Annotated in this window: 53 protein-coding genes, 5 tRNA genes and 1 pseudogene (2 of these 59 cut by a window edge); 26 read left to right on the top strand and 33 right to left on the bottom strand. The window is 70.4% G+C overall.

The features are described 5' to 3' along the window. The 3 genes from RR3_RS06205 to RR3_RS06195 form a co-directional block, all read right to left on the bottom strand. Window positions 1-726: the 5' portion of a cytochrome P450 gene (locus tag RR3_RS06205; RefSeq protein ID WP_017680892.1), read on the bottom strand. The gene continues 486 nt to the left of window position 1, outside the view; the window shows 726 of its 1,212 coding nt (coding positions 1-726); the start codon lies at window positions 724-726; the stop codon falls past the left edge of the window. A 3-nt stretch (window positions 727-729) separates the two neighbouring features. Further along, window positions 730-1,290: a TetR/AcrR family transcriptional regulator gene (locus tag RR3_RS06200; protein WP_064065864.1), complete on the bottom strand. Its 561-nt coding sequence runs from the start codon at window positions 1,288-1,290 to the stop codon at window positions 730-732. Between the two features lie 66 nt (window positions 1,291-1,356). Beyond that, a complete protein-coding gene (locus tag RR3_RS06195; RefSeq protein ID WP_010593899.1) occupies window positions 1,357-2,580 on the bottom strand; it encodes a cytochrome P450 in 1,224 nt (407 codons plus the stop codon). An 86-nt stretch (window positions 2,581-2,666) separates the two neighbouring features. On the opposite strand from RR3_RS06195, the gene RR3_RS06190 reads away from it, so the two are divergent. The 7 genes from RR3_RS06190 (at window position 2,667) to RR3_RS06160 (ending at window position 8,574) form a co-directional block, all read left to right on the top strand. Next, on the top strand, window positions 2,667-3,260 hold the full coding sequence (locus tag RR3_RS06190; protein WP_064065865.1) for a TetR/AcrR family transcriptional regulator: 594 nt from the start codon (window positions 2,667-2,669) through the stop codon (window positions 3,258-3,260). Window positions 3,261-3,499: 239 nt separating this feature from the next. After that, window positions 3,500-4,981, top strand: coding sequence for an aldehyde dehydrogenase (locus RR3_RS06185; RefSeq protein ID WP_017680896.1), 1,482 nt, complete (start codon window positions 3,500-3,502; stop codon window positions 4,979-4,981). A gap of 5 nt (window positions 4,982-4,986) precedes the next feature. Further along, the gene (locus RR3_RS06180; protein WP_017680897.1) at window positions 4,987-5,748 is read left to right on the top strand and encodes an SDR family oxidoreductase; all 762 of its coding nucleotides are present in this window, start codon (window positions 4,987-4,989) and stop codon (window positions 5,746-5,748) included. Further along, a complete protein-coding gene (locus RR3_RS06175) occupies window positions 5,745-6,611 on the top strand; it encodes an NAD(P)-dependent oxidoreductase (protein WP_017680898.1) in 867 nt (288 codons plus the stop codon). Before RR3_RS06180 ends, RR3_RS06175 begins: the two co-directional genes overlap by 4 nt. Further along, window positions 6,608-6,967: a carboxymuconolactone decarboxylase family protein gene (locus RR3_RS06170; RefSeq protein ID WP_010593893.1), complete on the top strand. Its 360-nt coding sequence runs from the start codon at window positions 6,608-6,610 to the stop codon at window positions 6,965-6,967. Before RR3_RS06175 ends, RR3_RS06170 begins: the two co-directional genes overlap by 4 nt. A gap of 65 nt (window positions 6,968-7,032) precedes the next feature. Further along, complete coding sequence (locus tag RR3_RS06165; protein WP_072786360.1) at window positions 7,033-7,803, top strand: SDR family NAD(P)-dependent oxidoreductase; 771 nt, start codon at window positions 7,033-7,035, stop codon at window positions 7,801-7,803. Window positions 7,804-7,914: 111 nt separating this feature from the next. Next, window positions 7,915-8,574, top strand: a complete 660-nt coding sequence (locus RR3_RS06160; protein ID WP_026137805.1) for a class I SAM-dependent methyltransferase — start codon at window positions 7,915-7,917, stop codon at window positions 8,572-8,574. A 4-nt stretch (window positions 8,575-8,578) separates the two neighbouring features. On the opposite strand, the gene RR3_RS06155 is transcribed toward RR3_RS06160, so the two are convergent. From RR3_RS06155 to RR3_RS06145, 3 genes are read right to left on the bottom strand one after another with little or no spacing between them, the layout of a single operon-like run. Next, window positions 8,579-9,679 (bottom strand): glucosidase family protein, encoded by a 1,101-nt coding sequence (locus tag RR3_RS06155; RefSeq protein ID WP_017680901.1) that lies wholly within the window; start codon window positions 9,677-9,679, stop codon window positions 8,579-8,581. Beyond that, window positions 9,666-10,397 carry a class I SAM-dependent methyltransferase gene (locus tag RR3_RS06150; RefSeq protein WP_017680902.1) on the bottom strand — a complete coding sequence of 244 codons (732 nt, stop codon included), beginning with the start codon at window positions 10,395-10,397 and terminating at the stop codon, window positions 9,666-9,668. Before RR3_RS06150 ends, RR3_RS06155 begins: the two co-directional genes overlap by 14 nt. Next, window positions 10,397-11,635 (bottom strand): glycosyltransferase family 4 protein, encoded by a 1,239-nt coding sequence (locus tag RR3_RS06145; RefSeq protein ID WP_026137807.1) that lies wholly within the window; start codon window positions 11,633-11,635, stop codon window positions 10,397-10,399. The genes RR3_RS06150 and RR3_RS06145 overlap by 1 nt, the downstream gene beginning before the upstream one ends. A gap of 349 nt (window positions 11,636-11,984) precedes the next feature. Here RR3_RS06145 and RR3_RS06140 point away from each other — a divergent pair, with 349 nt between their 5' ends. Next, the gene (locus RR3_RS06140) at window positions 11,985-12,953 is read left to right on the top strand and encodes a cyclase family protein (protein ID WP_059174890.1); all 969 of its coding nucleotides are present in this window, start codon (window positions 11,985-11,987) and stop codon (window positions 12,951-12,953) included. Next, a complete protein-coding gene (locus tag RR3_RS06135) occupies window positions 12,950-14,635 on the top strand; it encodes a class I adenylate-forming enzyme family protein (protein ID WP_010593886.1) in 1,686 nt (561 codons plus the stop codon). Before RR3_RS06140 ends, RR3_RS06135 begins: the two co-directional genes overlap by 4 nt. 56 nt (window positions 14,636-14,691) lie before the next feature. On the opposite strand, the gene RR3_RS06130 is transcribed toward RR3_RS06135, so the two are convergent. The 5 genes from RR3_RS06130 to RR3_RS06110 form a co-directional block, all read right to left on the bottom strand. Continuing rightward, a tRNA-Asp gene (locus RR3_RS06130) sits at window positions 14,692-14,765 on the bottom strand. A gap of 71 nt (window positions 14,766-14,836) precedes the next feature. Continuing rightward, window positions 14,837-14,913 (bottom strand) — tRNA-Phe (locus tag RR3_RS06125). A 37-nt stretch (window positions 14,914-14,950) separates the two neighbouring features. Then, window positions 14,951-15,024, bottom strand: a tRNA-Asp gene (locus tag RR3_RS06120). Between the two features lie 57 nt (window positions 15,025-15,081). Then, a tRNA-Glu gene (locus RR3_RS06115) sits at window positions 15,082-15,154 on the bottom strand. 98 nt (window positions 15,155-15,252) lie between these two features. Further along, window positions 15,253-15,906 carry a TetR family transcriptional regulator gene (locus tag RR3_RS06110; protein WP_010593885.1) on the bottom strand — a complete coding sequence of 218 codons (654 nt, stop codon included), beginning with the start codon at window positions 15,904-15,906 and terminating at the stop codon, window positions 15,253-15,255. A gap of 229 nt (window positions 15,907-16,135) precedes the next feature. Here RR3_RS06110 and RR3_RS06105 point away from each other — a divergent pair. Next, a tRNA-Lys gene (locus tag RR3_RS06105) sits at window positions 16,136-16,208 on the top strand. Window positions 16,209-16,292: 84 nt separating this feature from the next. Here RR3_RS06105 and RR3_RS06100 read toward each other — a convergent pair. Then, window positions 16,293-16,871, bottom strand: coding sequence for a hypothetical protein (locus tag RR3_RS06100; RefSeq protein ID WP_010593884.1), 579 nt, complete (start codon window positions 16,869-16,871; stop codon window positions 16,293-16,295). A 162-nt stretch (window positions 16,872-17,033) separates the two neighbouring features. On the opposite strand from RR3_RS06100, the gene RR3_RS06095 reads away from it, so the two are divergent. From RR3_RS06095 to phoU, 6 genes are all read left to right on the top strand, one after another. Next, entirely contained in the window at window positions 17,034-17,477 is a 444-nt protein-coding gene (locus RR3_RS06095; protein WP_017680905.1) for a hypothetical protein, read from the top strand. A gap of 58 nt (window positions 17,478-17,535) precedes the next feature. After that, window positions 17,536-18,120 carry a DUF937 domain-containing protein gene (locus tag RR3_RS06090; RefSeq protein ID WP_017680906.1) on the top strand — a complete coding sequence of 195 codons (585 nt, stop codon included), beginning with the start codon at window positions 17,536-17,538 and terminating at the stop codon, window positions 18,118-18,120. Window positions 18,121-18,338: 218 nt separating this feature from the next. After that, the gene (locus RR3_RS06085; RefSeq protein WP_010593881.1) at window positions 18,339-19,295 is read left to right on the top strand and encodes an acyl-ACP desaturase; all 957 of its coding nucleotides are present in this window, start codon (window positions 18,339-18,341) and stop codon (window positions 19,293-19,295) included. Window positions 19,296-19,415: 120 nt separating this feature from the next. After that, window positions 19,416-20,558, top strand: a complete 1,143-nt coding sequence (gene dusB, locus RR3_RS06080) for a tRNA dihydrouridine synthase DusB (protein WP_010593880.1) — start codon at window positions 19,416-19,418, stop codon at window positions 20,556-20,558. Window positions 20,559-20,862: 304 nt separating this feature from the next. Next, a complete protein-coding gene (locus RR3_RS06075; protein WP_010593879.1) occupies window positions 20,863-22,713 on the top strand; it encodes an LCP family protein in 1,851 nt (616 codons plus the stop codon). 83 nt (window positions 22,714-22,796) lie between these two features. Next, window positions 22,797-23,504: a phosphate signaling complex protein PhoU gene (gene phoU, locus RR3_RS06070; RefSeq protein WP_010593878.1), complete on the top strand. Its 708-nt coding sequence runs from the start codon at window positions 22,797-22,799 to the stop codon at window positions 23,502-23,504. Between the two features lie 76 nt (window positions 23,505-23,580). On the opposite strand, the gene pstB is transcribed toward phoU, so the two are convergent. From pstB to RR3_RS06040, 6 genes are all read right to left on the bottom strand, one after another. Then, complete coding sequence (pstB, locus tag RR3_RS06065) at window positions 23,581-24,357, bottom strand: phosphate ABC transporter ATP-binding protein PstB (RefSeq protein WP_003936505.1); 777 nt, start codon at window positions 24,355-24,357, stop codon at window positions 23,581-23,583. Window positions 24,358-24,409: 52 nt separating this feature from the next. Next, the gene (pstA, locus tag RR3_RS06060; RefSeq protein WP_010593877.1) at window positions 24,410-25,318 is read right to left on the bottom strand and encodes a phosphate ABC transporter permease PstA; all 909 of its coding nucleotides are present in this window, start codon (window positions 25,316-25,318) and stop codon (window positions 24,410-24,412) included. 4 nt (window positions 25,319-25,322) lie between these two features. Next, the gene (gene pstC, locus RR3_RS06055; RefSeq protein ID WP_010593876.1) at window positions 25,323-26,378 is read right to left on the bottom strand and encodes a phosphate ABC transporter permease subunit PstC; all 1,056 of its coding nucleotides are present in this window, start codon (window positions 26,376-26,378) and stop codon (window positions 25,323-25,325) included. A 58-nt stretch (window positions 26,379-26,436) separates the two neighbouring features. Further along, window positions 26,437-27,555: a phosphate ABC transporter substrate-binding protein PstS gene (gene pstS / locus RR3_RS06050; RefSeq protein WP_010593875.1), complete on the bottom strand. Its 1,119-nt coding sequence runs from the start codon at window positions 27,553-27,555 to the stop codon at window positions 26,437-26,439. 238 nt (window positions 27,556-27,793) lie between these two features. Continuing rightward, entirely contained in the window at window positions 27,794-28,690 is an 897-nt protein-coding gene (gene mshD / locus RR3_RS06045) for a mycothiol synthase (protein ID WP_010593874.1), read from the bottom strand. Between the two features lie 9 nt (window positions 28,691-28,699). Next, complete coding sequence (locus RR3_RS06040) at window positions 28,700-29,428, bottom strand: winged helix-turn-helix transcriptional regulator (RefSeq protein WP_010593873.1); 729 nt, start codon at window positions 29,426-29,428, stop codon at window positions 28,700-28,702. A 127-nt stretch (window positions 29,429-29,555) separates the two neighbouring features. Between RR3_RS06040 and RR3_RS06035 the strand changes: the two genes are divergently transcribed. From RR3_RS06035 to RR3_RS06015, 5 genes are all read left to right on the top strand, one after another. Continuing rightward, on the top strand, window positions 29,556-30,335 hold the full coding sequence (locus tag RR3_RS06035; protein WP_017680909.1) for an LmeA family phospholipid-binding protein: 780 nt from the start codon (window positions 29,556-29,558) through the stop codon (window positions 30,333-30,335). Next, complete coding sequence (locus RR3_RS06030) at window positions 30,332-30,778, top strand: thioredoxin family protein (protein WP_010593871.1); 447 nt, start codon at window positions 30,332-30,334, stop codon at window positions 30,776-30,778. The genes RR3_RS06035 and RR3_RS06030 overlap by 4 nt, the downstream gene beginning before the upstream one ends. A gap of 242 nt (window positions 30,779-31,020) precedes the next feature. After that, window positions 31,021-31,497, top strand: coding sequence for a DUF4395 domain-containing protein (locus tag RR3_RS06025; protein WP_017680911.1), 477 nt, complete (start codon window positions 31,021-31,023; stop codon window positions 31,495-31,497). Window positions 31,498-31,558: 61 nt separating this feature from the next. After that, entirely contained in the window at window positions 31,559-32,395 is an 837-nt protein-coding gene (locus tag RR3_RS06020; protein WP_010593869.1) for a sulfurtransferase, read from the top strand. A gap of 2 nt (window positions 32,396-32,397) precedes the next feature. Beyond that, window positions 32,398-32,703 (top strand): DUF1416 domain-containing protein, encoded by a 306-nt coding sequence (locus RR3_RS06015; RefSeq protein ID WP_010593868.1) that lies wholly within the window; start codon window positions 32,398-32,400, stop codon window positions 32,701-32,703. A 53-nt stretch (window positions 32,704-32,756) separates the two neighbouring features. On the opposite strand, the gene RR3_RS06010 is transcribed toward RR3_RS06015, so the two are convergent. Continuing rightward, window positions 32,757-33,992 carry a cutinase family protein gene (locus RR3_RS06010; RefSeq protein ID WP_017680913.1) on the bottom strand — a complete coding sequence of 412 codons (1,236 nt, stop codon included), beginning with the start codon at window positions 33,990-33,992 and terminating at the stop codon, window positions 32,757-32,759. Between the two features lie 228 nt (window positions 33,993-34,220). Between RR3_RS06010 and RR3_RS06005 the strand changes: the two genes are divergently transcribed. Beyond that, the gene (locus tag RR3_RS06005) at window positions 34,221-34,892 is read left to right on the top strand and encodes a heme-binding beta-barrel domain-containing protein (RefSeq protein WP_017680914.1); all 672 of its coding nucleotides are present in this window, start codon (window positions 34,221-34,223) and stop codon (window positions 34,890-34,892) included. Here the strand turns inward: RR3_RS06005 and RR3_RS06000 are convergent. The 6 genes and pseudogenes from RR3_RS06000 to RR3_RS05970 all read right to left on the bottom strand — a co-directional run bounded on the left by RR3_RS06000 (window position 34,880) and on the right by RR3_RS05970 (window position 44,098). Then, the gene (locus RR3_RS06000; RefSeq protein WP_174557550.1) at window positions 34,880-36,592 is read right to left on the bottom strand and encodes a BCCT family transporter; all 1,713 of its coding nucleotides are present in this window, start codon (window positions 36,590-36,592) and stop codon (window positions 34,880-34,882) included. The two genes, RR3_RS06005 and RR3_RS06000, sit on opposite strands and share 13 nt — an antisense overlap. Window positions 36,593-36,906: 314 nt before the next feature. Beyond that, entirely contained in the window at window positions 36,907-38,568 is a 1,662-nt protein-coding gene (cydC, locus tag RR3_RS05995; protein WP_061064815.1) for a thiol reductant ABC exporter subunit CydC, read from the bottom strand. A 224-nt stretch (window positions 38,569-38,792) separates the two neighbouring features. Beyond that, a pseudogene (gene cydD, locus RR3_RS05985) lies at window positions 38,793-40,499 on the bottom strand (thiol reductant ABC exporter subunit CydD); the annotation flags it as partial. Beyond that, complete coding sequence (gene cydB / locus RR3_RS05980; protein WP_017680648.1) at window positions 40,496-41,533, bottom strand: cytochrome d ubiquinol oxidase subunit II; 1,038 nt, start codon at window positions 41,531-41,533, stop codon at window positions 40,496-40,498. The pseudogene cydD and the gene cydB, both read right to left, overlap by 4 nt. 10 nt (window positions 41,534-41,543) lie before the next feature. After that, complete coding sequence (locus tag RR3_RS05975; RefSeq protein WP_017680647.1) at window positions 41,544-43,040, bottom strand: cytochrome ubiquinol oxidase subunit I; 1,497 nt, start codon at window positions 43,038-43,040, stop codon at window positions 41,544-41,546. A gap of 212 nt (window positions 43,041-43,252) precedes the next feature. Further along, on the bottom strand, window positions 43,253-44,098 hold the full coding sequence (locus RR3_RS05970) for an aminodeoxychorismate lyase (RefSeq protein WP_017680646.1): 846 nt from the start codon (window positions 44,096-44,098) through the stop codon (window positions 43,253-43,255). A 54-nt stretch (window positions 44,099-44,152) separates the two neighbouring features. Between RR3_RS05970 and ygfZ the strand changes: the two genes are divergently transcribed. From ygfZ to RR3_RS05950, 4 genes are all read left to right on the top strand, one after another. Next, on the top strand, window positions 44,153-45,283 hold the full coding sequence (ygfZ, locus tag RR3_RS05965) for a CAF17-like 4Fe-4S cluster assembly/insertion protein YgfZ (RefSeq protein ID WP_026137733.1): 1,131 nt from the start codon (window positions 44,153-44,155) through the stop codon (window positions 45,281-45,283). Further along, complete coding sequence (locus RR3_RS05960) at window positions 45,280-45,954, top strand: MOSC domain-containing protein (protein ID WP_017680645.1); 675 nt, start codon at window positions 45,280-45,282, stop codon at window positions 45,952-45,954. The genes ygfZ and RR3_RS05960 overlap by 4 nt, the downstream gene beginning before the upstream one ends. Continuing rightward, window positions 45,951-46,925 (top strand): asparaginase, encoded by a 975-nt coding sequence (locus tag RR3_RS05955; protein ID WP_017680644.1) that lies wholly within the window; start codon window positions 45,951-45,953, stop codon window positions 46,923-46,925. Before RR3_RS05960 ends, RR3_RS05955 begins: the two co-directional genes overlap by 4 nt. 183 nt (window positions 46,926-47,108) lie before the next feature. Continuing rightward, on the top strand, window positions 47,109-47,318 hold the full coding sequence (locus RR3_RS05950) for a DUF3073 domain-containing protein (RefSeq protein WP_003936528.1): 210 nt from the start codon (window positions 47,109-47,111) through the stop codon (window positions 47,316-47,318). A 265-nt stretch (window positions 47,319-47,583) separates the two neighbouring features. Here RR3_RS05950 and purM read toward each other — a convergent pair whose 3' ends face one another. From purM to RR3_RS05910, 8 genes are all read right to left on the bottom strand, one after another. Next, window positions 47,584-48,657 carry a phosphoribosylformylglycinamidine cyclo-ligase gene (gene purM / locus RR3_RS05945; RefSeq protein WP_026137732.1) on the bottom strand — a complete coding sequence of 358 codons (1,074 nt, stop codon included), beginning with the start codon at window positions 48,655-48,657 and terminating at the stop codon, window positions 47,584-47,586. 175 nt (window positions 48,658-48,832) lie between these two features. Continuing rightward, the gene (gene purF, locus RR3_RS05940; RefSeq protein WP_010593852.1) at window positions 48,833-50,419 is read right to left on the bottom strand and encodes an amidophosphoribosyltransferase; all 1,587 of its coding nucleotides are present in this window, start codon (window positions 50,417-50,419) and stop codon (window positions 48,833-48,835) included. A 116-nt stretch (window positions 50,420-50,535) separates the two neighbouring features. Further along, complete coding sequence (locus tag RR3_RS05935; protein WP_010593851.1) at window positions 50,536-50,922, bottom strand: sterol carrier family protein; 387 nt, start codon at window positions 50,920-50,922, stop codon at window positions 50,536-50,538. 11 nt (window positions 50,923-50,933) lie between these two features. Next, complete coding sequence (locus tag RR3_RS05930; RefSeq protein WP_010593850.1) at window positions 50,934-51,617, bottom strand: CPBP family intramembrane glutamic endopeptidase; 684 nt, start codon at window positions 51,615-51,617, stop codon at window positions 50,934-50,936. Then, on the bottom strand, window positions 51,614-53,386 hold the full coding sequence (locus RR3_RS05925; protein WP_010593849.1) for an alpha/beta hydrolase: 1,773 nt from the start codon (window positions 53,384-53,386) through the stop codon (window positions 51,614-51,616). The genes RR3_RS05930 and RR3_RS05925 overlap by 4 nt, the downstream gene beginning before the upstream one ends. Window positions 53,387-53,389: 3 nt before the next feature. Beyond that, on the bottom strand, window positions 53,390-55,696 hold the full coding sequence (purL, locus tag RR3_RS05920; RefSeq protein WP_017680642.1) for a phosphoribosylformylglycinamidine synthase subunit PurL: 2,307 nt from the start codon (window positions 55,694-55,696) through the stop codon (window positions 53,390-53,392). 65 nt (window positions 55,697-55,761) lie between these two features. Then, window positions 55,762-56,373 (bottom strand): Uma2 family endonuclease, encoded by a 612-nt coding sequence (locus RR3_RS05915; RefSeq protein ID WP_010593847.1) that lies wholly within the window; start codon window positions 56,371-56,373, stop codon window positions 55,762-55,764. 69 nt (window positions 56,374-56,442) lie between these two features. Then, window positions 56,443-57,496, bottom strand: partial view of a M18 family aminopeptidase gene (locus RR3_RS05910; protein ID WP_010593846.1) — the 3' portion only. The gene runs 245 nt beyond the window's last position; the window shows 1,054 of its 1,299 coding nt (coding positions 246-1,299); its start codon lies off the right edge, out of view; its stop codon occupies window positions 56,443-56,445.

The raw sequence follows: 57,496 nt of genomic DNA, 5'->3' as shown, positions 1-57,496 counted from the left end.
GGTCTCGTTGCCCGCGACGACCATCAGGAACATGAAGCCGATGATCTCGTCGTCGCCGAGGCGGTCTCCGTCGACCTCGGCGTCGAGCAGGGCCGAGGTGAGGTCCTCGGTCCGGTGTGTGCGGCGCTGCGCCAGCATGTCCGCGTAGTAGCCGACGAGGTTCAGCGACGCCTCCATCGCCGCGACGGGCACGTCGAGCACGCCCTGCTCCCGGTGGACCACGAGATCCGCCAGCCGGCGCAGTTCGGCGCGGTCGGCCTCGGGCACACCCAGCAGTTCGGAGACGACGTCCATCGGGAGCTTGCCCGCGAACTCCGCGATCCAGTCGAATTCGCCCGTGCCCAAGGCGGTGTCGAGGTATCGGAGGGTCAGCTCGAGGATGCGGCCGCGCAGGTCGGCGACCCGGCGCGGGGTGAAGCCCTTCGAGACGAGCCGGCGCATGCGCATGTGGCGGGGGTCGTCCATCGCGAGAAACGACATGACCTTGTGGGCGTGGGGTCCGTAGGCCGACGGGTCGAGGGAGACCCCGTTGGCGCTGGAGAGCCTGGTGTGGTCGCGGAAGCCCGCGACGACGTCGGCGTGCCGGGACAGGGCCCAGAAGCCGAGGTCGTCGTTGCGATAGAGCGGCGCCTCCTCGCGCAGACGCCGGTAGACCGGGTACGGATCCTCGTGGAAGCCGTAGTCGTAGGGATCGAACAGGAGCGGTTCGAGCGAAGCCTGGGTCATGCGCTACTCCAATAGAAGTGCGGCGGAGGTCTCCAGCCGATCGGCGATCTTCTCGTAGGTCTCGTATCCCATGCCCGCGCGGACGAGGGCGCCGGCGTAGAGCATTTCCAGCGCCTCGATCTCGTCGGGATCGGCGTCGGGGCCGAGCGCGGTGGCGAGCCGCGCCCGGATGTCGAGGCCGATGCGGGCGCGCAGGTGTTCGACGTCGGGGTCGCGGCCGAGCAGTGCGCTGGTGACCGCGCCGGCGAGTTCGGGCTCGTCGGCCATCATCAGCGCGACGTTGCGCAACACCGCGACCACCCGGGCGACGCGGTCGGTCGTGGCCGCCTCGGGTTCGGGCGAGGCGGCGAGCCGGCGCCAGAACACTTCGGCGACAAGGTGTTCCTTGGACGAGAAGTAGGTGTAGGCGGTCGCCGGTGCGACACCGGCCCGGGCGGCGACGTTGCGTACGGTCAGTCCTGCGAACCCCTCTTCCCGCAGGACCTCCACGGCAGCGCGCGTCAGGCGATCCACGGTGTCGGCCTGCTTCTCGGTGAGACGGCGGCGGGTGGATTCGAGATTCACATTTCTGGACACGTGTCTGGACATTACTACGGTCGCCTGTCCGGGGCAACGGCCTCCGTACACCGGTCACCCCTTCGGGTACACGCGTACGGGCATGGATTTGATGCCGTTGACGAAGTTCGAGCGCAACCGCCGGACCGGGCCCGCGGGCTCGACGCGCTCGATCCGGCGTGCGAGCGTCTCGAACAGGATCCGCAACTCCAGCCGCGCCAGGTGCGCACCCAGGCAGAAGTGCACCCCGGTGCCGCCGAACGCCACATGCGGATTGTGGGTGCGCCCGATGTCGAAGACGTGCGGATCCTCGAAAACGTCCTCGTCCCGGTTCGCGCTCGGGTAGTAGACCACCACCTTGTCCCCCGCCTCGACGGGCTGGCCCCCTATCGTCGCCGGGCACGTCGGCGTGCGGCGGAACCCGATCACCGGGGTGACCCACCGGAGGATCTCCTCGACCGCACCGGCGGCGAGTTCCGGCTCGGCCTGCAGGCGGCGCCACTGCTCCGGATGGTCGACGAAGGCCTGCATGCCGCCGGCGGCGGCGTTGCGCGTCGTCTCGTTCCCGGCCACCACCAGCAGCACGAAGAACATGTCGAACTCCATCTCGGTCAGCGTGTCACCGTTCTCGTCCGGCCGGACGAGCCGGGAGACGATGTCGTCGCGCGGCTCCGCCCTGCGCGCCGCGGCGATCTCGTTGGCGTACAGGAAGATCTCCTCGGCGGCGAGTTCTCCGTCGGCCCGGGTGTTGCCGAATTCCGGGTCGTCGAACCCGATCATCCGGTCGGACCAGTCGCAGAGCCTGTCGACGTCCTCCCCGGGTGCGCCGAGCAGGGCGGCGATCACCTCGAGCGGAAGCGGAGCGGCGGCCACCGGTACGAAGTCGACGACCGCGCCGTCGCGGCCCCGCTCGACGAGATCGTCGACGACGCGGTTGCAGATGTCGCGGATGTGTCCCTCGAGCGTCCGGACCGCCCGGGGAGTGAATCCGCGGCTGACGAGCTGGCGCAACCGGGTGTGCTCGGGCGGATCGAGGTTGACGAGCATCGCCGCCTGTTTGCGGCGGGTCTCCGCGTCGAACTCGTCGATCTGCGTCGTGCCGAGCGCCGACGAGAACGTGGTGCTGTCGCGCGAGACCGCGGTGACGTCCGCATGCCGCGTCACCGCCCAGTAGCCGGGTCCGTCCTCCTCGTCCTGCCGGTAGACCGGGCAATTGCGCCGCAGCTCGGCGAAGACGTCGTGAGGGACGCCCTCGGTGTAGAGGTCGGGGTTCTTCAGGTCGATACGGGATGCCGTCACGGGACCACCTCGCGCGTGTATACGAATGACCGTCGTTTACAAGCTACACACATTCGTTTGAAATGGAAGATCCGTAGGATGGCTGCATGGGGACCGGAGAGCACAGGCCGATACGCCGTCGGAATCTCAGCCGCGAGAAGGTGATCGACGCGGCCTCGGCGGTGGTGGACGAGTCCGGCTGGGAGCAGCTGACGATGAGCACCCTCGCCGGCCGTCTCGGCATCGTCACCGCCTCGCTCTACAACCACGTCCGCGGACTCGACGACGTCCGCGGTGAGATCCAGGTGCGGACGATGACCGAGCTCGGCGCCCGGCTCCGCGGGGTGGCAATGGGCCGCAGCGGGCCCGAAGGCCTGCGCGCTCTCATCGATGCGCACCGGGCGTGGGCCGCCGAGCATCCGCACCGCTACCAGGCGCTGACGGTGGCGCCGGGCGACCGCAGCGCCCTGCTCGCGGCGGCCCTCGACGCGAATTCGGCCCTCCGCTCGATGCTCGCCTCGTGCGGGGTGCCGGAGGAGGACACGCTCGAGGCCGCGGTGAGCCTGTTCACCGCGATGCACGGGTTCGCCGTGATCGTGCGCAGCGGCTTCCTCGGCGACGAGCTCGACCTCGACCGCATCTACGAGAACGTGGTCGCGGGCGCCCTGGCCGCCGCTCGCGCGGCCTCCGCGCGATCCTGAGTCCGGCCCCACGCCGTCGCCGGAGGAAAACACTGCCGGCCGTCCCGAGTGCCCGTGCCGGCGCGTCCCTGCCGCCGCGCGGCCGGTCCGGCGGCATTGCGCCACCTCCCTGGCCGAACTATAGTCCAGACAGCTGTCCAGAAAATGAGGGGCCTCACATCGTGCCGCCCGGCACTCGACGCCCCGCCGGACCCGTTCCGATACCGCCCGCCACGCCGCCCCGACGAACGGAAGCACCGATGTCCCTGATTCCGACCGGCAGCTCGGCACTGCTCATCGACGGCAAACTCGTTCCCGGTTCGGGAGGCACGTTCGAGGTCGTGAACCCGGCGACGGAGGAAGTGCTCGGCACCGCCGCCGACGGCACCGCCGCCGACACGGACGCCGCGATCGAGGCGGCCCGTCGCGCCTTCGACACCACCGGCTGGTCCCGCGACCATTCCTTCCGGGCCCGCTGCCTGCGTCAGCTCCGCGATGCGCTGCGCGGTCACCTCGAGGAACTGCGGGCGATCACCATCGCCGAGGCCGGCGCCCCCCGATTCCTCACCACCGGAGCCCATCTCGAGGGCCCCGTCGGCGACCTCGGGTACTTCGCCGATCTGGCCGAGAACTACGCGTGGCGCCAGGATCTCGGCAACGCCGCGCCGATGGGCATCCCCACCCACCGCTACGTGCTCCGCGAGGCGGTCGGTGTCGTCGGGGCGATCACCCCGTGGAACTTCCCGCACCAGATCAACTTCGCCAAGCTGGGCCCCGCGCTCGCCGCCGGCAATGCGATGGTGCTCAAGCCCGCGCCCGACACGCCGTGGTGCGCCGCGGTCGTGGGCCGGATCCTCGCCGAGGAGACCGACATCCCGCCGGGCGTGGTGAACATCGTGACCTCGAGCGACCATGCCCTCGGCGCCCTGCTCGCGACCGACCCGCGGGTGGATCTCGTGTCGTTCACCGGATCCACCCCCACCGGACGGTCGGTGATGCGCGCCGCCTCGGACACCGTGAAGAAGGTGTTCCTCGAACTCGGCGGCAAGTCGGCGTTCATCGTGCTCGACGACGCCGATCTCGGCGCCGCCTGCTCGATGGCCGCCTTCACCGTGTGCACCCACGCCGGGCAGGGGTGCGCCATCACGACCCGCCTGCTCGTCCCCCGCGGCCGCTACGAGGAGGCGGTCCGCGTCACCGCCGACGCGCTGCGCGGCATCCGGCCCGGCGACCCGGACGACCCCGGCACGGTATGCGGTCCGCTGATCTCCGAGCGCCAGCGCGCCCGGGTCGAGGGCTATCTGCGGCTCGCCGTCGAGGAGGGCGGGACGATCGTCGTCGGCGGTGGCCGCCCCGCCGAGCACGAGCGCGGCTTCTTCGTCGAACCGACACTGATCGCCGGGGTCGGCAACGACGCGCGGGTCGCCCGGGAGGAGATCTTCGGGCCGGTCCTCGTGATCCTCCCCTACGACGGCGACGACGAGGCGATCCGCATCGCGAACGACTCCCCCTACGGCCTGTCCGGAGCCGTCTGGGGTACCGACGAGGACCGGATCCGCCGGGTCGTCGAGGGGGTCCGCACCGGCACCCTGAGCGTCAACGGCGGGATCTGGTACGCCGCCGACGCTCCCTTCGGTGGCTACAAGCAGTCCGGGATCGGCCGCGAGATGGGTGTGGCCGGCTTCGAGGAGTACCTGGAGACCAAACTCGTCGCCGAACCCGCGGCGAAGCAGAGAGGCTGACGAACATGATCCGCAGCACAACGCGTTTCGCCGACCGTACCGCCATCGTCACCGGGTCGGCCCAGGGCATCGGCGAGGCGTACGCCAAGGCCCTTGCCGCCGAGGGCGCCTCGGTCGTCGTGGCGGACATCGACACCGAGCGCGGCGGGCACGTGGCCGAGCAGATCGTCGCCGACGGCGGGACCGCCGTCTTCAAGACCGTCGACGTGTCCGATCCCGGTTCGGCCGGCGAACTCGCGGCATTCACGGTCGAGACGTTCGGCGGCATCGACCACGTCGTCAACAACGCCGCGATCTACGGTGGCATGAAACTCGATCTGCTGCTGACGGTTCCGTGGGACTACTACAGGAAATTCATGAGCGTGAACATGGACGGCGCGCTGAACGTCACCCGCGCGGTGTGGCCGCACATGACGGCGAACGGCGGCTCGCTCGTCAACCAGTCGTCGACCGCCGCATGGGTGTACTCCGGCTTCTACGGCCTGGCCAAGGTCGGCGTCAACGGACTCACCCAGCAGCTGGCCACCGAACTCGGCGGCTCGAACATCCGCATCAACGCGATCGCCCCGGGCCCGATCGACACCGAGGCCACCCGCACCGTCACACCGGAAAACATGGTGGCGGACATAGTTTCCAGACTGCCGCTGAAACGGATGGGCACCCCCGGGGATCTGGTGGGCATGTGCCTGTTCCTGCTCTCCGACGAGGCGGACTGGATCACCGGGCAGATCTTCAACGTCGACGGCGGCCAGGTGATCCGCTCGTGACCCGGCTCGGCTGCATCGGCCTCGGCAACATGGGGGCCCCGATGGCGAAGCGACTGCTGGACCGGCCGGGCAGGCTCACCGTGCTCGACACCCGACCCGACGCCGTCGCGCCGTTCACCGCGGCCGGCGCGCGAGCCGCCGACGACCCCGCCGGCCTCGCGCGCGAATGCGACGTCGTGTGCGTCACCGTCGTCGACGACGCCCAGGTCCGCACAGTCGTCGCGGGACTGCTCGGCGGCGCGCGGCCCGGCACGGTCATCGCGGTCCACTCGACCGTCGCCGACACCACCGCCGTGGAACTCGCCGCCGCATGCGCCGAGCGCGGGCTCGAGCTCGTCGATGCTCCCGTCAGCGGCGGGGCCCCCGGCGCCGAGCAGGGCCGGCTCGCGGTGATGGTCGGCGCCTCCGACGCGGCGTTCGACATTGTGCGCGAACCGTTCTCGTGGTTCTCCGACCTCGTCGTGCACGCCGGTCCGGTCGGCGCGGGCACCCGGATGAAGCTGGCCCGGAATCTGCTGCACTTCGTGTCGTTCACCGCTGCCGCGGAGGCGCAGCGGCTCGCCGAGGCGGCCGGGCTGGACATCACCGCGCTCGGGAAGGTGGTCCGCCACACCGACGCGATCAGCGGGGGCGCCGGGGCGATCATGCTCCGGGACACCACCGCACCGATCCCACCGGACGACTTCTGGTTCCCGATCCTCGACCACGTGCGTGCGCTGGGCGAGAAGGACCTGTCGCTGGCCCTCGGTCTCGGCGCTCGGCTCGGCGTCGACCTGCCCCTCGCGGCGCGCGCGCTCGGCGACCTCGGTCCGGGTCTCGGGGTGGGCCGGGGAGAGAACGCACGACAGGAGGAGCCCGCATGACCGACGACCGCCGCCGCCGCGGCCTGGACATGATGTCGCAGGTGTACGGCTGGGAGATGCAGGACGGGCCCGGCGACCATTTCGCCGTCACCGCAGACCACCTCTTCGCCGACATCTGGTCCCGGCCCGGGCTGAGCATCCGCGACCGGCGGCTGCTGTTGCTCGGCGCGCTCACCGCACAGGGGCTGATCGACGTGGCCGAGATCCAGGTCGGGGCCGCACTCCACAACGAGGAACTCGACGAACCGCAACTGAAGGAGATCGCCCTGTTCCTGTGCCACTATGTCGGATGGCCGCTCGGCACCGAACTCGACTCGATGATCGGCGGCGTGCTCGCCCGGCGCCGCAAGACGTGAGCCCACCGAGGGAGTTCCCCGAGCCCGCTCGGGGCCCCGCGGCGCGAGAACCGAAGGAGTGAGCAGTGCAGGACTTCGCGGACCGCCCGGGCGCGGCCCTCGTGGCCGGCGGCACCGGCGGGATCGGCCGGGCGGTGTGCCGGATGCTGGCCGAGCGCGGCAGCGACGTCGCCTTCACGTTCCGCCGCAACGACGGGGCCGCCGCCGCACTGGCGGCGGAACTGCGCACACTCGGGGCGAAGGCGCTGCCGCTGCAGGCGGAGCTGAGCGACAGTGCCGCGGCCGCCGGGGTCGTGGACGCAGCCGTCGCGACGTTCGGTGCACTGCACACACTCGTCCACGCGGCGGGACCGCACGTGCCGATGGTGCACCTGAGCCGGGTGACGCCCGCGCAGTTCCGCGACCAGCTCGTGGGCGACGCGGGCGCGTTCTTCAATCTCGTCCACCCGGTACTGCCCCGGCTGCGGGAGTCGCGGGGCAACATCGTCGCGGTGACGACGGCGGCGACCCGCCGGTTCCCGGTCCGGGACGGCCTGTCGGCCGGACCGAAGGGTGCGATCGAAGCCCTCGTGCGGGCGCTGGCGGCCGAGGAAGGGCGATTCGGGGTGCGGGTCAACGCGGTGGGGCCGGGCATGCTCACCAACGGCACCGCCGCCCGGCTGATCGGGTCCGGCGAACTCGACGAGCGCGCACTGTCCGTCGCGCGCAACAACATTCCCCTGCGACGCTTCGGCGACGCCCACGACGTCGCCGAGGCCGTCGCCTTCCTCGCCTCGGACCGGGCGGACTTCGTGTCCGGGCAGATCCTCGACGTCGACGGCGGCTACGGCGCCTGACCTGCATCCGGCGGCTTGCCGGGTGGCCCGCCGGAACCGGTGGGTACTGTGGTTCCGATACGTACCGCTTCCGAGCACACCGTGGACCGCAACGAACGGAGACCGATCATCATGACCCGCACCACCCTGCCCCGGGAGACGATCGAGCTGGCCGAGGCGACACCGGGTTTCATGCCGATCGACGAGGGCACGGCCCTGCACGACGCCGCGGTCCGGTATCTCGGCGACGGGGTCGGCGTCGAGATCGGCACCTACTGCGGGCGCTCGACCGTCTATCTCGGAGCCGCCGCGAAGGCCACCGGGGGAACCATCGTCACGATCGACCATCATCACGGGTCCGAGGAGCACCAACCCGGATGGGAGTACCACGATCCGGCCCTCGTCGACCCGCACACCGGGCATCTGGACACGGTGGGACGGTTCCGCCACACCCTGGCCGACGCGGACCTCGAATCTCATGTCGTGGCGGTGCTGGGACGATCCGGCCAGGTCGCGGAGTTCTGGCGGACCCCGGTGTCGTTCGTGTTCGTCGACGGTGGTCACAGCAGTGAGGCGGCGCAGGCGGACTACGCGGGCTGGGCGCCGTGGGTGCGTGTCGGCGGCGCCCTGATCATCCACGACGTGTTCCCCGATCCGAAGGACGGCGGCCGTCCCCCGTACGAGGTCTACCTGCGCGCGCTCGGGAGCGGCGAGTTCACCGAGGTGTCGGTGACCGGTTCGCTGCGCGTGCTCGAACGCACTTCCGGCACCGCCGGAATGCTGCCGGGCTGACGGCTCAGACCGTCACCCGGCAGTCCTCGTGACAGCTCTCGGCGGCGACCCATCCGGCGGGTGCGGTGGCGTCGCGGAACACTCCGTTGCCGGCGGTGCTGCGCGAGAGCGCGTCGGCGGCGAGGATGACCGCAGCGCTGGTCCAGGAGCTCTTCTCCACGGGCCAGCGCTTTCCGTCCGTGAACACCATTCCGGTCCAGTAGGACCCGTCCGGGTCGCGAAGATGCTGCATGGCGGCCAGCAGGATCCGGGCCGTCGTGGCCTCACCGATCGCGTCCAGGGCGAGGACGAGCTCGCACGTCTCGGCACCCGTCACCCACGGCCGGTGGTCGACGCAGCGGATGCCGATGTCGCCGACCACGAAATCGTCCCAGCGCTCCCGGATCCGTTGCCGGGCCGGCGCACCGCGCACCGCCCCGCCGAGGATCGGGTAGTACCAGTCCATCGAGTACTCCGGCTTGGGGGTGAATGCCTCCGGATGCCGTCGCAGCACGTGGCCGAGCCGGTACCACGCGACCTCCCAGTCCGGATGGGGGTCGCCGACCACCTCCGACAGGCGCAGCCCGCACTGCAGACTGTGGTGGATGCTCGAACACCCCGTCAGCAGAGCCTCGTCGGCCGTGCCGTGTTCGCCTCGAGCCCAGTAGATCTCGCCTCCGGGTGCCTGCAGCTCGAGCACATGGTCGAGGGCCGCCCGCACCGTCGGCCACAAGCGCACCACATGGTCGGTGTCGCCCGTGACGAGGTAGTGGTGCCACACCCCCACCGCGATGTACGCGGTGAAGTTCGAGTCGGCGTCGTGGTTCTCGACGGCGTCCCCGCGGAACTGCATGGGCCACGAGCCGTCCGGCCGCTGGGTCCGACGGGACCAGTCGAAGGCCGCCTCGGCCTCCTCGAACAACCCCGCGGCGGTGAGCGCCATCGCGGACTCGATGTGGTCCCACGGGTCGGTGTGACCGCCGGGGAACCACGGGATCGCTCCGGAGGACTCCTGCATGTCGGCGATCGCGCGGGCGGTTCGCAGGCACTGATCCTCGGACAGCACTCCCGGCACGGCCGGAACCGCGTGCCGTGCCCCGCCGGGGCGGAAGTCAGCGGCCGACAACGGGAACCGTCGGCTTCTCGAGGTAGAACACGACGCTCTTGCCGAGCACCGGATTCAGCAACGATTCCGCCGTGCGCGTCAGCCACGGCCCCTGCATCAGGTCCCATACGAGGAGACGGTGATACGCCTTCGTCAGGGGGTTGTCGTCGTTGTCGACGCCCACGGCGCATTTGAGCCACCAGTACGGCGAATGCAGGGCATGGGCGTGGTCCCGGCCGCGCACCGTCAGGCCTGCGGCCGTCAGCTTCGCTGCCAGTTCGTCGGCCTTGTAGATCCGCACGTGGCCGCCCTCGACCTCGTGATACGCGTCGGACAGCGCCCAGCAGATCTGCTCCGGCAGCCACCGCGGGACGGTGACGGCCGCGACGCCGCCGGGTTTGAGCACCCGCACGAATTCGGCGATGGCGCGGTCGTCTTCGGGCACGTGCTCGAGCACCTCGGAGATCAGCACCACGTCGAAGGTCTCGTCGTCGTAGGGCAGGGCGAGGGCGTCGCCCACCTCGGCCCGGGCCAGTGCTCCCTCGGGTACCTGGCCCTCGAGTTCCATCGCCGCGAACATGTCGCCGACGGCCTTCATGTCCTCCGCGCTGCGGTCGAACGCCACCACGTCGGCGCCCCGGCGGTAGAGCTCGAACGAGTGCCGTCCGGCGCCCGCGCCGATGTCGATGGCACGGTCACCGGGTTCGACCCCCAGCCGGTCGAAATCGACTGTCAGCATCAGACTTCGGTCCTTCCTGCCTGGGCCGCAACGGTATCCCGGTAGGCCTGGGCGGTCCGGGCGGCCACGGCCGCCCAGCTGAATCGCTCGAGCACCCGGGCCCGCGCCACCGACCCCAGCCGGGCCTGTTCGGCGGGATCGTCGAGAACCCGTGCCAGCGCCGCGGCCAGCTGTTCGCTGTCACCCGGGGGCACGAGGATGCCCGCATCGCCGACCACCTCGGGAATCGCGCCGGCGCGGCTCGCCACGAGAGGCGTGGCGCAGGCCATGGCCTCGACCGCGGGCAGCGAGAACCCCTCGTAGAGTGACGGGACCGCGGCCACCTGCGCCGAACCGAGCAGTCCGGCCAGCTCGCCGTCGTCGATCCCGGAGACGGTGCGTACCGAGTCCCCGATGGCGAGCTGCTCGATCAGCTTCTCGGTGACGCCGCCCGCGGCGAGCTTGGTGACGAGCACCAGCTCGACCTGCCGCTCGGTGCGGAGCTTCGCCACCGCCTCGAGCAGATTGGCGACGCCCTTGAGCGGTGCGTCCGCGCTGGCCACGCACACGATGCGGCCGGACACGCGTTCGGTCGACGGCGGGGCGAAGATCTCGGTGTCCACTCCCAGCGGGATCGTGCGCAAGCGCCCGTCGGGGATGTCGAACGCGGTACGGATGTCGTCCTCGGAGGATTTCGAGACGGTGAGCAGGGTCGGGATGCGCCGCGCCACCCGGGCCTGCATGCGCAGGAATCCGTACCATCGGCGCAACGTGATCCTGCGGCGCAGCGTCGGGGCGCTCGCGAGGTCCAGCTCCCGGTCGCGGGTGATCGGATGGTGGATGGTCGCGACGAGCGGCAGGCCCGCATCCGCGATCCGGAGCAAGCCGTAGCCGAGGCACTGGTTGTCGTGCACGACGTCGAACTCCCCGGCCCGGTCGCGCAGCAGCCGGGCCACGCGCAGACTGAAGGTCAACGGCTCCGGGAACCCCGCCGTCCACATCGTGCCCAGCTCGAGCAGGTCGATCGCGTCGCGGATCTCCCGCGGGTGCGGAAAGCGGAACGGGTCGTCGTCGCGATAGAGGTCGAGGCTCGGGACCTTCACCAGGGTGACCCCGTCGTCGAGCTCGGGATACGGCTGCCCGGAGAACACCTCGACGTCGTGGCCGAGTGCCGCGAGTTCGCGGCTGAGATGTCGAACGTACACGCCCTGACCACCGCAGTGCGGCTTGCTGCGGTACGACAGCAGAGCTACTCGCACAGATCACCTCGTTCGTCGTGTCACCGGAGTGCGTCCGTCCGGAAGATCGAACTCACTCTAGAACATGTTCTCATCCGACGCTCGACCCGGCTCCGCCCTGCGGATCAGCGCCGGAACCGCACCGGGTCCGGTGCAAACTGAACGTACAGGGTGGCGACCCGTTCCGCCGTCGAAGACCCGCCGAGACGACACCGGCCCAGGCTCTGCGGTGCGCATCACGAGCGGGCGGCGCGCCCTCGTCCTCCGCGGGTTGACACCTCGAGATGTGACCTACACCATAAGCGAACGCTTACCGTACGAACGCTCGGTGAGCGGCAACTGCACCTCGACCCCCGAAACAGGAGACGGTATGTCCGACGCCCCGTCCATGCGCGAACTGCTCGGCGACGACGCCCCCAGCAACTGGGGACGCTGGGGCGCCGACGACGAGATCGGAGCTCTGAACTTCCTCGGCACCAAGGAGGTTCTCAGCGGAATAGCCGAGGTCGAGTCCGGCGACGTGTTCACCCTGCAGATCCACATGGGCCGCAAGGAGGCCCCCGGCGATCCCCTGTGGCCCAGCCGCAGCGGCATCGATCGCCGCAACACCCTCGACGAATCGTCGTGGGACGGCGAGGACGCCCCGCAGTTCCCCGGCGGACTGCACTACGCCGACGACACCGCCACCCTCTTCCTGCAGGGCTCCACCCAGTACGACGCCCTCGGCCACGTCTGGTACGACGGCAAACTCTGGAACGGATACGACGCGCGCAGCACCGTCGGCAGCATGGACAAGGCCTCGGTGCTGCCGATCGCCGAGAAGGGCGTCGTGGGCAGGGGGATCCTGATCGATATGGCCCGCCACCGGGGCAAGGAGTGGCTCGACGCCGGCGAGACCTTCGACCACAACGACCTCGAGGCGGCCGCCGCCGCCCAGGGCGTGACCATCGAGCCGCGCGACATCCTCGTGATCCGTACCGGCTGGCTGAAGTACTGGTACAGCCTCGAAGACACCACCGAGTTCTACGCCGATTTCTGCGAACCCGGCCTGACGTACAGCCGCGGACTCGTCGAATGGTTCCGGAACCGGGAGATCCCCAACCTGGTCACGGACACCATCGCCAACGAGGTGACCACCGACCCGGCCAGTGGCGTGGCGCTGCCCCTGCACTGCGCGCTCATGCGCAATCTCGGCGTCGCCCTCACCGAGATCGCCTGGCTCGAGGACCTCGCCGACGCGTGCGCCGCCGACAACCGCTGGACCTTCCTGTACACCGCGGCCCCGCTGAAGGTCGTGGGCGGCACGGGCGCCCCGGTCAATCCGGTCGTCATCCGATGAGCGCAGCCGGACCCCGCGACGCGCACACGGGCGTCTACGACAGCAAGCCGTGGCTCGCGCGCTACGCGCCGGGCCTGCCGACCCACATCGAGCCGGAGTACACCGACGCGCTGGAGATGTTCCGCGCCACCGTCGCTCGCGACCCGGACGCGGACATCATCCGCTACTTCGACGGGCGCCTGACCCGCCGTGAACTCGACGAGCAGTCCGACGCGTTCGCGGCCGCACTGACGGCCCACGGCTTCTGCCCGGGTGAGCGGGCGGCGCTGTTCCTGCAGAACGTCCCGCAGTTCGTCGTGGCGCAGCTCGGTGTCTGGAAGGCCGGCGGTATCCCGGTCTCCGTCAACCCCATGAACAAGGAACGCGAGCTCGGTGAAATCCTCCTGGACTCGGGGGCTACCGTGCTCGTTGCACTCCAGGGGCTGTACCGGGACGTCGCACAGCACGTCGTCGCCGGCACCGCCGTCCGGATCGTGATCACCACGTCCGAACTGGAATACCAGACGCGTGGAGACGAGCGGATCTTCTCCGGCATCGAACGCCTCGATCTGCCCGGCACTCTCGACCTGCAGGCGCTCCTGGCCGAGTTCCGGGGACGGCCCGTCCCGGTGCACGCCCTCGGCCCGGACGACATCGCGTTCCTCACCTACACATCCGGTACGACCGGACCACCGAAGGGTGCGATGACCACTCACCGCAACGTGGTGTTCAATGCCCGCACCTACCGGGAATGGGTGGGACTCGGCGCGGACGACGTCGTGCTGGGCATCGCCCCGCTGTTCCACATCACCGGGCTCGTCGGGCACATCGCCGTCGCCCTGCTGACAGGCGCGCCCCTGGTGTTGATGTACCGGCTCGACCCAGGCGTGACCCTCGAAACGGTGGCGGTGGAACAGGCGACGTTCACGGTCGGCTCGATCACCGTGTTCATCGCGCTGATGAACGTTCCCGGCGCCCGCGGTGAGTCGCTGAAGACGCTGACCAAGATCTTCTCCGGCGGAGCGCCGATACCGCCGAGCACCGTCGCGGCGTTCGAGACGTTCTCGGGGACGTACATCCACAACATCTACGGCCTCACCGAGACCACCTCTCCCTCGCATGCAGTTCCGTTCGGCACCCGGGCTCCGGTGGACGAGGCCTCCGGCGCCCTGTCGGTCGGAGTCCCGACCTTCGACACCGTCGTGCGGGTCGTCGACGAGGACGGCAACGACCTTCCCGTCGGGGAGGTGGGCGAGCTCGTCACGTCGGGGCCGCAGGTGGTCGCCGGCTACTGGAACAAGCCCGAGGAGACCGCGACCGCGCTGCCCGGGGGTGCCCTCCACACCGGGGACGTCGGGTACATGGACGCCCACGGCTGGTTCTACATCGTCGACCGCAAGAAGGACCAGATCAACGCCGGTGGGTACAAGGTCTGGCCGAGAGAGGTCGAGGACGTGCTCTACGAGCACGATGCGGTGCGCGAGGCCGCGGTCGTGGGGGTGGTGGACAGCTACCGCGGCGAGACGGTCAAGGCGTTCGTCAGCCTCCGTCCGGGGCACTCGGTCACCGAGGAGGAACTGATCGCCTTCGCCAGGGAGAGGATGGCGGCGTACAAGTACCCGCGGCTGGTGGAGATCATCGACGAGATCCCGAAGACCGTGTCCGGCAAGCTTCTTCGCAGGGAACTCCGGGCCCGCGGCTGAACCGGGCAGGACGGCGAAGGCCCGGTCCGTGTCGGGACCGGGCCTTCGCCGTGAAGCGACCCTGACGGGACTCGAACCCGCGACCTCCGCCGTGACAGGGCGGCGCGCTAACCAACTGCGCCACAGGGCCGTGTGCATCCCCGAAGGGGATTTCCACAGAAAACCCACCGCCGGGCGGTGGGCCTACCGTATGAAGTTGTGTGGTGGCCAGGGCCGGGATCGAACCGGCGACCTTCCGCTTTTCAGGCGGACGCTCGTACCAACTGAGCTACCTGGCCGGACGGCACCCGAACCGAATGCCAATTGCCAACTCTGCGACCCTGACGGGACTCGAACCCGCGACCTCCGCCGTGACAGGGCGGCGCGCTAACCAACTGCGCCACAGGGCCATGCTCTTCACTTGTGGTCAAACCGTACTGCATGCGGCGATACTGCTTCCGCAAGCGTACCCCCTACGGGATTCGAACCCGCGCTACCGCCTTGAAAGGGCGGCGTCCTAGGCCGCTAGACGAAGGGGGCCCGCCGGATTACTCCGACCCGCACCCTCAACGGGTTCGCGTTCCGTTGGGAGCTTGGATAGCTTAGGACACCGGTTTCCGGATTCACAAATCAGCAGGTCACGCCGATTGTTCGCCCTCCATGGGCGACTCCGGCGCCCCGCGCCGCCGCTCGAGCCACTCCGGCGCGGCCGTCGCCTCGAGGCACACGTCCAGGCATTCCGCGAAGCGGGCCCGCACGTCGACGTCGGTCGCGGTGAGATCGTGGAAGTAGCGCTGGCCGGCCAGGCACGCCCCGAGCACACCCAGGAACCGTTCGAGGTCGACGCCGGCACGGACCAGCCCCGCGTCCCGCGCCTCGACGGCCAGCCGGCGGCCGGCGGCTCCCCACACCGAGCTGCCGCGCAGCTTCGCCTCGGCGTCGAACTCGGGTTCGGTCACGAGCTTGAACTCGGCCCGGATGATGACGTCGCCCTGCAGGGCGTCGGCGAGATCTCCGACGAGGCCGTGCAACCGCTCGAAGGGATCCAGCCCCGGCGCGTGCAGCCACCGCTCGGTGATCACCCGATAACGGTCGAGGCCCTCCGCGAGCACCGCCCGGGCGAGCTCCTCCTTCGAATCGAAGTGGAAGTACATCGCGCCCTTGGTCGCCCCGGAGTGCTCGAGAATCGCGTTGACCGAGGCTGCGCCGTATCCGCGCCGGGCGAATTCGATCGCCGCGGATTCGACGATGGACGCGCGGGTGCGCCGCGCCCGCTCTTGCTGACGTGACATGGGGGGTTCGTGCCTCCGAACGTGACCTGCGGTCCCCCCGATCGCCACTGTAGCCGCCGGGCGACCGGCACGCGCACAGCCAGGCATTTCCCGTCTTCGCACAGAACACACCAAGTGGTATGCTTTTATCCGGCTCGGGTGCGCCGCAGGGGGTGCGCACCCGAGCCTTCGAGCGGCACGGCCGTCCGATACTGTTGACCGGCGCGATGCAGTTAGACTGTGCGCCCACGCCCCTATAGCTCAGTTGGTAGAGCTACGGACTTTTAATCCGCAGGTCCCAGGTTCGAGCCCTGGTGGGGGCACTGTGACTTCGAACCCTGGTGGGGGCACTGGACACTGCCGGCCGGAGTGCGCCCGCAGTGTTCGACACACCTCGTCGTCGCCTGCTAGTCCGGCGCGCCGGCCACCCTGCCCGGACGGTCGCTTCGCAGCTCCGACTCCTGCTGGGCCCGCTCCCGCTCGAGGTCGCGACCGCGTTTGCGGTACATGAAGCTCAGAGCGGCGAACACGAGGAACATGACCGCTCCGAGGACGGCGCCGACGAGCGTCGCGCCCCGGAATCCTGGGGCGTCGACGTCGAGGATCCGCTCCCCCGCGTGCGCCGCGTTCCCGCTGCCCAGCACGATGCTCGAGGTCATCAGGTTGGGAATCGCCACGATGACGGCGGCGACGACGAACACCACCTGCAGGACGCGATGCCGCCGCCACGTCCTGATCCGCCACACCGCAGCGAAGAGGGCCAACGGCACGAAGGTGCACACGAATCCGAACAGCAGTCCCCAGGCCGTTCCACGAGCGAAACCGGCGTCGGCCAGCCCGGCGACACGCTGCGCCCACCATCGGGGGACGAACGCCGCCAGCGCGAAGTACGCGGCCACCAGCGTGAGCACGGCAGCGACGCTCCACAGGGCCTTCTTCGCCCACGGGGGAAGCCCCGACCGCTGCGCCGTCTCGTTGCCCGCCATCACGTAGTTCCCCTTCCGGGTCCGGGTGTGCCGTCTCTTCAGACTACGGATCCGCACACCCGACACGGCGTCCGAATCGCCGGTTCTGCGCTGCTGCCGCACCCGAAGTGTGGTTAGGGTGGCATCGCTCACGAAACCGATCCGGCGATCGATGGGAGTGGCGTGCGCAGCTTCGTGGACCTCGGCCTGTTCCTGTCTGCCGTCGCCCTGGGAATCGGCTCGTTCCTGCCGGTGGTGGCCGGGGCCCGGCCGACCGAGATCCCGTTGACCGACCTGCGCGACGGGATTGCGGCCGGCGACGTCTCCGCCCTCGGCGCAGCCGACCTTCCGGTCCATCAGGCACTCGCGGCACCGCTCGTCCTCGCCGCCGTCCTGCTGCTCCTGGCCGCCCTGTTCGATTCGGCGGTCGCAGGCTGGGCCGGGGTGGTCGTCGGTCTCGTCGCGACCGGCGCCTTCGCGGTGCGGGTCCACCAGCGGTTCGACGACTACGTGCGCGCGAACCACGCGACGGCGCTGACGAACCAGACGGGGTTCGTGCTGATTCTCAGCGGGTTGGGGGTCGCGTTGCTGTGCGCGGTGATCGCGGGACGGCGGACGTCCGCGTAGCCGCAACGCCGACGCGGAACGCCGACCGGGGTGGCGACGGCGGCTACCCTCGGTGCCCATGCCCTCACTCGACGAACTCCTCTCGCAGATCCCGGTCGACCAGATCGCTCGTCGACTGGGCGTGGACGAGCAGACGGCGGCCACCGCGGTGCGGGCCGCCCTGCCCACGCTCGTCGGCGGCCTCGAGGCGAATACCCGGAATCCGGACGGCGCCACGTCCCTGCTGTCCGCGCTCGACCAGCACCGCGGCTCACCCCTGCTCGACGGCGGAGTGAACGTGAGCGACGTGGACACCGAGGACGGCGACCGGATCGTGTCGAACGTGTTCGGCGACAACAAGGACCAGGTCGTGCAGACGCTGGGCCACGCCGACGGCGCGGGCGGCAGCGACCTCGTCGCGCGACTGCTGCCCATTCTCGCTCCGATCGTGCTGACGTACCTGGCCCGCCAGGCCGGCGGGAAATCCGGCGAGCCGGGTGGCCTGAGCGATCTGCTCGGCGGGCTCCTGCGCAGTGCGTCGGGCGGCGCGGGCAGCGGGGGCGCCTCCGGCGGCCTCGGCGGAGTTCTCGGCAGCGTTCTGGGGGGCAACGGCGGCGGCCTGGGCGATCTGCTCGGCGGACTCCTCGGTGGCGGCAAGCGCTGAGGTTTCGGAGAGGACACGGGCTCACTCCCGCGCGTCGCGCCGAGGCACCCGTGTCCACCCGGTAGGATGGCCGGATCACCGCATGTGAAGGATCCCATCGGCGGTCGGGCCGGGGTCGGCCGAATTTGGAGCACGTCACAGACATGGCGGCGCCCAACCTACGGTGCCGTAGCCTGTAATTCGTTCGTGATACGCACAGTTATGGAGAGGTAAACGGAATGACGCGAGTTCTGACTCAGCTGGAGCTTCTGCGCGAGCTGGAGCCCGTCGCCGAGGCGAACGTCAACCGCCACCTTTCGATGGCCAAGGACTGGCACCCCCACGACTACGTGCCCTGGGACGAGGGACGCAACTTCGCCGCGATGGGCGGCGTGGACTGGGAGCCCGAGCAGTCGAAGCTCGACGAGGTCGCCAAGGCCGCGATGATCACCAATCTGCTCACCGAGGACAACCTGCCGTCCTACCACCGCGAGATCGCCGAGAGCTTCTCCCGCGACGGCGCGTGGGGAACGTGGGTGGGCCGCTGGACCGCCGAGGAGAACCGCCACGGCATCGTGATGCGCGACTACCTCGTCGTCACCCGCGGCGTCGACCCCGTCGCTCTCGAGAATGCCCGCATGGAGCACATGACCAACGGGTTCGCCTCGCCCAACGAGGTGGGGATGCTGCACTCGGTGTCGTACGTCACCTTCCAGGAGCTGGCCACCCGCGTCTCGCACCGCAACACCGGCCGGGCGTGTCACGACTCGATCGCCGACAAGATGCTCCAGCGCATCGCCGCCGACGAGAACCTGCACATGATCTTCTACCGCAACATCTGTGAAGCGGCTCTCGACGTGGCCCCGGATCAGACTCTCGCGGCGATCACCGATGTGCTGACGAACTTCCAGATGCCCGGCGCCGGCATGCCCAACTTCCGCCGCAACGGCGTGCTGATGGCCAAGCACGGCATCTACGACCTGCGTCAGCACCTCGACGAGGTGGTCATGCCGGTGCTCCGCAAGTGGCGCATCTTCGAGCGTGAAGACTTCGGTGCCGAGGGCGCCCGCGTCCTCGACGAACTCGGCACCTTCCTCGAGGATCTCGAGAAGCAGGCGGTGAAGTTCGAGGAGATGCGCGATCGGTCCCTCGCCCGCGACGCCGCCCGCCGCGAACGCAACGAAGCCGCATCCTGATCCTCGCCGGTGCGTGATTCGGGGGCGGCGTCCCCGAACAGCTATCCTGTGCCCGGTGCCGGATTCGGTGCCGGGCACAGTTGTACGCACTTCTTCTTCACGCCGTCTTCGAGGTTCTTCATGTCACCCCTTCGCATCGGCTCGCTCGAGTTGAACAGCCCGGTCGTGCTCGCGCCGATGGCGGGAATCACCAACGTCGCCTTCCGCACCCTGTGCCGCGAGCTCGAACTCGAGCGTTCGGGAAGCACGTCGGGGCTGTACGTGTGCGAAATGGTCACCGCCCGGGCACTCGTCGAACGTCACCCCGTCACGATGCACATGACGACATTCGGCCCCACCGAGACGCCCCGGTCGCTGCAGCTGTACACCGTCGACCCGGACGTCACCTACCAGGCCGCGAAGATGATCGTCGACGAGAACCTCGCCGACCACATCGACATGAACTTCGGCTGCCCTGTGCCGAAGGTCACCCGCAAGGGGGGCGGCTCGGCCCTGCCGTACAAGCGACGCCTGTTCGGCAACATCGTCGCGGCCGCCGTCCGCGCCACCGAGGGCACCGACATCCCGGTGACCGTGAAGTTCCGCATCGGTATCGACGCCGATCACCACACCCACCTCGACGCGGGCCGGATCGCAGCGGCCGAGGGCGCCGCCGCCGTCGCGCTCCATGCCCGCACCGCCGCCCAGCGGTACTCGGGTGAGGCGGACTGGAACGAGATCGCCCGGCTCAAGGAGCACGTCACCGACGTACCGGTCCTGGGCAACGGCGACATCTTCGCCGCCGAGGACGCGCAGAAGATGATGGAGCAGACCGGTTGCGACGGCGTCGTCGTCGGACGCGGATGCCTCGGCCGGCCCTGGCTGTTCGCCGAACTCAGCGCCGCCCTGAACGGCACGCCCATGCCCACCCCGCCGAATCTGGGCGAAGTGGCGGGCATCATGCGCCGGCACGCCGAACTGCTCGCCGACCACCACGGCGAGGACCGCGGCATGCGCGAGATCCGCAAGCACATCGCCTGGTATCTGCGCGGCTTCCCGGCCGGATCCGACGTGCGCAACGCCCTGGCGCGCGTGTCCGGCCTCGCCGAACTCGACGAGTTGCTCGGCCGCCTCGACCCGACGGTGCCCTTCCCCAAGGACGCGGAGGGCCCTCGGGGCCGCCAGGGCTCCCCCGGTACCGTCGCCCTGCCGGACGGCTGGCTCGACGACCCCGAGGACTGCATGGTGCCGGCAGGCGCCGACGTCATGCACTCGGGCGGCTGACGTCGGCTCAGCCGTTCGGACCGGACGAACCGGACCGCACCGGCCTGTCGCTCGGCGGACACCTCGATCCGGATCGAGGCCGCCAGTATCATGACGGGATCGCCGTGGTGGCGGGTGCGTACGAAAGCGGAACATCCGCGGAGAGGCGAGGGAATCGGTGGGTGAGGAGCACGATTCGGGCCTGCCCGACAGTCGCGCTCCGTGGGAACGTCCTATCGCCGACTCCGGGTATCGCAGCTCACACACCGGCCGGACACGCCGACGCCCGACGGATCTGCCCGGTGACGCCGGACCGCCGCCGCCGGTGCGCGGTGCCGAAACCGGCCGTCCCCGCCGCTCGGCCACTCCGGGCGAGAACCCCGACCAGGTCACCGTCGCGGCGCTGATGAACAAGGTGGGGCGCGACAGCACCCCTGTCCGCCGTCCCGAACCCGAACCGGCCGCGCCGAACCCGCAGCCCGTCCGGCCGCCGCGGACATCGCCCGCCGACGACGACCCCACCGAGAAGATCCCGCCCGTGGGCGCCGCGCCGCCGGACAGCCCGCCGCCCACACCCCCGCGCGACGACCGCGCCGACGAGCAGAACGACGAGCCCGAGCAACCGGTCGCGCTGCCCCGAGCGGTCGGGGACAACGGTCCGAGCAGGCTGGCTCTGAGCAAACGGCGCAAACGCCGGCGCCTCGCGACGGCGGGCCGCACCGTCCTGGCCCTGCTGTCCGTACTGACCCTCGTCGGCAGCGGCCTGGTGTGGGGCTACGTGCGTTCCACCGAGGCAGGATTCGCCCAGATCGCGGCGCTGGACACCGAATCCACCGACATCGTCGACCCCGGCGGCCAGACCGGCGACGAGACCTATCTGATCATCGGCACCGACACCCGTGCCGGGGCGAGCGGTGCGGTCGGCGCCGGGACCGAGGCCGAGGCCGAGGGCGCGCGCGCAGACACCGTCATCCTGGTCAACATCCCCGCCGACCGCAGTCGCGTCGTCGCCGTCTCCTTTCCGCGCGACCTCGACGTGACGCGGCCCGTGTGCCGGGGCTGGGACAGCACCACCGGCGAGTACACGTCGGAGACGTTCCCCGCCGCCGAAGGCGACAAGCTCAATGCCACCTACGCGCTGGGCGGACCGAAGTGCCTGGTGAAGGTGATCCAGAAGCTGTCCGGCCTGAAGATCGGGCACTTCGTCGGAATGGATTTCGCCGGCTTCGAGAGCATGGTGAACGAGGTCGGTGGCGTCGAGGTGTGCACCCCTACCCCCCTGGTCGACGGGGAACTCGGCACCGTCATCGAGACCGCGGGCACCCACACCCTCAGCGGCCGGCAGGCGCTGGACTACGTGCGGGCGCGGAAGGTCGAGTCGGAAGGAAACGGCGACTACGGACGCATCACCCGGCAGCAGAAGTTCCTGTCGTCGCTGTTGCGCTCGGCGATGTCGAACAGGGTCCTGTTCGACCCCGGCAAACTGAACGGGTTCATCAACGCGTTCACCCGAGCGACGTTCGTCGAGAACGTCGACACCGAGTCGCTCGTCCGGCTCGGGCGCTCGCTGCAACGGGTCGAAGCCGGAGCCGTCACCTTCCTCACCGTGCCCACGGCGGGAACCAACGAGTGGGGCAACGAGATTCCGCGTCTCGACGACATCAAGGCGATCTTCCACGCGATCATCGACGACGAACCGCTGCCCGGGGAGAAGCGGGAGGCCCCGGAACCCGATTCGTCCGCGCCGCCGCCGGTGTCCGTTCTGCCCGACCGGACCGCGGTGGATCCGTCGACGGTGTCGGTGCAGGTGTCCAACGCTTCCGGCGCGTCCGGCCTCGCGGCCCGGACCGCGGAAGAACTCGGCGCCTACGGTTTCCCGATCTACAGCGTCGGCAACTACTCCGGCACGAGCAAGGAGACCGTCGTCCGCTTCTCGCCCGGGCAGGAAGCCGAGGCGCTGACACTGGCGTCCGCGGTGCCGGGGGCGGTGCTGCAGGAATCCGCGGACCTCGGCGGCATCGTGGAACTCGTCCTCGGCACCGGATTCGCCGGCAGCATCACCGCGCCGACCGAGGCGGGGTCGGTCCTGCCGACGGTGCCCATCCAGGCTGCCGAGGAGAACGAACTGCCGGTCGACCTGTCGATCACCAACGCGGGCGACGATTCCTGCGCTTGAGCGGGTCGTCGCGCCCGGCCATTCACCCTGCATTCACCCGCTGCTCGTGACCCGGCTGTGTGTGCGCCGTAGTCTGTGTCATTATGCGCGTCGTATACCACGAACAGATGACCGAGCTCGCCGATCTCCTCGGAGAGATGGCGGGCCTTGCGGGCCTTGCGATGGAGCGGGCCACCCAGGCACTGCTCCAGGCGGATCTCGCGCTCGCCGAGACCGTGATCGGTGAGCACGACAAGATCACGGACCTGAGCACGCAGTGCGAGGAGAAGGCATTCTCGCTGCTCGCCCTTCAGGCGCCGGTCGCCGGCGACCTGCGTTCCGTGGTCAGCGGCATCCAGATCGTCGCCGACATCGACCGGATGGGTGCGCTGGCCCTGCACGTCGCCAAGGCGACGCGGCGCCGGCACCCCAATCACGTTCTGCCCGAAGAGGTCAACGGCTACTTCGCCGAGATGGGCCGGATCGCGGTCTCCCTCGGCGCAGCGACCAGGGAGATCCTCGAGACGCGCGATCCCGAGCGGGCGGCCCGGCTGCACCAGGAGGACGAGGCGATGGACGATCTCCATCGTCACCTGTTCACGGTGCTGATGGACCGCGAATGGAAGCACGGCGTGGCCGCGGCGGTGGACGTGACGCTGCTGGGACGGTTCTACGAGCGGTTCGCCGACCACGCCGTCGAGGTGGGTCGTCGCGTGATCTTCCTGGTCACCGGCAAGCTGCCCACCGACGAGGACTTCCGGGCGATGCGTGAACGCGTCGACAAGCTGACGGTGTATCCGCAGGACCAGTAACCCGACGCGGAAAGGCCCCGCCCGGATTTTCCGGGCGGGGCCTTTCCGCGTCCGCGGTGCCGAAGTCGCAGCCGGCTCAGCCGAAGCGACCGGAGATGTAGTCCTCGGTGGCCTTCTGGGTGGGGTTGGAGAAGATCTTCTCGGTGTCGTCGATCTCGACGAGCCGGCCCGGCCTGCCGGTGGCCTCGAGGTTGAAGAATGCGGTCTGATCACTCACGCGCGCCGCCTGCTGCATGTTGTGCGTGACGATCACGATGGTGTAGTCCTGCTTCAGCTCGGCGATCAGATCCTCGATGGCGAGCGTCGAGATCGGGTCGAGAGCGGAGCACGGCTCGTCCATCAGCAACACCTCCGGCTGCACCGCAATGGCGCGGGCGATGCACAGGCGCTGCTGCTGACCACCGGACAGGCCGCCACCGGGCTTGTCGAGACGGTCCTTGACCTCGTTCCACAGGTTCGCGCCGCGCAGCGACCGCTCGGCGATCTCGTCGAGCTTGTTCTTGTCGCGCACGCCCTGCAGCTTGAGGCCGGCGACGACGTTGTCGCGGATCGACATGGTGGGGAACGGGTTGGGGCGCTGGAACACCATGCCGATCGTCTTTCGGACGCCGACCGGATCGACGGACGAGTCGTAGATGTCCTCGCCGTCGAGCAGCACGGAGCCCTCGACGCGGGCACCGGGGGTCACCTCGTGCATTCGGTTGAGCGAGCGCAGCACGGTGGACTTGCCGCAGCCCGACGGTCCGATGAACGCGGTGACGTTCCGCGGCGGCACGGCCAGCGTCACGTCGGCGACGGCGTGGAACTTGCCGTAGAAGATGTTGACGTCCTTGAGGTCCAGACGCTTGGCCATTACCGGCTCCCTACTGGTGTATCGAAATCGGGGGATGTGTGCACGAGGAGGCCTACTTGGTCCGCACCTGGGAGTAGTGGCCGATCACCTTGGCGACGATGTTGAGGACCGCGATGACGAGGATGAGCGTGAGGGCAGCGCCCCAGATCCGCATCGTGCCCGCGTCGGTCGGGTTGTTCATCTCCGCCACCATGACGCCCGGCAGGCTGCCCATCTCGCCGCCGAACAGGTTGAAGTTGATGAACGGCGCGTAGCCCACGAGGATCAGCAGCGGCGCGGTCTCGCCCATGACGCGCGCCAGGGCCAGCATGACGCCGGTGATGATGCCCGGCAGCGCGGTCGGGATCACGATGCGCGCGATGGTCTTCCACTTGGGCACGCCGAGGGCGTAGGAGGCCTCGCGCAGGTCCTGCGGCACGATCCGCAGCATTTCCTCGGTGCTGCGCACGACCACGGGAACCATGAGCAGGACCAGCGCCAGGGACACCGCGAAGGCGGACTTCGGGAATCCGAACGTGGCGATCCACAGGGCGTAGATGAACAGTGCGGCAACGATGGAGGGGACGCCGCTGAGGATGTCCACCATGAACGTGGTGATCCTGCCCAGTCGCGTGCCGGCGCCGTACTCCACGAGGTAGATCGCCACGAAGATGCCGATCGGGATGGAGATCACCGCGCACACCAGGCCCTGCAGCAGGGTTCCGACGAGGGCGTGGTAGATGCCACCGCCCATCGCGGACGCGGACAGCCCGCTCAGGGAGTTCGTGAACCAGGTGGCGCTGGTCAGGGCGGGAATGCCCTTGGCGATCACGGTGATCAGCACCCATGCCAGCGGCACGAGAGCGACCAGTACCGACACCGTGACCAGCACGGTGGCGGCGAGATTCGTTGCGCGCCGACGGGTGCCGACGCCCCGGAAGGTGGGGCCCTTGACCGGCGTCTCGAGGAGTGTGGTCGTCATGGCTTCAGTCCTTCTTTCCTGCGACGACCGCACGCGCCGCGGCGTTGACCACGAAGGTCAGCACGAAGAGCACCAGGCCCGCGGCGATGTAGGCACCGGCCTGGATGTCGTTGTTGAACTCGGCGTATCCCAGCGCGATCTTCGAGGCGATGGTGGCGCCGCCGTCGAACAGCGACCACGAGAACGGCTGCGACGTGGTCCGCAGGATCAGGTACAGCGCCATGGTCTCGCCGAGGGCGCGGCCGAGGCCGAGCATCGACCCGCTGATGTAACCCGACTTGCCGAACGGGATGACCGTGGTCCTGACGACCTCCCAGCGGGTGGCGCCGAGGGCGAGCGCTGCCTCGATGTGGGGAGTCGGCGTCTGCACGAACACCTCCCGGCTCACCGCGGCGATGGTGGGCAGGATCATCACGGCGAGCACGATGCCCGCAGTGAAGATCGTGCCGCCGCCGAGGATCGAACCCGAACCGGAGGCGAACAGCGGGAACCAGCCGAGGCTTTCGTTGAGCCACGTCGCCAGCGGGCGGATCGCCGGGGCCAGGACGAGCAGGCCCCACAGGCCGTAGACGATGGACGGCACGGCGGCGAGCAGATCGATGACGTACGCCAGGGGCTTCTTCAGGCGCGCGGGGCAGTACGAGGTGAGGAAGATCGCGATGCCGAGGGCGACCGGCATCGCGAGGACCAGCGCGAAGAACGACACCAGGACGGTCACCTGGAACAGGTCGAGCACACCGAACGACATCTCGGCGATGTCCTGGGTGACCCACTCGCGGCTGGTGAGGAAGTTGACGGTGTTGCGCTGGAGCGCCGGCACCGCGCGCCAGACGAGGAACACGCCGATGGCCGCGATGATCACCGAGATGAGGACGGCGGACCCGGAGGCCAGCGAACTGAAGATCCGGTCGCCCGGTCTGGTCAGCGGTTTGCTGTCGCCGCGCGCTGGGGTGGTAATCGTGGCCTCCGGGATGTTGCCGTGCGGACCGCCCGCCCCGGACCCGGCGTCGTCGCCGGACCCGGAAGTGCGAGGTGCGGATTTGGTGGGCGCGTCACTCATCTGCGCTCGCAATCTCTCTCTGCTCGTGATCGACGGTACGGTCCGCGGCGCTCATCGGCTAGGCGATGGCGTTGATCGACTCGGTGAGCTTCGCCTTGAAGGACTCGGGCAGCGGCACGTAACCCTGCTCGGCGAGACCCTCCTGGCCCTCGTTGGCGGCGCTGACGAGGAACGACTTCACGGCCGCCGAGGTGTCGGCGTCGTAGCCGGCCGAGCACACGATCTCGTAGGTGGCGAGCATGATCGGGTAGGCCCCCTCCTGCGTCGTCCCGAAGATCGAGCTCAGGTCGAGCGTCAGGTCGCCCTCCCCGGTGGGCGCGAAGGTCGCGGCCTCGATGGCCTTGCCGGCCGACTCGTCGGTCAGCTCCACCGCGCCGGACCCGTTGTCGATCTGCGCGATGCTCAGGCTGTTCTGGTCGGCGAAGGACTTCTCGACGTAGGTGATCGAGCCGGGCGCGCTGGCGACGGCCTGGGCGACACCGGCCGACCCCTTGGCGCCTTCACCGATGCCGCCGGTGAAGTCGGAGCCGGCGCCGGAGGTCCAGGCACCGTTCGAGGCGGCCTCGAGGTACTTCTGGAAGTTGTCGGTGGTGCCCGACGAGTCGGAGCGCACGATCGCGGTGATGGCCGAATCCGGAAGGCTCACACCCTCGTTGAGAGCCGCGATGGCCGGATCGTTCCACTGCTTGATGGTGCCGTTGAAGATCTTGGCGACGGTCTCGCCGTTCAGCACGAGGTTGTCGACGCCGTCGACGTTGTACGCGATGGCGACCGGACCGAAGACCAGCGGCAGGTTCCACGCGGGGTTGCCGGCGCACCGCTCGGCGGCCTGGGCGGCCTGCTCGTCCTTGATGGCGGAGTCGGAGCCGGCGAAGTCGATCTGGTTCGCGATGAACTGGGTGCGTCCGTCACCGGAACCCGACGGGTTGTAGGCGACGTTGACGTTCTTGCCCTTCTCCTGGCAGACCGCGATGTAGGTGGACACGAACTGGTCCATCGCGTTCTTCTGCGCGGACGACCCGGCGGCGGACAGCGTCTCCTTGCCCTCACACGTCGCAGCCGAGGCGGACGCGTCCACGTCCGTCGAGGCGGCATTGTTGTCACTGCCGCATGCGGCCAGGGTGAGGGCACCTGCAGCCACCACACCGAGCAGGGCGCCATTGCGCTTGAGGTTCACTCGTTCTCCTCCGGAATTCGCGACCGGCACGCCCGCGATACGGGCGGCGGCATCAGGCGCGGGGCGATCCCGGCGCCGGACCGGCATGCTGCGGCCCGTAATGGAAAGTTAATGAGGACGGGTTGACGGTTGGACGCCCGAAGGTGAACGCGGCGTGAACGCGAAAAGTACACCTGCAGTCCGTATGGTCGACGTCACACGACGAAGACGGGACGGACGCGTGCGGTACGTGCGCCGTTCACGCGCCGACGTAGGCGAGATCGACGTGGAATCGCTCGAACCCGAGCCGGCCGTAGGTGTGCAGGGCGGCGGTGTTGTCACCCTCGACGTACAGCAGCACCGCGCCGAGGCCGCACTCCTGCAGGTACCGCAGCCCGGCGAGGGTGAGCAGCCGGCCGAGACCGCGTCCCTGCGCTCCGGGGTCGATGCCGACCACGTACACCTCGCCGATCGCCGGTCGGTCCGCCGTGGCGGCGTGCACCTTCGTCCAGTGGAAGCCGAGGAGCCGGTCCGGATCCTGTTCGTCGAAGGCGAGGAACACCCCCTCCGGGTCGAACCAGGACTCGCTGCGGCGCTGCGCGAGATCGCGCTCCGTCCACCGGCCCTGCTCGGGGTGCCAGGCGAAAGCGGCCGCGTTGACCCGCAGCAGTTCGGCATCGTCCTCGGGTCCCCGGTACGTCCGCAGGAGCAGACCGTCGGGGACCTGCAGGGCCGGCAGTTCGGGCTCGCCGAGCGGGCGCCGCAACTGCAGGAGCTCGCGGACCGGCGTCAGGCCGAGCCGCGCCGCGAGCGCCCGGGCGGGCTCGAGGTTGCCGTGCGCCCACACCCGGGTGCCGGCACCTCCGGCCTCGAGCGCCGCGGCGACGAGCCGCGACCCCACACCGTGCCGGCGGTGCGGCGGATCGACGACCACCTCCGCCATGGCCGGGTGCTCCCCGTGGCCGGGGACGAGGTTGGCGTAGCCGACGATCGTGGCGTCCGCCACGGCCACCAGATGCTGCTCGTCACCGTCGCCGGTGAGGGAGTGCAGCACCTGCTCGGACACCGGGGCCGTTCCGTCGGCAGCGTGCGCGCGGGCGACGAGTGCCCGCACCTCGGCGGCTTGCTCGGCGGACAGTCGACTGACGAATTCCACGAGGCGAGCCTAGTCGGCGAACTCGGCGTCCTCGAACTCGACGCTGGTGGAGCCGCCCTTCCCGGTCTTGGTGGTGGGACGCACCGCCTTGTAACCGACGTTGCGGACCGTGCCGATCAGGGACTCGTACTCGGGGCCGAGCTTGGCGCGCAGGCGCCGCACGTGCACGTCGACGGTGCGGGTACCACCGAAGAAGTCGTAACCCCACACTTCCTGCAGCAGTTGCGCGCGGGTGAACACCCGGCCGGCGTGCTGTGCGAGGTACTTGAGGAGCTCGAACTCCTTGTACGTCAGGTCGAGGGGACGGCCGCGCAGCCGAGCGGTGTAGGTGCCCTCGTCGATCGAGAGCTCCCCGAGCGTGATCTTGCCGCTGTTCTCGGGGCCGGCTGCAGCGCCGGACCGGCCGACCAGCAGTCGCAGTCGCGCGTCCAGCTCGGCCGGTCCGGTGGTGGTGAGCAGGATGTCGTCCAGCCCCCACTCCGGGTTCACCGCCACCAGGCCCCCCTCGGTGAGCACGGCGACGACCGGGATCGCCGAACCGGTGCTGCCCAGCAACCGGCACAGGCCGCGGGCGGCAGCCAGGTCGGTGCGGGCATCGACGACCGCGATGTCCGCGGACCCCGCCTCGAGGAGCGACGACACCTCGGTCGGCGCCGGGCGCACCGAGTGCGCGAGCAGCGACAGCGAAGGCAGGACCGCCTCCGGGTCGGGATCGGAGGTCAGCAGCAACAGCTCCACCGTGCCTCCATTCTTCGCGGGCTGCGCGAAACTCGTGTGAACGACGCGCTACAGATTAGCGCCACGAGGGCGTTCACCGGGCAACCGCGCTCGGGAAGCGGTGCGAGCCGTCCGTCACAATGGTGCGGTGCGCAAACTCATCCTCGCTCTCGTGACGCTCGTCGGAGTCGCACTCCTGGTCGATTTCGGCGCCGCGGCGTGGTCCGAGTACCGGGTCTCGCGGGCGCTGCGGGAGGGTGGTGCGCTGACGGCGGACCCGGCGGTGACCATCCACGGGTTCCCGTTCCTGACCCAGGCCCGGGCCGGCCACTACGAGAACGTCGAGATCCGGGCGCAGGGTGTGCCCAGCGGGACGCTCGGTGACATCACGATCGAGGCCAACCTGATCGGTGCCCACGCGGACGCGGGCGAGCTGCTCGACGGTTCGATCCGCACGGTGCCGGTGGACCTGCTGTATGGGCGCGTGATGATCGACGCGACCGAGCTCGGTCAGCTCTACGGCATTCCCGACCTGCAGGTGTCCGCTCCCCCGGCCGACAAGTCCGACGGCACGGGCGGGTCCGGCGGCTCCGGACGCACCACCGCGGGCGGGGTCGTCCTCACCGGCACGGTTCCGGTGGGCCCGGTCTCCGCGGAGGTCAGCGTGCAGGCGAACCTGCTGCTCGAGGGCGACACGGTGCGCATCGTGGCGTCGGACCTGTACTTCGGTCCGGAGGGACAGGCGGACTTCACCGTCCCGGATCCTCTGAAGCCGACGGTGCTGGGTCTGTTCACCACCACGATCGAACCCCAGAATCTGCCGTTCGGGGTGCGCCCGACCGCGGTCGAGGCCCGCGGCTCGACGATTGTGATCGAGGGTGAGGCACACCGGACCACGATCGATCTCGAGGAGGTGCAGCGCCTGTGACCGCTGTCGTCGTCCTGCTGGTGGTGGTGGCTGCCGCCCTGATCGTCGGGACCGTCCTGCGGGCCCGCGAGGGCAAGGTCCGCGTCGTCGATCCGGCCCCGGTGCCGGGGCCGGATCCGCTGTTGGCGGCGGTGGGGGTGGGCACCGGCGATGCGCCGGTGGTGCTGCACTTCTCCGCGGACTGGTGTGGACCGTGCGCCGCGGTGCGCCGGGTCGTCGCTCAGGTGGTCGCCGACCTCGCGGCCACCGGCGACGGATTGCCCGTACCCCGCGATCTCGAACTGGACATCGACGAGAACCCGCAGCTGGCAAAGGAACTCGGCGTGCTGTCGTTGCCGACGACGTTCCTGTTCGACGCCGCCGGCACCGAGAGGTACCGGGTCTCGGGGGTGCCGACCGCGGCCGACCTGCGGGCCGCGCTGGTGCCGCTGCGCACCCCCTAGGCCCCCGATCCGGCGAGACGTCGGCTAAGCTGCCTGCCGTGTCGACCTGCCGAGAGCTCATGCTCACCCGACGCCGCACAGTCGATCTGTGCCGCCTCGGCGGCTTCTGCTGTACCTGCTGCTGATCACCCCGGCCGAGACGTCCGACCGTCTCCGCGGCATCCGCTGCCGCCACCGGTGTGATCCGGTTGTCACCGCGCCGGTCCGCCCTCACGCGTCCCCACCCAGCAGGAGCACCACCCATGTCCACCTCTGCCACCACCACCGCCACCACCCACGGGAGCCGGCAGGTAGATGTCCGCGGCCCCCGGTTCGCGGCGTGGATCACCACCGCCGTCCTCGTCGTCGTCCTGGTCGTCGCGTCGGTCTCGACCGCGGTGGCCGGCGTACTGCTCGCCGCCCAGACCGTGGTGTTCGCGGCCGGCGCAGCCCTCGGGCCGCGCCGCAGCCCCTACGGCCTGCTCTTCGCGCGGTTCGTGGCGCCCCGGTCGAGCGCGCCCACCGAGACGGAACCGGTCGCCCCGCTGCGGTTCGCGCAGGTCGTGGGGTTCGTGTTCGCCGCCGTGGGGACCTTCGCCTTCCTCCTCGGCGCCGACCTGACCGGGCTGGTCGCCACCGGATTCGCACTGTTCGCCGCCCTGCTCAACGCCGCGTTCGGGGTGTGCCTCGGGTGCCGGATCTATCCGCTCGTGGCCCGGTTCCGGGCCGTCGCCGCCTGACCACCGTTCCCTCCGCACCGTTCCACTCGACCCGAGAGTGTCAGCACCGAAAGGAAACTCCATGGCTCGCTCCGACGTCCTGGTCTCAGCAGACTGGGCAGAGCAGAACCTCCACGCACCGAATACCGTGTTCATCGAGGTCGACGAGGACACCGCCGCCTACGACGGCGGGCACATCGAAGGTGCGATCAAGCTCGACTGGCGCAAGGACCTGCAGGACGGCGTCCGTCGCGACTTCCTGAACCGGGAGCAGTTCTCCGCCCTGCTGTCCGCGAAGGGCGTCGCCGACGACGACACCGTCGTGCTCTACGGCGGCAACAACAACTGGTTCGCCGCCTACGCGTACTGGTACTTCAAGTTCTACGGGCACCGGGACGTCAAGCTCCTCGACGGCGGCCGCAAGAAGTGGGAGCTCGACGGACGCCCGCTGTCCAAGGACGAGGTCACCCGCCCGGCCACCGAGTACAAGGCGCAGGAGCCGGACTACTCGATCCGCGCCTTCCGCGACGAGGTGATCGACGCGATCGGCACCAAGAACATCATCGACGTCCGCTCCCCCGACGAGTTCTCCGGCAGGATCCTCGCCCCGGCCCACCTGCCGCAGGAGCAGGCCCAGCAGCGCGGCCACGTCCCGGGTGCGATCAACATCCCGTGGAGCACCACCGCCAACGAGGACGGCACCTTCAAGTCGGACGACGACCTCGAGGCCCTCTACCGGGCCAAGGGTTTCGACGACAGCCGCGAGACCATCGCCTACTGCCGGATCGGTGAGCGCTCGAGCCACACCTGGTTCGTGCTGCAGGAGATCCTCGGCAAGAACAACGTCAAGAACTACGACGGCAGCTGGGTCGAATACGGCTCGCTCGTCGGAGCCCCTATCGAGTTGGAGGTTCGCTGACCATGTGTGGTGCACCCGTTCAGTCCCAGACCCTGCCCGCCGGCGTCGACGTCGAGAAGGAGACGGTTCTGACCGGCCGTGTCGTCGACACCGACGGCCAGCCGGTCGGCGGCGCCTTCGTGCGCCTGCTCGACGGCACCGGTGAGTTCACCGCCGAGGTCGTCGCCTCCGGCACCGGTGACTTCCGTTTCTTCGCCGCGCCCGGCGACTGGAAGGTCCGCGCGCTGTCCGGCCGCGGCAACGGTGACGTCGCCGTGAGCCCGACGGCCCCCGGCGTCCACCACGTCGAGGTCACGGTCGCGAAGTAGGACCGATCCGGCGGGGCCCGTTCCTTTCGGGGAACGGGCCCCGCCGTCGTTCGTCAGTTCTGCGGCTGTCCGCTCACCCGCTCGGCTTCGGCGAGCGCGACGATCCAGTCGACGATCCGCTCGCTGTCCCAGTACCAGGGATCGTGCGGGTTGGTGTTCCAGTAGCCGATGTGCTGGACGAAGCCCAGCAGGATGTACGGCTCGACGAACAGATCGACGATGCCGCTGTTGTCGTCGACGAAGCCGACTCCCTCGGCGCGCAACTTCTCCAGCACGATGGGCCGGCCCGGGCCGACGGCCCAGTCGCGGATCTCCCGCATCCGTTCGGGGCTCACGTCGGCGCTCGGATCCACGGGGTAGGTCTTGTCGACGACCTTGCGCAGCACGTCGAGGAGGGATTCGTCGGACTCCCACCAGTCGTCCCGGGTGACGATGTGCGCGGCGGCGCGGGCCGCCGTCACCGCCACCGTGCGTCCCAGGTCGTCGACGGTCTGCATCGGGTCGATCAGGGTGAACCGCATCTGCCCGAGCATGCCGAGGGCCAGCTCGAGGACCGCGATGTCCTCGGGGGCGTCGCACGCCACGTCGTAGCGCCGGCACGAGTACACCACCCGGTCGGCCAGCGCTCCGTAGTCGGCGGGCTCGGAGGACATGAATCCGCCGCCGCGCGGACCGGCCCCGCCGAGCGAGTCGACCCCCGCGGGGCGGTACGGGTCACCGACGAGGACGACTCCGGCGATGTCGTCCGGGGCGACATGGGCGTCGTCGGGCCGGTGCCCGAGTTCGCGGCTCACCCGTTCGATCACCTCGGCGCCGACGCTGTACCCGACGAGGGCGAACCGGGTGCGCTCCCCGCAGGCGCGCTTGCGTTCGTCGAGGATGCGGTTGGTGGACGCGACACCCGCCGCCACCGAGTCCTGATAGGTGGGCACGTCCTCGAACAGGCCGAGACCGTAGGTGGCCGGGTACGGAACGTACATCCAGCCGATCGTGCCCGGCCGGTCCGCGGTGGCCTCACCGGCCGGGACCGTCACGTTGCCCACCCAGTTCGACCACAGCTGACGCGACTCCTCGACCACGGGGTCGCGGTCGGCCTCGGAGTCGGTGGCGCCGGAAACCGCCACGATCAGCAGATCGGGGCACTCGAGTGCGTAGTTGTCGGGATGGACGCCGGGCCCGGACGAACCGCTGTTCGACCCCGCCCCGGGGACGGCGACCGCGTCGGGCGGGATCAGCGACAGGGCCGCGAGGACCGCGGCAACCGGCAGCAGCAGACGGATGGAGCGCACACGACCTCCGAATCGGGCTTTCCGGGCGAAAGGCCCGCCCGGCCCCGTGCACGGTACTATCCCGCGCGCCGCGTCGCGCGCCCGGTGGGGACGTCGGTTTTCGCGCTTTCCGGACGCCGTCTAGGATATGGCCGTGGTCATCTTCTTCGAAGCGCTCCTTGTCCTGGCGGCCGTGCTCATCACATGGTTCGCGGTGTACGTCCTCTACCGTCTGGTGACCGATCAGCCGTGAGTGCCGAGTCCGGTGAGGAACGGGAAGTCGTCCGCGGCAGCGGCGACAAGGCCGTCGCCGACGCCCTCGAACGGGCCAAGGCGACTGCCGACAAGAACGTCCCGATCCTGAGCGGTCTGCCCGTCCCCGACGACACCGCGAATCTGCGCCTCGGTCCGGACATGCATCCGGAGCTGCTGGCGCTGCTGCCCATGGTGGGTGTGTGGCGGGGCGAGGGCGAGGGCAACGACCCCCGCACCGGCGACTACCGCTTCGGCCAGCAGATCGTGGTCACCCACGACGGCGGCAACTACCTCGTGTGGGAGGCCCGTTCGTGGCGCCTCGACGAGGAGGGCGCCTACAGCGGTCCGGATCGCCGGGAGAGCGGCTTCTGGCGGGTCGCCGGCACCGGCGCGCCCGGCAGCGAGGATCCGGAAACCCTCGAGTTGCTCCTGAATCACAGCTCCGGCGTCGTCGAGCTGTACTACGGCACCGCTCTGACCCAGTCGTCCTGGGAACTGGCGACCGACGTGGTGATCCGCAGCCAGTCCGGCGAGGTGGTCGGCGGCGCCAAGCGCCTGTACGGCATCGTCGAGGGCGGCGACCTCGCCTACGTCGAGGAACGGGTCACCGCGGACGGGGACCTGCGGCCGCACATGTCCGCGCGGCTCGCTCGCTACATCGGTTGATCCTCACGGGTTGATCCTCGCGCCGGGGAATCCGTTCCGTCACCGGGCTCGGCGTCCGGATCCGGCACGGCGCGGGTGACGACGACGGGCTCCGGAGCGGGCCGCTGCTCGGCGGCCTCGAGTTCCTCGGCGGTGCGCACCCGGCTCCACTGCCGGGTCACCGGCTCGGCCCGCTCCCCCAGGTCGTCGCGGATCCCCTTGACGAGGCTGTACATCATCACGAAGCCGATCACGAAGAACGGCAATCCGATCACCGTGATGACCTGCTGCAGCGCGTCGAGATCGTCCTTCCCGGTGGCCACGAGCATGGTCGCGGCGACGAGACCCATCAGGACCGCCCAGAACAGGCGCTGGTGCAGCGGCACCCGTCCCTCGTTGCCGGCGGCCATCATGTCCAGGACCATCGCGGCGGAGTCGACCGAGGTGATGAAGAAGATCACCACGATCACCACGGCGAAGAACGACATGACGCCGGCCCACGGGAAGTTGCCGAGGAACTCGAACAGGGCGCCGGGAATGTCGCCGTCGCCGACGACCCGGTCGGCGAGACCACCCGAGCCGTTCAGCTCGATGTCGAACGAGGCCATTCCGAACACGCTGAACCAGATCACCGAGAACAGCACGGGCAGCCCGAGGACGCCGGCGACGAACTCGCGGATGGTGCGGCCGCGGGAGATGCGCGCGATGAAGATCCCGACGAACGGCGCCCACGTGATGGTCCACGCCCAGTAGAAGACGGTCCAGGTGTTCTGCCAGCCGGTGTCGCCGAACGTATCGTTCCAGAACGCGAGCCGCGGCAGCATGCTGCCGTAGATGCCGACGGACTCGATCATGCCCTTGAGCAGGAACAGGCTGGGTCCGGTGACGAGGACGAAGGCCAGCAGCGCGACGGCCATGCCGATGTTGAGGTTCGACAGCCGCTTGATGCCGCGATCGAGACCGAGCGCCACCGACGTCCCCGCCGCCACGGTGACCACCGCGATCAGGACGATCTGGACGAGCCCGTTCTGGGGGAGGCCGAACAACTCGGCGAGGCCGGCGTTGACCTGCAGAGTCCCCAGTCCCACCGACGTGGCCACGCCGAACACGGTGCCCACGATCGCGATCACGTCGATGGTCTTGCCGATGGGTCCGTAGATCCGGCCACCCAGGATCGGGGCGAAGATGGAACTGACGCGCGGCGGCAGCTTGCGCTTGTAGATGAAGTAACCGAAGCACAGGCCGGGCAGCGCGAAGATCGTCCAGGTGTGCAGCCCGAAGTGGTAGAGCGTGAAGCCGATGGCCTCGGTGGCGGCGGCCGCGGACCCCGGTTCGACGTCCTGCATCGGCGGGTTCGCGAAATGGGAGATCGGTTCGGCCACGCCCCAGAACATCAGGATCGTGCCGATGCCGGCGGCGAACAGCATTCCGAACCACGCCGGAGTGGAGTGTTCGGGCCGGTCGTCGTCGCCGCCGAGCCGCACCCGGCCGTAGTGCGTGAACGCGAGACCGACCAGGAAGACCAGGAAGGTGGACACCCCCAGGATGTAGAACCAGCCCAGGTTCGTCATGATCCAGCCCGACACGGAACTGAACAGGTTGTCGACAGCCGTGGTGAACGCGATCGTCACGACGACGAACACGAGGGCGATCAGCGCGGAGGCGAAGAACACCCCGGGCGACGTACGAAGGCGTAACAGGCCGTGCGCTCGCTCGAGCATGAGGACACCTTTCGTTCGGGACGCGAGGCGCACGCGCCGCCTACCGCGAACGGGGGTACCCCGAACTGCGCGTTCGCACACCTGCCGGACACGCAAACGGCCCCCGAGCCGTTCTCCGCGGACGCTTGGTCGGCGGATTCCGGTCGGACGGACCGGATGGCTCGGGGGCCGGGTGACTGCGTGGTATTCGCCGGCCGCTGGGCGGTCGACAATCCCGTCGTCGATGACAGCGGCTAGCGCGCAGCCACCTCACGTGTCCGATACTTCAATTCAGACCACCTCCTTTCTCGTGTACGCCCGAAAGTACGCGCCGCTCAGACCGCGGGCAACGAGTTTTTCCCCAGGCGAACGACGAGGTCGGCTGAGGTGTCGCCGGGCAGCTGGTGGGTGACGACGACGACGGTGCGCTCAGGTGCGACGAATCCGGCGTCCCGGTCCAGCAGCAGTCGTTGCAGCTGCGCACCGTCCGCGGCGTCGAGGTGCTCGGTGGGCTCGTCGAGCAGCAGCACCCGCGCGGGGGACACCAGGGCCCGAGCGAGCAGCAACCGGCGCCGCTGGCCCCCGGAGACGGCGCGCGCCCCGCCGACGAGCGTGCTGTGCAGTCCTTCGGGCAGCCCGGCCACCCACTCCCCCAGCCCGACGTCGCCGAGCACGGCCAGCGCCTCGGCCTCGGTGAGGTCGCCGCGGGCCACCCGCAGGTTCTCGAGCACGGACGTCTCGAACAGGTGGGCGTCCTCGGCGAAGAATCCCACCGTCCGCCGCAGGGCGGCCGGGTCGAGTTCGGCGAGCGGCACACCGCCGAGGGTGACCGTCCCGGCGGCGGGTTCGAGCAGCCCCGCGAGGGTCATCAGCGTGCTGGTCTTGCCGCTGCCGCTGCTCCCGACGACGGCGATGCGCGTGCCGGGTGGCAGGTCGAGCGTGAGGGGCCCGGCGGCGGGGCCGCCGGGCCAGCCGCTGCGCAGAGCGACGGCACGCAGGTGGCACGGTTCGACGACGGGCCGGGTGCCGTGCGGCACCGGCCGGTCGGCACGGTCGAGCAGGTCGACGATGCGGCGTGCCGCGATCCGGGCGCGGGTGAGGGTGACGGCAGCACCGGGCAGCGCCGCGGTGGCTTCGAACGCGGACAGGGGCAGCAGCACGAGGATCCCGAGGGACATCGGACTCGCACCCCCGTCGGCGTAGAGCGCGATGCCGACGAGCAACGCCCCGAGAACACTTGCTCCGACCGAGAGGGGGACGGCGGCCTCCGCGTAGGCCGCGGGGACGGCCGCCCGGTCGGTGGCGCGCACCGCGTCGGCACCGGCGCGGCGGGCCCGGCCGACGGCCTGCGGGAGCAGGCCCGCGACCCGCAGTTCTGCGGCGTGGTCGAGCGCGGTGACCGCGTCGCGGGAGAACCGGAGGCGGGCGGCGGCGCTGTCGGCTTCGGCGCGGGCCGCGGCGCGGGCGGACACCCAGGGGGCTACGACGCCGGTGACGAGCAACGCGACGGCGAGGATCGCCGCGGCGGGCGGGGAGATCAGCGCGAGCCAGCCGACGGCGGCGAGGGCGAGGACCGCGGCGACGGCGATGGGCACCAGTGCCCGCACCACCACGTCGCCGAGGGCGTCGACGTCGGCGCCGGTGCGGGCGAGCAGGTCCCCGCGGCGCAGACCGGCGGAGGCCACCGGGTCGCCGTCGGCGAGGCGCCGGTAGACCCGGGTGCGGGCGGCGGTGGTCCCCCGGAGGGCGGTGTCGTGGCTCGCGATTCGCTCGAGGTAGCGGAACAGCCCGCGGGAGATGCCCAGGGCCCGGACGGCGACGACGGCGACCGTCAGGTCCAGCACCGGGGGCATCTGCCACGCCCGGATGATCAGCCAGGCCGACAGGCCGGCGAGCGCGAGGGCGCTGCCCAGGGTGGCGACGCCGGCGGCGACGGCGGCGGCGACCCGTCCGGGGCGCAGTTCGAGCAGCGCCAGGGCCCGGCGCAGATCGTTCATCACCGCTCCCCCGTACCGGGCGCCGCGTCGCCGTGGGAGACGACCCGCACGCCGGAGTCGGAGACGACCCGAACGCCGGAGTCGGAGACGACCCGAACGCCGGAGTCGGAGACGACCCGAACGCCGGAGTCGGAGACGACCCGAACGCCGGAGTCGGAGACGACCCGAACGCCGGAGTCGGAGACGACCCGAACGCCGGAGTCGGAGACGACCCGAACGCCGGAGTCGGAGACGACCCGAACGACGGAGTCGGCGATCGCGAGGATGCTGGGGCGGTGCGCCACGATCACCACGGTGCGTCCGCGACGCGCCAGTTCCCGCACCGTCTCGAGGACCGTGGTCTCGGTCGCGTCGTCGAGGTGGGCGGTGGGCTCGTCCAGCAGCAGGACGGGACGGTCCGCGGCGAGGGTGCGGACGAGGGCGAGCCGTTGCCGCTGCCCGAGCGACAGTCCGCTGCCCTCGGCGCCGACGACGGTGTCCCAGCCGCCGGGCAACTCGTCGAGCACTTCATCGAATCGCGTTGCCGCACAAATCTCTTCGAGTCCGTCGGTGGTGAGATCCACGCCCGTGAGGCGCAGGTTGTCCGCCAGCGTACCGGGGAGCAGCACGGGCCGCTGGGGCAGCCAGGCCACCTGCTCCCACCATGCGTCGTCGGCCGTCACGGGACGACCACCGACCTCGACGCTCCCCTCCGCCGGCTCCGCGAGTCCGAGGACGGCGAGCAGGGCCGTCGACTTGCCGGCACCGTTCGCCCCGGCCAGCACGGTCACGGCGCCCGGCCGGCACACCGCATCGAGCCGGTGCGGGGCGTATCCGTCGCGGCTCGCGACACTGAGATTCGTCAACGTCAGCTCGGCCGAGGTCGCATCGAATCCGGCACCGGCGGTGGCCGAAGGGGTGGCGGCCGCGCGGTCGAGGATCGTGAATGCGCGCTCGGCAGCCGCCTTGCCGTCCTCGGCGGCGTGGAACTTCGCGCCCACCGTGCGCAGCGGCAGGTACGCCTCGGGGGCGAGGATCAGCGCGACGACGCCGGCCTCGAGGGCCATGTCGCCGTAGACGAGGCGCAGACCGATGCTCACCGCGATCAGCGCGACGGAGAGGGTGGCGAGCCATTCGAGCACGGTCCCGGACAGGAACGCCACGCGCAGCGCGGACATGGTGGTGCGACGGTGGTCGTCGCCGAGCTCGCGCACCTTCTCTGCCGGGCCCTGTTCCCGGCCGAGTGCGCGCAACGTGGGCAGACCGGCGATCAGGTCGAGCAGCTGGGCCGAGAGCGTCGTCATGGTCTGCAGCGTGCGGTCGGCCTTGCCCTTGGTCAGCAGCCCGATGAGGATCATGAACGCCGGGATGAGTGGCAGCGTCACGACGACGATGATCGCCGAGGTGAGGTCCTGGAATGCGATGACCACCACGGTGATCGGGGTGAGCGTGACGGCGAGCAGCAGGGCCGGCACGTATCCGGTGAGGTACTCCGACAGCCCGCCGAGCCCGCGGGTGAGCACCGTGGCGATCTCGTCGCGGCGTGGTTCGAGTTCCCGCGGCGGCAGCCGGGTCGCCGCCGCGAGCACCTCGTGCTCGAGTTCGGCGACGACCCGGCTCGCCGAACGGTGCGCGAACCGGGACTGCACCCACGTGACCAGGGTGCGCACGGTGACGGCCCCCGCCAGGACCAGCAACTCGGTCCGCCATTCCCCGAGTTCCGCGGTGCCGGTGGTGAGCACCCCCGCGAGGACCGCACCGATCGCGAGCGCGGACACGACGATCATCGCGACGTTGATCGTGGCCGTGACGAGGGTGAGCACCAGGTAGCCGCGGGCGGTGGCGGAGTAGCGCCACAGCCGCGGGTCGATCGGCCCGCGACGCCGTGGCGCATCCGCCGCTCCGGGAGCGGAGCCGAACGGACGCACCGCGGCGTCGGCGGGCGCGGTCATTTCGCCCCGAGCGACAGACCGATGGACTTCGGGATGTGCTTGGTGGAGATGCGCTGACGGAACACCCAGTACGTCCAGCCCTGGTAGATCAGGACCACCGGCGTGACGATCACCGCCGCCCACGTCATGACCTTCAGTGTGTACGGACTCGACGACGCGTTCTCGATCGTCAGCGACAGGGTGTCGCCCAGCGTGGACGGCATGACGTTCGGGAACAGCGATCCGAACAGCAGGACGACGGTGCCGACGATGGCGACCGTGGTGAACACGAACGCCCAGCCCTCACGCTCCGCGCGGGTGAGCGCGACGACGGCGAGCAGCGCAGCCGCCGCGGCGCCGACGAGCAGCCACGTCCAGGTCTTGCCGTAGGCGAGTTGCGTCCACAGCACGAAGGATCCGGCAACGACGACCGCCGGAACGGCGAGACGTGCGGCGAGGGCCACGGCGTCCTCGCGCACCTCGTCGGCGGACTTCAGGGCGATGAAAACCGCGCCGTGCAGCGCGAACACCAGCGCGGTGGTGGCACCACCGAGCAGCGCGTACGGGTTCAGCAGGTCGAAGAAGCCGCCGATGTACTGCTTGTTCTCGTCGATGGCGACGCCGCGGACGATGTTCGCGAACGCCACGCCCCACAGCACGGCCGGTACCCAGGAGCCGAAGACGATGCCCCAGTCGCAGCGCCGCCGCCAGGTGGGGTCGTCGATCTTGCCGCGGTACTCGATCGCCACGACCCGGACGATGAGACCGAGCAGGATCAGCAGCAGGGGCAGGTAGAACCCCGAGAACAGGGTGGCGTACCACTCGGGGAACGCGGCGAACATCGCGCCGCCCGCGGTCAGCAGCCACACCTCGTTGCCGTCCCACACCGGCCCGATGGTGTTGAGCAACACCCGGCGGCGGGTGTCGGCCGTCTCGGTGCGGCCGCGGCCGAGCACCGGCATCAGCATGCCGACACCGAAGTCGAAGCCCTCGAGCACGAAGTATCCGGTGAACAGCACCGCGATCAGGACGAACCAGACCTCTTGAAGTCCCATGACCGATCTCCTAGTACGCGAAGGACAGCTGCTTGGGCCGGCCGGTGTCGTCGGGTTCGTCGTCGTGCTCGCCCGGCGGGTGAGCGTCGTGCGGCAGCGGGCCCTCGAGGGTGTAGCGGCGGATCAGCCAGAACCACACGACGCCGAGCGCACCGTAGACGACGGTGAAGGCCACCAGGGAGGCGATCACGGCGCCGGCCGAGTTGTTCGACACGCCCTGGTCGACGGTCAGCCGGATCATGTCCACGCCCGTCGGGTTGGGGTGCACGACCCACGGCTGGCGGCCCATCTCGGTGAAGATCCAGCCGGCGCTGTTGGCCAGGAACGGCGTGGGGATGGCGAGGATGCTCAACCAGCCGAACCACTTCTGGTCGGGGACGCGGCCGCGGCGGGTCACCCACAGACCGGCGACGGCCAGCGCTGCCGACCCGGCGGCCAGGCCGATCATGGCGCGGAACGACCAGTAGGTGACGAACAGGTTGGGGCGGTAGTTGCCGGGACCGAATTGCTGCTCGTACTGGTCCTGCAGGTCTTCGACGCCCTGCAGGGTGACGCCGGTGAACTCGCCCTGCGCGAGGTACGGCAGCACGTACGGCACCTCGAGGACGTGGATGACGCCGTCGCAGTTGTTGTGCGTACCGATCGTCAGGACCGAGAACTTGGGGTCGGTCTCGGTGTGGCACAGCGACTCCGCGGACGCCATCTTCATCGGCTGCTGTTCGAACATGAGCTTCGCCTGGATGTCGCCGCTGACGAAGAGCGCGACACCGGAGACGATCATCACGAGCATGCCGAGCCGGGCGGCGGGCCGGAACATGCCGCGGGCCTCGCCTTCGAGCCGGTCGGCCTCGACCGGCTCGGCCTGCGCGGCGCGGCGCATGTTGCGCACCATCCACCAGCCGGCGATGCCGGCGACGAACGTGCCGGCGGTGAGGAACGCCCCGGCGACGGTGTGCGGGAACGCCGCGAGCGCGGTGTTGTTGGTCAGCAGTTCCCAGATGCTCGTCAGTTCCGCACGCCCGGTCTCGGGGTTGTACGTCGCGCCGACGGGGTGCTGCATGAACGAGTTGGCGGAGATGATGAAGTACGCGGAGGCGTTCACGCCGATCGCGACCAGCCAGATCGTCGCCAGGTGGACCAGTTTCGGTAGCCGGCCCCATCCGAAGATCCACAGGCCGAGGAAGGTCGATTCGAGGAAGAACGCCACCAGGCCCTCGAGCGCCAGCGGGGCGCCGAAGACGTCCCCGACGAAGCGGGAGTATTCGCTCCAGTTCATGCCGAACTGGAATTCCTGCACGATGCCGGTGGCCACGCCGAGGGCGAAGTTGATGAGGAAGAGCTTGCCGAAGAACTTCGTCAGGCGGTACCAGTGGTCCTTCTTCGTGACCACCCACATGGTCTGCATGACCGCGATGAGCGGGGCGAGACCGATGGTCAGCGGGACGAGGATGAAGTGATAGACGGTGGTGATGCCGAACTGCCACCGGGACAGGTCCAACACATCCATGGCTACTCCGAGGTAACGCCCAGGGACAGGCTCCGAGTCCGGGGCGCGGGCTCGGGGCCTCGGACTCTGTGCACAAGGAACCATCCGCCGCACGCGTCGGTGACCTTGTTACTACTTACAGTAGTAGAAGTGGGCAGGAGCGTCGACGGTGTCGACCGACACATCCCCGCGCTCGCGTGCGCCGGACCGGCCCGCGACGGGGGATCCGGCGCTCACTCGACCGCGGCGTCCACCAGGGCCTCGACCTCGCCGACCAGGGACCGCCGGGACAGATCGTGCCCGTCGAGGGTGTGCACCCGCGCCGCCAGCGCGACGCTCGAGACCAGCCAGACGCCATCTGCCACAACGAGATCCGCAGGACGGACCGGCTCGTACCGCACCACGAAGTTGTGGTCGCCCGCGACGTCGAACAGCGCCTGCTGGGTGGTGCCGGGCAGGATTCCCTGCTCGGGCGGCGGGGTGATCAGCGTGCGCCCGCGCGCGACGAGGACCGACGAACGTGGCCCTTCCAACACGAAACCCTCGCTGCTGATGTAGATCACATCGTCGGCCCCGAGGGACTCCGCATGCCGCAGCGCCGCCATGTTCGTCGCGTAGGACAGGGTCTTGGCGCCGAGCAGCTGCCACGGCGCCTTCGACGCGAGATCCACCGAATACCCGCGCTCGAGCGTCACCACGGACACACCGTCCGCGCGGGCCTTGTACACCCGTTCGGCCACCGGGGTCAGCAACAGGAACGCCGTCGGCTCACTGCCACCCTCCCGGCCGCGGGTGTACACCAGGCGCAACGCCCCTTCCCGCTCCGCGTCCCACTGCTCGACCGCGACGTCGATCGCCAGCCGCCAGTCGTCGCGGTCGGGCGTCGGCAGCCCCGCCGCCGCGGCGGAGGACACGAGCCGGCTCAGGTGCTGCTCGACGGTCCGTGCCCGCCCACCGCGCACGAGGAGGGTCTCGAACACCCCGTCGCCGCGCAGCACCCCGATGTCGTCCGCGTGCAGCAGCGGCACGTCCGCGTCCCGAACCTCGCCGTCCAGCGTCACCAGCACCCGCTCAGCCATGCGCACACCCTATCCATTCCGCCGGGCGCAGACCCGCGCTCCTAGACTGATGTCGTGGCCGACACTCCCTTTGTGACCGACAGCCCACTTCTCGCTCGTCCCGGTGCCGTTCCCGCGCCGGCCGGCACCCCGGACACGGGACTGCCCTGGCACTACGGCGATCCGTTCGGCGAACAGCGGGCCGCCCTCACCGGCGTGGCCGTCGTCGACCGTTCGACCCGGTTCGTCGTCGCGATCTCCGGCGAGGAGCGCCTGAGCTGGTTGCACACCATCTCCAGCCAGCACGTCGCGCAGCTGCCCGACGGCACCTCGGCGGAGAACCTCAGCCTCGATGCGCAGGGCCGCGTCGAGCACCACTTCGTGCAGACCGACCTCGACGGCGTCACCTGGATCGACACCGAACCGCAGCGCGGGCCGGACCTGTTGACGTTCCTCAGCAGAATGGTGTTCTGGTCCAAGGCCGAGCCGCGGGACGGCAACGAGATGGCCGTGCTGAGCCTGCTCGGGCCGCGCGCCGGCGATGCCCCCGTCCTGGCCGCGCTGGGCATCGACGCCCTGCCCGCCGACGTCTACGCCGCGGTCGCCCTGCCCGGCGGCGGGCTCGTCCGGCGCATGCCCTGGCCCACCGACGACGCGTGGGACCTGCTCGTCCCCCGCGAGCGGCTCACCGACGTGTTCGCCGCCCTGGTCGACGCCGGCGCCCGCCCGGCCGGAACGTGGGCGTTCGAGGCGCTGCGCGTCGTCGCGCTCCGCCCGCGGATCGGTCTCGACACCGACGAGCGCACCATCCCGCACGAGGCCCGCTGGATCGGCGGCCCGGCCGAGCACGGCGCCGTCCATCTCGACAAGGGCTGCTACCGGGGGCAGGAGACCGTCGCGCGGGTGCACAATCTCGGCAAGCCGCCCCGGCATCTCGTCCTGCTGCACCTCGACGGCTCCGCCGAGGGCCGGCCCGAACCCGGGGACCCGGTGACCGCCGACGGCCGCGGCGTGGGGCGGCTGGGCACCGTGGTCGACCACTTCGAGCTCGGCCCCGTCGCGCTGGCCCTGATCAAGCGGAACGTGCCCGTCGGCACGGCCCTCGTCGCCGGGCCCTGCGCCGCGGCGATCGATCCGGACTCGATCCCCGACGACGCCACCGTGCAGGCCGGCCGGCTCGCCGTGGAACGGCTCCGGGGTCGGTGAGCCACCGGAACCCGCCGACCGGACGGGTCGAGGCGGTCTGCACGGTGCACACCGTCCGCGTCAGCGGCACCCGTCGTGTCGCGCACACGGCCATCGACAAGCGTCCCGTGACCGGCCCCGTGCAGGTCCGCCGGCTCGGCCTGGCCGGCGACCGGCAGTGCGACACCGCCCACCACGGCGGTCGCCACAAGGCGGTCTACGCGTACGCCGAGGACGAGGCACGTCGCTGGGCCGACGAGCTCGGCCGCGAACTGCCCGCGGGGTGGTTCGGCGAGAACCTGCGCGTGAGCGGGATCGCCGCCTCGGATGCGGTGATCGGCGAGCGCTGGCGGATCGGCGCGCTCGGTCTGCTCCTCGAGGTCACCGGGCCGCGCACGCCGTGCGGCACCTTCGGGGTGTGGGCGCAGGAACCGGGCTGGGTGCGGCGGTTCGCCGCGCGCGGCGACACCGGGGCCTATCTGAAGGTGCTCGCCGAGGGCCCCGTCGAGGCGGGCGACGGGATCTTCGTCGTGCACGTACCCGAACACGGCGTGACCGTGCGGGACCTGTTCACCGGCCGGGATCCGGCGCGGATCGCGGAGATGCTCGCGCAGCAGGACGACCTGTCCCCTAGTGTCGCCGACAAGGCTCGCAGACGAGTCGCCGGACGAGAGGTGCAGGTGGAGTATTGAGCGTCGAACTCGTGGAAGTGGTGCGATCGGGGTTCCGCGAATGCGTGCACCGCGGCTCGCTCGTCGTACTCGACCCGGCCGGCGACGTGCGGCTCGCACTGGGCGAGATCCGCACGCCGATCTATCCGCGGTCGTCGAACAAGCCGCTGCAGACGGTGGCGCTGCTGCGGCAGGGCTTCGTGCCCCGCTCGACGGAGGAACTCGCGATCGCGACGGCCTCGCACGAGGGCGAGGCCGGGCACGTCCGGCTGGTGGAGGCGCTGCTCGCCGGGCACGGATTCACCGAGGACGACCTGCAGTGCCCGCCGGATCTGCCGGGCAACGAACCGGCCCGGGCGACGATCGTCGCCGCCGGTCACCCCCGGCGGACGGTGTACATGAACTGCTCCGGCAAGCACGCCGCGATGCTCGCGACGTGCGCCGCGAACGGCTGGCCCGTCCGCGCCGGCGCGGACGAGCCGGGCTACCTCGACTCCGCCCATCCGCTGCAGCAGGCCGTGGTCGAGACGGTCCTCGACCTCGCGGGCGACGTCGAGGACACCGATCTCGGCATCGACGGGTGCGGCCTGCCGATCGTGCCGCTGCCCCTGGTCAATCTCGCCCGGGCCTATTCGCGGCTGGCGACGGCCGGGCCCGGGACGCCGGAACGGGCCGTGGCCGACGCGATCCGGAGTCATCCGCACCTCGTCTCGGGCACCGGCAAGGACGACGCCCGGTTGATGCCCGCGGTGCCGGGACTGCTGTGCAAGGCCGGGGCGGACGGCGTGCACGCGGGTGCCCTGCCGGACGGCACCGCGTTCGCACTGAAGATCGACGACGGCCACGAGCGGGCCCGCCTTCCCCTCACCGCCGCCCTGCTGCACCACCTCGGAGTGACGTGGTCCGAGGAGCACGCGGAGCTCGCGTCGCAGCCGGTGCTCGGCGGTGGGATCCGGGTCGGCACGGTCCGGGCGATCCCCGGAGTGCTCTGAACGCTGCCTCGTCCCGCATTTGCCCAGGTCGCCTGTGGGTGAGACCAATCGGACACCGGCGCCACCAGGTGTGTGGAGGCGGAACCGACTTTTCCACGCTAGAGTGGTGGCCAGGAAAATACTCAATTAACCGGGGCCGCCAAATTCCCCAGGCCGCCCCGTCAAGGCGCGAGGGGGTTAGCCATGGGCCGCGGCCGGGCTAAGGCAAAGCAGACCAAGGTTGCACGGGAGCTCAAGTACAGCTCACCGGCCACCGACTTCGAGAGCCTCCAGCGGGAGTTGTCTGGCGGTACACCCAACTCGCACCGGGACGAGGTCTTCGCAGACCAGCGTTCCGGACCGGACGGTCGTTCCCCCTGGGACGACGACTACGACGACGACTGGCGTCGCTGACCCGAGCCTCACGCACAGGAGGGGGGAGTCGGACCACCGACTCCCCCCTTCGCTGGCACCCTCCTCGCCGGCCGGATCTCGCACACCGTTGCGACACCCGGCCGGCAGGTGAGGCGATCCGGAAAGCTTCGTCACCACGACGCGCAGCGCCCGGGCCGTCCTGCACGGCCCGGGCGCTGCGCGTATCGGTGCGACGCGTGTCCGGTGTCGGATCCGGCTCCGGTGCCGACTCCGTTTCCGGTGTCGGCTCCGGACCGGCGCCGGGTCAGAACCGCGGGTGGTCGCCCACGAGCACGGCGCGCACGTCGTCCTGGTCCTGAGACTTGCGCACGGTGCCCAGCGTCCAGCAGTCGATGTGGCGCGCGGTGAGCACCGCGAGGGCCCGGTCGACGTCCTCGGGCGCGACGATCGCGACCATGCCGACGCCCATGTTGAAGGTCTTCTCCATCTCGGTCCGCTCGACGCGGCCGCGCTGGGCGATGAGCCCGAACACCGGGGCCGGGCTCCACGTGGTCCGGTCGAGCTCGGCGACGAGTCCCTTCGGCATCACCCGGGCCAGGTTGCCTGCGAGCCCTCCACCGGTGACGTGGCAGAACGTGCGGACCTCGGTTTCGGCGGCCAGCGCGAGGCAGTCCTTCGCGTAGATCCGGGTCGGCTCGAGCAGTTCCTCGCCGAGGCTGCGGCTGAACTCGTCGACGTGCGCCGTCAGGCTCATCTTGCCGATGTCGAGAAGGACCTTGCGGGCCAGCGAGTATCCGTTCGAGTGCAGCCCCGACGAACCCATGGCGATCACCACGTCGCCCGGGCGCACCCGGTCGGGCCCGAGCAGCCGGTCGGCCTCGACGACGCCGACACCCGTGGCGGACAGGTCGTAGTCCCCGTCGGCCATCACGCCGGGATGCTCGGCGGTCTCGCCGCCGAGCAGGGCGCAGCCGGCCTGGACGCAGCCCGCCGCGATGCCGCCGACGATCTCGGCCACCCGCTCGGGCACCACGCGCCCGACCGCGATGTAGTCCTGCAGGAAGAGCGGCTCGGCGCCGCAGACCACGAGGTCGTCGACGACCATCGCCACGAGGTCGAGACCGACGGTGTCGTGCTTGTCGAGGGCCTGCGCCACCGCCAGTTTGGTGCCGACCCCGTCGGTGGACGCCGCGAGCAGCGGTTCCTTGTAGTCGCCCTTGAGCGCGAACAGCCCCGCGAATCCGCCGAGGCCGCCGAGCACCTCCGGGCGGGTCGCCTTCTTCGCGTGCGGCGCGAACAGTTCGACGGCTCGATCGCCGGCCTCGATGTCCACGCCCGCCGCTGCGTAGGAAGCTCCGGGGGTTGTGTCCTCGGTCATGGGTTGTCGGCTCCAGCCTCGAGTTGTGGTGAACAGGTGTATCGGCATCGCTGCCGGGCACGCGAACGCACGCCGAAGCCCGCCGATCGCGCACCTCAAGGTACCCGACCGGGCCGGACCGCCGACGCGCGACGACGCGAAACCGGGGCCGCCGTCCTCGCGACGGCGGGCGGGTCTAGGGACGGCTCAAGGCGTCCGCGTTGTCGTTGTCGAGCGCCGGCGTGGCCCCCGCGGCCCCGCCGAGCATCCCTTCGAGCACGTTCTTCCCGACGGCGTGCTCCTTCGGCAGCGCGATCGGGTAGTGCCCGTCGAAGCACGCGGCGCACAGGCGCGAGGCGGGCTGCTCGGTGGCGCCGATCATCCCGTCGATCGAGATGTATCCGAGGGAGTCCGCACCGATCGACCGGCGCACCATCTCCACCATCTCGTCGAAGTCGTGCCCGGTCCGTTCGGAGGCGTCGCGGGTGCCGCCGCCGTTGGCGATCAGCTCGGCCGGGGATGCGAAGTCGATGCCGTAGAAGCACGGCCACTTCACCGGCGGCGACGCGATCCGCACGTGGATCTCGAGCGCACCGGCCTCGCGGAGCATCCGGATCAGGGCCCGCTGGGTGTTGCCACGCACGATCGAGTCGTCGACCACGACGAGCCGCTTGCCGCGGATGACCTCGCGCAGCGGGTTGAGCTTGAGCCGGATGCCGAGCTGGCGGATGGTCTGGCTCGGCTGGATGAAGGTACGGCCCACGTAGGCGTTCTTCATCAGGCCCTGGCCGTAGGGGATCCCCGAGCCCTGCGCGTAGCCGACGGCGGCGGGGGTGCCCGACTCCGGCACCGGAATGACCAGGTCCGCGTCGACCGGGTGTTCCTTGGCCAGTCGCCGGCCGATCTCCACGCGAGTGGCGTGCACCGAGCGGCCCGCGATCGTCGAGTCCGGCCGCGCGAGGTAGACGTACTCGAACACGCAGCCCTTGGGCTCCGGGTTCGCGAAGCGGCTCGAGCGGACGCCGTCGGCGTCGATGGCGAGCAGCTCGCCGGGCTCGATGTCGCGCACGAAGGACGCGCCGACGATGTCGAGCGCGGCGGTCTCGCTGGCCACGACCCAGCCGCGGTCCAGGCGGCCCAGGCACAGCGGCCGGATTCCCCACGGGTCGCGCGCCGCGTAGAGCGTGTGCTCGTCCATGAAGGTCAGGCAGAAGGCACCGCGCAGGGTCGGCAGCAGCTCGAGGGCCGCCTGCTCGACCGTGCTGTCGGCGGCGGCGTGCGCGAGCAGCGCGCCGACGATGTCGGAGTCGGTGGTGGCCGTGACCGCCCGCCGGTCGTCGCCGAGGCCCAGTTCCCGGGCACGCTGGGCGAGTTCGGCGGTGTTGACCAGATTGCCGTTGTGGCCGAGCGCGACGCCGGTGCCGGCCGCGGTCGTGCGGAAGATCGGCTGGGCGTTCTCCCAGGTGGTCGACCCGGTGGTCGAGTAGCGACAGTGCCCGATCGCGATGTGCCCGGACATGGCGGCGAGGGTCTGCTCGTCGAAGACCTGGCTCACCAGCCCGAGATCCTTGAACACGAGGACCTGAGAGCCGTCGGCGACGGCGATACCGGCCGCCTCCTGCCCCCGGTGCTGCAGCGCATAGAGGCCGTAGTACGTGAGCTTGGACACATCCTCGCCCGGAGCCCAGACTCCGAAGACTCCGCACTCCTCACGAGGTTCGTTCTCGGGTTCCTCGGCTGCGAGGAGATTACGTGTGTGAACCGACAGATCGGCACTGGTCACCGGGGTGCTCCCTGGGGGCTGGACAAAAGAGAGGCAAGGCCATTCTACGGGTCGGCCGACGATGCCCCGCTCCGACGGGTCACCGGGGCCTCCTCCGCCGTTCCCAGCCCTTGCGCTCACAACCGCAACAGCGGCATCCAGTGCGCGATCTCCGCGGCACGGCTCCCGGACGCGTCCAGCGATCCCGCGGCGGCGGCGTCGGCGAAATCGACGAGTCCCGTGACCAGACGAAGCCACGTCCGCGGGCCGGTCTCGACGACGTTGGGCGGGGTCCCCCGGGTGTGGCGGGGCCCCTCGATGCACTGCACCGCCACGAACGGCGGCACCCGCACCTCGACGCTGGATCCGGGCGCCGCCTGCTCCAGGGCGCGAGCGGTCAGGCGCACCGCCGCCGCGAGGTCGGCGCGGACCGGTGCGTCGACCGTCTCGTCCCGCAGCCACGGACCGACCCGCAGGACGGCGGCGCGGAGCTCGGCGGGGTCGACGGGTTTGCGCGGTGCCACGGCGAGCCAGCCTAGCTACGCCGGGCGGCGTCGTCGTCCTCGGCGGGCAGTCCCGCCAGCCGCACCGCCACGGCCCCGCCGACGTTGAGTGCCAGGTGCAGCAGGGCAGGTGCGAGGACGCTGCCGCTGCGGCGGCGCAGCCGGTCGAAGACCACCGCCGAGAGTCCGGTGACGAGCACCGTGCCGAGCACGTGATGACCGGCGTCCCGTGCGGGCTGCACGTGCCACAGCCCGAACGCCGCCGCGTGCAGACCGGACCCCGCCGTGCCCGGACCGAGCAGCGCCGTGAGAACGCTGCGGAACAGCAGCTCCTCGGCGGCGACGGTGCCGAACGGAATGTGCAGCCCCACCCATTCGTAGAAGTCCTCGCGTTCGGCACGGGCTTCGTCGACGAGCCGGGCCCGCAGCGACGGGACGGCGAGCATGCCTGCGTACGCGGCCAGCGGGACGGCGGCGGCGGCCAGACCCCACCGCGCGCCGGACACGAGATGCCGCGGATCCAGTCCCAGCATGCCCCGCTCGACGCCCGCGGCCCGGGCCGCGAACACCGCGGCGGTGCCGACGGTCGCCGAGAGCACGGCGCGCCCGCGCGGCCCGATCCGGGTGGCAGGCAGCACCGCGCCCCAGCCCACGACCGCCGCGGCGACCGCCGGACCGAGCCACGGCCGGCGGTGACTCCGTCCCGGCCGGCTCACTTCTCCGGTCCCTGCAGATCGTCGATGACGGTCAGCGCGAACCGCACCCGCTCGGTGTCGGCCTCGGTCCAGCCGTCGGGCGCAGTGACCGCGATCCAGCCGTCGAGCACCGTGGTGCCGTAGTTGTGACCGTGCCCGTCGGGCACCCCGGCGGCGTTGGTCAGATCCGCCGAGACCTGCCAGAAGGTCACGAACGGGAACCAGCGCATCTGCGGAAGCCGGTCGGGGCCGGGCGGTTCGGACAGCCAGTCCGGCCGGCTGACGATCAGGTCCGGGGACCACCACACCACCGGATCGGACGCGTGCTGCAGGTACAGGATCCGGGGGAACAGCCACGGGGTGTCGGGCTCCCCGATCGACGCGCGGTCGTCGGCGAAGCGCACCACCAGGCCGTCCGCGTACACCGGTTCGACCTCGGTCGTGCCCGGGTCTCGGCGGTCGACGAGCTGGCGCCACAGGCGGTTCGAGTTGGGCGGGCCGACCCACAGGACGCCGTCGACGGTGTCGCGGATCGCGGCGACCGTGCCGAAAGCGCCCTCCCCCGACTGGGTTCCGAGGCTCTCCCCGTACACATACAGCTCCGGCCGATGCTCGGCGGACTGGGCGAGCCACCGGTTGTGAACCCGATCGATGAGCATGTCGCCGGCGGCCGCGGCCTTCTCACGGTCGGCGAGGAAGGAGATCCAGCTCGGCATGTACGAGTACTGCCACGCGACGAGGGCGACGTCGCCGTTGTGGACGAGCTCCATCATCATCGCCGCGGTCGGATTGACCCATCCCGTTCCGGTGGTCGGGATGATCACGAGCACCTCGCGGTCGAACGCGTCGGTGCGTTCGAGCTCGTCGATCACGACGTCGGCACGCGCCTCGGGGGTGTCGGCGGTCTCGAGTCCCGCGTAGACCCGGATCGGTTCCCGGGCCGGGACACCGTTGATCGCGGTCAGCTCGGCGGCGTCGAGACCTCGGCCGACGAAGTCGCGCCCCTGGTAGCCGAGGGTGTCCCACGCCGCGAACGACTCGGGGCTCCCGGACTTCTCGGGCACGAGCGGCTGCGTGACTCCCGGCCGGGTCTCGTTGTTGTGGATGCCGAACACCCAGTTCAGTCCCGCGTAGGCGCCCCGGGCCAGCACACCGTCGATGAGCATGAACACCACCAGCACCACCAGCAGCGCACCGAGCGAACGCGCGGCCCCCGGCGGTATGCGCAGACGCCGCACCAGCTGCCACGCGACGATCCCCGCGAGTTCGCGCAGGCCGCGCCAGGTGGCGATCAGGGTGAGCGCGACGGCGGCGGCGAGCACCAGGGTCCGCAGATACCCGCTGGTCGTGGTGCCCTCGGCGTTCATCAGCGCGGCCAGCTGGCGTTGCTGCCGCGACGCGAACACCAGCGCCACCAGCGACGCGAGCACGGCGGCGACCGGGACCGCCACCTTGATCGCCCGCAGCACGGGCAGCGGCGGTGGCCACCACGGCCGCTTCGCCAGCAGCCGGTTGCCGGCCCAGCCGACGGCACATCCCACCCCGTAGCCGATGGCGACGTTGATGCCGCCGATCAGCCCCTGGAACAACCAGTCGCGAGGCAGCAGCGACGGAGTCAGCGACCAGCAGAAGAACAGGGCCGCGAAGGCGATGCCGGTGAAATCCAGGCTCAGTGCCCCCCACACCTGGGCGGTGTGGGGGTGGCGGTCACCGAATTCGGTGACCGCGTCGATGATCCGGCCCTGCCGGGCCTCTATCGACGCCAGCCGATCGACCTGGGAACCGACCATCGCTCACCCGAACAACGCCGGAAGTGTGCCCTCGTAGACCTCGCGCAGTTCGGCCGTCGTGACCGAGAACAGACCCTGCACCTCGACGGAGTCGGAGCCCTCGTCGACGACCCCGATCCGCACCCACGGCATGTCGCGCGCCGTGCACATGCCGGTGAAGCGGGTCTCCTCGGTGCGCGGCACCGCCACCAGCACCCGGCCGGCGGACTCGGAGAACAGGGTCACGAACGGGTCCGCGTCCTCCGGCAGCAGGATCCGGCAGCCGGTCTCGCCGGCCAGCGCGGCCTCGACGACCGCCTGCGCGAGACCGCCCTCGGACAGGTCGTGGGCGGCGGAGACCAGGCCGTCGCGCGAGGCGGCGGTGAGGATCTCGGCGAGCAGCCGCTCCCGCTCGAGGTCGACCTTCGGCGGGACGCCACCGAGGTGATCGTGCTCGACCTGCGCCCAGATCGAGCCGTCGAACTCGTCGCGGGTTTCCCCCAGCAGGATGAGCGTCTCGCCCGGCTCGAGGCCGAGGCCGGTGGGGATGCGGCGGTGCACGTCGTCGATCACGCCGAGCACGGCGACGACCGGGGTCGGCAGGATCGGAGTGGCCCCGGTCTGGTTGTAGAAGCTGACGTTGCCGCCGGTGACGGGAATGCCGAGCTGCGCGCACCCGTCGGCGAGACCGCGCACGGCCTGCTGGAACTGCCACATCACGCCCGGATCCTCGGGCGAGCCGAAGTTCAGGCAGTTGGACACGGCCTTCGGGGTGGCACCGGTGACGGCGACGTTGCGGTAGGCCTCGGCGAGGGCGAGCTGCGCGCCGGCGTACGGGTCGAGCTGGGTGTAGCGGCCCGAAGCGTCGGTGGCGAGCGCGATCCCGCGGCCGGTCTGCTCGTCGACGCGGATCACGCCCGCGTCGGCGTGCTCGGCGAGCACCGTGTTGCCGCGGACGTAGCGGTCGTACTGCTCGGTGATCCACTTGCGGCTGCACAGCTGCGGCGAGCCGATCATCTTCAGCAGGGTCGCCTTCAGTTCCTCGGGCGCCTGCGGCCGCTTCAGCCCCGCGGTGGTGTCCGCGACGAGCGCGTCCTGGGACTCCGGGCGCTGCACCGGGCGGTGGTACACCGGGCCCTCGTGCGCGACGGTGCGCGGCGGCACGTCGACGACGGTCTCACCGTGCCAGTCGATGACGAGCCGGTCGCCGTCGGTGACCTCGCCGATCACGGTGGCCAGCACGTCCCACTTCTTGCACACGGCCATGAAGGCGTCGACGTTCTCCGGTGTCACGACGGCGCACATGCGCTCCTGGGACTCGCTCGAGAGCACCTCGGCGGGGGTCATGCCGGTCGCGCGCATCGGAACCCGCTCGAGCGCGACGTGCATGCCGCCGTCGCCGGCGGCGGCCAGCTCGGAGGTCGCGCAGGCGAGGCCGGCGCCGCCGAGGTCCTGGATGCCGACGACGAGCTTCTCGCGGTAGAGGTCGAGGCAGCACTCGATGAGCACCTTCTCGGTGAACGGATCCCCCACCTGCACCGCCGGCAGCTTCTTGCGGGACTTCGAGGGGCCGGCTTCCTGTCCGGAACCGGATTCGTCACCGTCGAAGGTCTCCGACGCCAGGACGGACACGCCGCCGATGCCGTCGAGGCCCGTGCGCGCGCCGAACAGGATGATCTTGTTGCCCGTGCCCGACGCGAACGCCAGGTGCAGGTCCTCCGTGCGCATCGCCCCGGCACACAGCGCATTGACCAGGGGGTTGCCGGCATAGGAGGCGTCGAAGACGGTTTCGCCGCCGACGTTGGGCAGGCCGAGGGAGTTGCCGTACCCACCGATGCCGCGGACCACGCCGTCGACGACGCGCCGGGTGTCGTGCGCGTCCGCGGCGCCGAAGCGCAACTGGTCCATGACCGCGATCGGACGGGCACCCATCGCCATGATGTCGCGGACGATGCCGCCGACACCGGTCGCGGCACCCTGGTACGGCTCGACGTAGGACGGATGGTTGTGGGACTCGACCTTGAAGGTGACCGCCCAGCCGTCGCCGATGTCGACGACGCCGGCGTTCTCACCGATGCCCGCGAGCATCGAGGCCCGCATCTCGTCGGTGGTGGTCTCCCCGAAGTACCGCAGGTGCACCTTGGAGGACTTGTAGGAGCAGTGCTCGGACCACATCACCGAGTACATGGCCAGCTCGGCATCCGTGGGACGACGGCCCAGGATCTCCCGGATGCGGGCGTACTCGTCGTCCTTCAGTCCCAGCTCACGGAAGGGCTGGGCGACTTCGGGGGTTTCGGCGGCGTGGGTGACGGTATCCACCTGCGGTGACACTGGGCGTCGGGTCCCTTCACTCTGGGATCGAAACGGCAGGCCGGGCGCGCGCTGCCGCGGCCAGTCTATCCGGGTGCACGCCCGGCGCCGTCCACCGGTGCGGACCGCTGGGGCGGCCGCACCGCCGTCAAGGCGTCGAGGTCCACGCTCACGCGGTGCCCCGCGACCGGGAGCGTCACCTTGCCCGTGTACTCGCCCTCGTAGCGATACCACCCGTCGTCGAGCACGAACACCCCGAGCGTGGCGGGCTCGACGAGGTCGATCATCCAGTACACGGGGATACGGGCCTCGGCGTACTCGGAGAACTTGGTGACGCGGTCGGTGCGGACGGAGCCCTCGGCCATGACCTCCACCACCAGCCGGACGTCGGTCCCCGTCGCGCGGTCCGGATCGGCATCCACCAGTGCGCGGTCGACGACGATGCCGTCCGGGCAGCGCACCGTCAGCGGGGTCTCGGTGAGCAGCACCTCCACGTCGCCGAGCACGGCGAGTTCCTTCGGCAGCTGGTCGGCGAGCTGGGCGACCAGCCCGAACGCGACGTGCTGGTGCAGGTACCCGGGCCGCGGCGACGCCGACAGGACCCCCTCGCAGACCTCGACGTGGAACTGTTCGTACTCGGGCAGTTCCGCCCATTCGGCGAGGGTCAGCAGATGGTCGGGGAACGACGGGCCGGTCACAGGATCACCACCGTTCGCGGTCGGGCGTGTTGTCCCCTCAGTCTGGCACCGGATGCCGCACCGTGCCGGTCAGTTGGGCGGAGTGAGGAACGCCTCGAGCGCGCGGGCGTACGCGGTGACGTCCTTCGTTCCCATGAGTTCGCGCGCCGAGTGCATCGCGAGCTGCGGGGCCCCGACGTCGACGGTCGTCAGTCCGGTCCGGGAGGCGGTGATGGGGCCGATCGTCGAACCGCACGGCAGGTCGGCGCGATGCACGTAGCGCTGCAGCGGCACTCCGGCCTGCTCGCAGGCGAGCGCGAAGGCAGCGGCGCCGGCGGCGTCGGTGGCGTAGCGCAGGTTCTGGTTGACCTTGAGCACGGGGCCGCCGTTCACCGCGATGCGGTGGGCGGGCTCGTGGCGGTCGGGGTAGTTCGGGTGGGTGGCATGAGCCATGTCTCCGGAGGCCACCACCGAGCCGGCCATCGTCCGGAGGAAGTCCTCGCGGCCGCCCCCCCGGGCCAGCACGACCCGTTCGAGCACGGTGGTCAACAGGTCGGAGAACGCCCCGCGGTCGGACATGCTGCCGACCTCCTCGTGGTCGAACAACGCGAGCACCGGCGCCGGGCCACCGTTCCCGGCGACGTGGCCGACGGCCGCGAGCAGCGCCGCGGTCCCGGCGTAGCAGGTGCCCTGGTTGTCCAGGCGCGGCGCGCTGAGCAGGTCCGCATCCGCCCCGATCAGGGTGGACGGGGCGAGATCGTGGGTCATCAGCTCCCAGCCCAGGATCGCGTCGGCCTCCACCTCGACGGCCTCCGCGAGGAAGGCGAGGAAGGACCGCGGCGCGGTGCCCACTCCCCACACCGCGTTCACGTGGCGCTGCGGATCCAGTTGCACGCCCTTGCGGTCCTCCGACAGGTGGATGGCGAGTTGCGGCACGCGCAGGATCGGCCGATCGACGCGCACGAGGACGTCCTCGGCCCCGGTGCCGGTCCGTACGGTGAGCCGGCCGGAGATGCCGAGATCGCGGTCCAGCCACGAGTTCAGCCAGGCTCCCCCGTACGGTTCGAGGCCGACCAGCTGCCAGCCCGCCGAGGTGAGGTCCGGATGCTGCTTGACCCGCAGGTTGGGGCTGTCGGTGTGCCCG

It is taken from the genome of Rhodococcus ruber NBRC 15591 (assembly GCF_001894945.1).
GTDB classification, from domain to species: Bacteria; Actinomycetota; Actinomycetes; order Mycobacteriales; family Mycobacteriaceae; genus Rhodococcus; species Rhodococcus ruber.
This window is presented reverse-complemented; position numbering and strand designations above follow the sequence as displayed.

Excerpts from the sequence above, each read along its gene's own strand:
- RR3_RS06020 (WP_010593869.1), top strand. The coding sequence starts at position 31,559 with ATGGCTCGCTCCGACGTCCTGGTCTCAGCAGACTGGGCAGAGCAGAAC.
- RR3_RS05950 (WP_003936528.1), top strand. The coding sequence starts at position 47,109 with ATGGGCCGCGGCCGGGCTAAGGCAAAGCAGACCAAGGTTGCACGGGAG.
- purM (WP_026137732.1), bottom strand. The coding sequence starts at position 48,657 with ATGACCGAGGACACAACCCCCGGAGCTTCCTACGCAGCGGCGGGCGTG.
- phoU (WP_010593878.1), top strand. The coding sequence starts at position 22,797 with ATGCGCGTCGTATACCACGAACAGATGACCGAGCTCGCCGATCTCCTC.
- RR3_RS06160 (WP_026137805.1), top strand. The coding sequence starts at position 7,915 with ATGACCCGCACCACCCTGCCCCGGGAGACGATCGAGCTGGCCGAGGCG.
- RR3_RS05975 (WP_017680647.1), bottom strand. The coding sequence starts at position 43,040 with ATGGATGTGTTGGACCTGTCCCGGTGGCAGTTCGGCATCACCACCGTC.
- RR3_RS05925 (WP_010593849.1), bottom strand. The coding sequence starts at position 53,386 with ATGGTCGGTTCCCAGGTCGATCGGCTGGCGTCGATAGAGGCCCGGCAG.
- RR3_RS06000 (WP_174557550.1), bottom strand. The coding sequence starts at position 36,592 with ATGCTCGAGCGAGCGCACGGCCTGTTACGCCTTCGTACGTCGCCCGGG.
- cydB (WP_017680648.1), bottom strand. The coding sequence starts at position 41,533 with ATGGGACTTCAAGAGGTCTGGTTCGTCCTGATCGCGGTGCTGTTCACC.
- RR3_RS06090 (WP_017680906.1), top strand. The coding sequence starts at position 17,536 with ATGCCCTCACTCGACGAACTCCTCTCGCAGATCCCGGTCGACCAGATC.
- RR3_RS06100 (WP_010593884.1), bottom strand. The coding sequence starts at position 16,871 with ATGGCGGGCAACGAGACGGCGCAGCGGTCGGGGCTTCCCCCGTGGGCG.
- RR3_RS06025 (WP_017680911.1), top strand. The coding sequence starts at position 31,021 with ATGTCCACCTCTGCCACCACCACCGCCACCACCCACGGGAGCCGGCAG.
- RR3_RS06190 (WP_064065865.1), top strand. The coding sequence starts at position 2,667 with ATGGGGACCGGAGAGCACAGGCCGATACGCCGTCGGAATCTCAGCCGC.
- RR3_RS06150 (WP_017680902.1), bottom strand. The coding sequence starts at position 10,397 with ATGCTGACAGTCGATTTCGACCGGCTGGGGGTCGAACCCGGTGACCGT.
- pstB (WP_003936505.1), bottom strand. The coding sequence starts at position 24,357 with ATGGCCAAGCGTCTGGACCTCAAGGACGTCAACATCTTCTACGGCAAG.
- cydC (WP_061064815.1), bottom strand. The coding sequence starts at position 38,568 with ATGAACGATCTGCGCCGGGCCCTGGCGCTGCTCGAACTGCGCCCCGGA.
- pstA (WP_010593877.1), bottom strand. The coding sequence starts at position 25,318 with ATGACGACCACACTCCTCGAGACGCCGGTCAAGGGCCCCACCTTCCGG.
- RR3_RS06085 (WP_010593881.1), top strand. The coding sequence starts at position 18,339 with ATGACGCGAGTTCTGACTCAGCTGGAGCTTCTGCGCGAGCTGGAGCCC.
- RR3_RS06170 (WP_010593893.1), top strand. The coding sequence starts at position 6,608 with ATGACCGACGACCGCCGCCGCCGCGGCCTGGACATGATGTCGCAGGTG.
- RR3_RS06110 (WP_010593885.1), bottom strand. The coding sequence starts at position 15,906 with ATGTCACGTCAGCAAGAGCGGGCGCGGCGCACCCGCGCGTCCATCGTC.
- pstC (WP_010593876.1), bottom strand. The coding sequence starts at position 26,378 with ATGAGTGACGCGCCCACCAAATCCGCACCTCGCACTTCCGGGTCCGGC.
- RR3_RS06015 (WP_010593868.1), top strand. The coding sequence starts at position 32,398 with ATGTGTGGTGCACCCGTTCAGTCCCAGACCCTGCCCGCCGGCGTCGAC.
- RR3_RS06180 (WP_017680897.1), top strand. The coding sequence starts at position 4,987 with ATGATCCGCAGCACAACGCGTTTCGCCGACCGTACCGCCATCGTCACC.
- dusB (WP_010593880.1), top strand. The coding sequence starts at position 19,416 with ATGTCACCCCTTCGCATCGGCTCGCTCGAGTTGAACAGCCCGGTCGTG.
- RR3_RS06140 (WP_059174890.1), top strand. The coding sequence starts at position 11,985 with ATGTCCGACGCCCCGTCCATGCGCGAACTGCTCGGCGACGACGCCCCC.
- RR3_RS05970 (WP_017680646.1), bottom strand. The coding sequence starts at position 44,098 with ATGGCTGAGCGGGTGCTGGTGACGCTGGACGGCGAGGTTCGGGACGCG.
- RR3_RS06135 (WP_010593886.1), top strand. The coding sequence starts at position 12,950 with ATGAGCGCAGCCGGACCCCGCGACGCGCACACGGGCGTCTACGACAGC.
- RR3_RS06185 (WP_017680896.1), top strand. The coding sequence starts at position 3,500 with ATGTCCCTGATTCCGACCGGCAGCTCGGCACTGCTCATCGACGGCAAA.